The sequence below is a fragment of the Bacteroidales bacterium genome (assembly GCA_031275285.1).
Taxonomy (GTDB): domain Bacteria; phylum Bacteroidota; class Bacteroidia; order Bacteroidales; family UBA4181; genus JAIRLS01.
Genome location: JAISOY010000167.1, coordinates 1 through 52,384, shown reverse-complemented (window position 1 = coordinate 52,384; position 52,384 = coordinate 1). Strand labels below are relative to the sequence as shown.

The 52,384-nt window shown below is 39.0% G+C and carries 52 protein-coding genes, 1 tRNA gene and 1 pseudogene; 28 read left to right on the top strand and 26 right to left on the bottom strand.

Features of this window, described 5'->3' with window-relative positions:
• The 17 genes from LBQ60_16725 to LBQ60_16645 form a co-directional block, all read left to right on the top strand.
• The coding region (locus LBQ60_16725; protein ID MDR2039568.1) for a preprotein translocase subunit SecY at positions 1–958 on the top strand (958 nt) is incomplete at its 5' end.
• Between the two features lie 7 nt (positions 959–965).
• Positions 966–1,745, top strand: coding sequence for a type I methionyl aminopeptidase (gene map, locus LBQ60_16720; protein ID MDR2039567.1), 780 nt, complete (start codon positions 966–968; stop codon positions 1,743–1,745).
• A 15-nt stretch (positions 1,746–1,760) separates the two neighbouring features.
• On the top strand, positions 1,761–1,979 hold the full coding sequence (infA, locus tag LBQ60_16715; protein ID MDR2039566.1) for a translation initiation factor IF-1: 219 nt from the start codon (positions 1,761–1,763) through the stop codon (positions 1,977–1,979).
• Positions 1,980–2,019: 40 nt separating this feature from the next.
• The gene (gene ykgO / locus LBQ60_16710) at positions 2,020–2,136 is read left to right on the top strand and encodes a type B 50S ribosomal protein L36 (GenBank protein MDR2039565.1); all 117 of its coding nucleotides are present in this window, start codon (positions 2,020–2,022) and stop codon (positions 2,134–2,136) included.
• Between the two features lie 30 nt (positions 2,137–2,166).
• On the top strand, positions 2,167–2,544 hold the full coding sequence (rpsM, locus tag LBQ60_16705) for a 30S ribosomal protein S13 (GenBank protein ID MDR2039564.1): 378 nt from the start codon (positions 2,167–2,169) through the stop codon (positions 2,542–2,544).
• 19 nt (positions 2,545–2,563) lie between these two features.
• Positions 2,564–2,953 (top strand): 30S ribosomal protein S11, encoded by a 390-nt coding sequence (gene rpsK, locus LBQ60_16700; GenBank protein ID MDR2039563.1) that lies wholly within the window; start codon positions 2,564–2,566, stop codon positions 2,951–2,953.
• A gap of 43 nt (positions 2,954–2,996) precedes the next feature.
• Entirely contained in the window at positions 2,997–3,599 is a 603-nt protein-coding gene (rpsD, locus tag LBQ60_16695) for a 30S ribosomal protein S4 (GenBank protein MDR2039562.1), read from the top strand.
• A gap of 9 nt (positions 3,600–3,608) precedes the next feature.
• Positions 3,609–4,601, top strand: coding sequence for a DNA-directed RNA polymerase subunit alpha (locus LBQ60_16690; GenBank protein MDR2039561.1), 993 nt, complete (start codon positions 3,609–3,611; stop codon positions 4,599–4,601).
• A gap of 7 nt (positions 4,602–4,608) precedes the next feature.
• Complete coding sequence (gene rplQ, locus LBQ60_16685) at positions 4,609–5,286, top strand: 50S ribosomal protein L17 (GenBank protein MDR2039560.1); 678 nt, start codon at positions 4,609–4,611, stop codon at positions 5,284–5,286.
• 139 nt (positions 5,287–5,425) lie between these two features.
• Entirely contained in the window at positions 5,426–7,972 is a 2,547-nt protein-coding gene (locus tag LBQ60_16680) for a prolyl oligopeptidase family serine peptidase (protein ID MDR2039559.1), read from the top strand.
• Positions 7,973–8,169: 197 nt separating this feature from the next.
• Complete coding sequence (rnhA, locus tag LBQ60_16675; protein ID MDR2039558.1) at positions 8,170–8,625, top strand: ribonuclease HI; 456 nt, start codon at positions 8,170–8,172, stop codon at positions 8,623–8,625.
• A gap of 161 nt (positions 8,626–8,786) precedes the next feature.
• Positions 8,787–9,854 carry a 3-phosphoserine/phosphohydroxythreonine transaminase gene (gene serC / locus LBQ60_16670; protein MDR2039557.1) on the top strand — a complete coding sequence of 356 codons (1,068 nt, stop codon included), beginning with the start codon at positions 8,787–8,789 and terminating at the stop codon, positions 9,852–9,854.
• Between the two features lie 21 nt (positions 9,855–9,875).
• Positions 9,876–10,799, top strand: a complete 924-nt coding sequence (locus LBQ60_16665) for a 3-phosphoglycerate dehydrogenase (protein ID MDR2039556.1) — start codon at positions 9,876–9,878, stop codon at positions 10,797–10,799.
• An 87-nt stretch (positions 10,800–10,886) separates the two neighbouring features.
• Positions 10,887–10,958: transfer RNA gene (locus LBQ60_16660), tRNA-Thr, on the top strand.
• Positions 10,959–11,155: 197 nt separating this feature from the next.
• Positions 11,156–12,934, top strand: coding sequence for a hypothetical protein (locus tag LBQ60_16655; GenBank protein ID MDR2039555.1), 1,779 nt, complete (start codon positions 11,156–11,158; stop codon positions 12,932–12,934).
• A gap of 49 nt (positions 12,935–12,983) precedes the next feature.
• Entirely contained in the window at positions 12,984–14,009 is a 1,026-nt protein-coding gene (locus LBQ60_16650) for an aldo/keto reductase (protein MDR2039554.1), read from the top strand.
• A 32-nt stretch (positions 14,010–14,041) separates the two neighbouring features.
• On the top strand, positions 14,042–14,902 hold the full coding sequence (locus tag LBQ60_16645) for a VOC family protein (GenBank protein MDR2039553.1): 861 nt from the start codon (positions 14,042–14,044) through the stop codon (positions 14,900–14,902).
• 988 nt (positions 14,903–15,890) lie between these two features.
• Here LBQ60_16645 and LBQ60_16640 read toward each other — a convergent pair.
• From LBQ60_16640 to LBQ60_16630, 3 genes are all read right to left on the bottom strand, one after another.
• Positions 15,891–18,284 (bottom strand): glycoside hydrolase family 95 protein, encoded by a 2,394-nt coding sequence (locus LBQ60_16640; protein MDR2039552.1) that lies wholly within the window; start codon positions 18,282–18,284, stop codon positions 15,891–15,893.
• A gap of 189 nt (positions 18,285–18,473) precedes the next feature.
• Positions 18,474–20,837 carry a glycoside hydrolase family 95 protein gene (locus LBQ60_16635; GenBank protein ID MDR2039551.1) on the bottom strand — a complete coding sequence of 788 codons (2,364 nt, stop codon included), beginning with the start codon at positions 20,835–20,837 and terminating at the stop codon, positions 18,474–18,476.
• 224 nt (positions 20,838–21,061) lie between these two features.
• Positions 21,062–23,332: a hypothetical protein gene (locus tag LBQ60_16630; GenBank protein MDR2039550.1), complete on the bottom strand. Its 2,271-nt coding sequence runs from the start codon at positions 23,330–23,332 to the stop codon at positions 21,062–21,064.
• Between the two features lie 609 nt (positions 23,333–23,941).
• On the opposite strand from LBQ60_16630, the gene LBQ60_16625 reads away from it, so the two are divergent.
• The 8 genes from LBQ60_16625 to LBQ60_16590 all read left to right on the top strand — a co-directional run bounded on the left by LBQ60_16625 (position 23,942) and on the right by LBQ60_16590 (position 31,806).
• The gene (locus LBQ60_16625; GenBank protein ID MDR2039549.1) at positions 23,942–24,532 is read left to right on the top strand and encodes a TetR/AcrR family transcriptional regulator; all 591 of its coding nucleotides are present in this window, start codon (positions 23,942–23,944) and stop codon (positions 24,530–24,532) included.
• 7 nt (positions 24,533–24,539) lie between these two features.
• Positions 24,540–25,562: a nitroreductase family protein gene (locus LBQ60_16620; protein MDR2039548.1), complete on the top strand. Its 1,023-nt coding sequence runs from the start codon at positions 24,540–24,542 to the stop codon at positions 25,560–25,562.
• Between the two features lie 82 nt (positions 25,563–25,644).
• On the top strand, positions 25,645–26,370 hold the full coding sequence (locus LBQ60_16615) for a hypothetical protein (GenBank protein ID MDR2039547.1): 726 nt from the start codon (positions 25,645–25,647) through the stop codon (positions 26,368–26,370).
• Position 26,371: 1 nt separating this feature from the next.
• The gene (locus LBQ60_16610; GenBank protein MDR2039546.1) at positions 26,372–26,902 is read left to right on the top strand and encodes a hypothetical protein; all 531 of its coding nucleotides are present in this window, start codon (positions 26,372–26,374) and stop codon (positions 26,900–26,902) included.
• Positions 26,903–27,139: 237 nt separating this feature from the next.
• Entirely contained in the window at positions 27,140–28,459 is a 1,320-nt protein-coding gene (locus tag LBQ60_16605) for an MATE family efflux transporter (GenBank protein ID MDR2039545.1), read from the top strand.
• A 527-nt stretch (positions 28,460–28,986) separates the two neighbouring features.
• The gene (locus LBQ60_16600) at positions 28,987–29,910 is read left to right on the top strand and encodes a hypothetical protein (GenBank protein ID MDR2039544.1); all 924 of its coding nucleotides are present in this window, start codon (positions 28,987–28,989) and stop codon (positions 29,908–29,910) included.
• 150 nt (positions 29,911–30,060) lie between these two features.
• Positions 30,061–30,636, top strand: coding sequence for a YdeI/OmpD-associated family protein (locus LBQ60_16595; protein ID MDR2039543.1), 576 nt, complete (start codon positions 30,061–30,063; stop codon positions 30,634–30,636).
• Positions 30,637–30,765: 129 nt separating this feature from the next.
• The gene (locus LBQ60_16590; GenBank protein MDR2039542.1) at positions 30,766–31,806 is read left to right on the top strand and encodes a hypothetical protein; all 1,041 of its coding nucleotides are present in this window, start codon (positions 30,766–30,768) and stop codon (positions 31,804–31,806) included.
• A 65-nt stretch (positions 31,807–31,871) separates the two neighbouring features.
• Here the strand turns inward: LBQ60_16590 and LBQ60_16585 are convergent.
• The 21 genes and pseudogenes from LBQ60_16585 to LBQ60_16485 all read right to left on the bottom strand — a co-directional run bounded on the left by LBQ60_16585 (position 31,872) and on the right by LBQ60_16485 (position 48,106).
• A pseudogene (locus LBQ60_16585) lies at positions 31,872–32,039 on the bottom strand (IS256 family transposase).
• Positions 32,040–32,158: 119 nt separating this feature from the next.
• Complete coding sequence (locus LBQ60_16580) at positions 32,159–32,812, bottom strand: SMI1/KNR4 family protein (GenBank protein ID MDR2039541.1); 654 nt, start codon at positions 32,810–32,812, stop codon at positions 32,159–32,161.
• A gap of 73 nt (positions 32,813–32,885) precedes the next feature.
• Complete coding sequence (locus tag LBQ60_16575) at positions 32,886–33,149, bottom strand: hypothetical protein (protein MDR2039540.1); 264 nt, start codon at positions 33,147–33,149, stop codon at positions 32,886–32,888.
• A gap of 146 nt (positions 33,150–33,295) precedes the next feature.
• Positions 33,296–34,177 (bottom strand): immunity 51 family protein, encoded by an 882-nt coding sequence (locus tag LBQ60_16570; GenBank protein ID MDR2039539.1) that lies wholly within the window; start codon positions 34,175–34,177, stop codon positions 33,296–33,298.
• A 94-nt stretch (positions 34,178–34,271) separates the two neighbouring features.
• Positions 34,272–34,415, bottom strand: a complete 144-nt coding sequence (locus LBQ60_16565) for a hypothetical protein (protein ID MDR2039538.1) — start codon at positions 34,413–34,415, stop codon at positions 34,272–34,274.
• Between the two features lie 10 nt (positions 34,416–34,425).
• Positions 34,426–34,734: a hypothetical protein gene (locus tag LBQ60_16560; protein MDR2039537.1), complete on the bottom strand. Its 309-nt coding sequence runs from the start codon at positions 34,732–34,734 to the stop codon at positions 34,426–34,428.
• 123 nt (positions 34,735–34,857) lie between these two features.
• Complete coding sequence (locus LBQ60_16555) at positions 34,858–35,310, bottom strand: GNAT family N-acetyltransferase (protein ID MDR2039536.1); 453 nt, start codon at positions 35,308–35,310, stop codon at positions 34,858–34,860.
• 167 nt (positions 35,311–35,477) lie between these two features.
• Positions 35,478–36,176 (bottom strand): DUF1963 domain-containing protein, encoded by a 699-nt coding sequence (locus tag LBQ60_16550; GenBank protein MDR2039535.1) that lies wholly within the window; start codon positions 36,174–36,176, stop codon positions 35,478–35,480.
• Positions 36,177–36,288: 112 nt separating this feature from the next.
• Entirely contained in the window at positions 36,289–36,597 is a 309-nt protein-coding gene (locus LBQ60_16545) for a DUF1905 domain-containing protein (GenBank protein ID MDR2039534.1), read from the bottom strand.
• A complete protein-coding gene (locus tag LBQ60_16540) occupies positions 36,594–37,130 on the bottom strand; it encodes a hypothetical protein (GenBank protein MDR2039533.1) in 537 nt (178 codons plus the stop codon). The genes LBQ60_16545 and LBQ60_16540 overlap by 4 nt, the downstream gene beginning before the upstream one ends.
• Before the next feature lie 700 nt (positions 37,131–37,830).
• Entirely contained in the window at positions 37,831–38,634 is an 804-nt protein-coding gene (locus LBQ60_16535; protein MDR2039532.1) for a class I SAM-dependent methyltransferase, read from the bottom strand.
• Positions 38,635–38,735: 101 nt separating this feature from the next.
• Complete coding sequence (locus tag LBQ60_16530; GenBank protein ID MDR2039531.1) at positions 38,736–39,602, bottom strand: aminoglycoside phosphotransferase family protein; 867 nt, start codon at positions 39,600–39,602, stop codon at positions 38,736–38,738.
• 208 nt (positions 39,603–39,810) lie between these two features.
• Positions 39,811–40,407, bottom strand: a complete 597-nt coding sequence (locus LBQ60_16525; GenBank protein ID MDR2039530.1) for a hypothetical protein — start codon at positions 40,405–40,407, stop codon at positions 39,811–39,813.
• A gap of 12 nt (positions 40,408–40,419) precedes the next feature.
• Positions 40,420–40,914 (bottom strand): RNA polymerase sigma factor, encoded by a 495-nt coding sequence (locus LBQ60_16520; protein MDR2039529.1) that lies wholly within the window; start codon positions 40,912–40,914, stop codon positions 40,420–40,422.
• 201 nt (positions 40,915–41,115) lie between these two features.
• The gene (locus tag LBQ60_16515) at positions 41,116–41,757 is read right to left on the bottom strand and encodes a hypothetical protein (GenBank protein ID MDR2039528.1); all 642 of its coding nucleotides are present in this window, start codon (positions 41,755–41,757) and stop codon (positions 41,116–41,118) included.
• 14 nt (positions 41,758–41,771) lie between these two features.
• On the bottom strand, positions 41,772–42,869 hold the full coding sequence (locus tag LBQ60_16510) for a DNA alkylation repair protein (GenBank protein ID MDR2039527.1): 1,098 nt from the start codon (positions 42,867–42,869) through the stop codon (positions 41,772–41,774).
• A gap of 54 nt (positions 42,870–42,923) precedes the next feature.
• Complete coding sequence (locus LBQ60_16505; GenBank protein ID MDR2039526.1) at positions 42,924–43,274, bottom strand: YciI family protein; 351 nt, start codon at positions 43,272–43,274, stop codon at positions 42,924–42,926.
• Positions 43,275–43,322: 48 nt separating this feature from the next.
• Complete coding sequence (locus LBQ60_16500) at positions 43,323–44,804, bottom strand: hypothetical protein (GenBank protein MDR2039525.1); 1,482 nt, start codon at positions 44,802–44,804, stop codon at positions 43,323–43,325.
• A 346-nt stretch (positions 44,805–45,150) separates the two neighbouring features.
• Entirely contained in the window at positions 45,151–45,603 is a 453-nt protein-coding gene (locus LBQ60_16495) for a GNAT family N-acetyltransferase (GenBank protein MDR2039524.1), read from the bottom strand.
• A 273-nt stretch (positions 45,604–45,876) separates the two neighbouring features.
• Positions 45,877–47,193 carry a 1-acyl-sn-glycerol-3-phosphate acyltransferase gene (locus LBQ60_16490; GenBank protein ID MDR2039523.1) on the bottom strand — a complete coding sequence of 439 codons (1,317 nt, stop codon included), beginning with the start codon at positions 47,191–47,193 and terminating at the stop codon, positions 45,877–45,879.
• Complete coding sequence (locus LBQ60_16485; protein MDR2039522.1) at positions 47,177–48,106, bottom strand: patatin-like phospholipase family protein; 930 nt, start codon at positions 48,104–48,106, stop codon at positions 47,177–47,179. The genes LBQ60_16490 and LBQ60_16485 overlap by 17 nt, the downstream gene beginning before the upstream one ends.
• Before the next feature lie 254 nt (positions 48,107–48,360).
• Here LBQ60_16485 and LBQ60_16480 point away from each other — a divergent pair, with 254 nt between their 5' ends.
• Positions 48,361–48,900, top strand: coding sequence for a hypothetical protein (locus LBQ60_16480; GenBank protein MDR2039521.1), 540 nt, complete (start codon positions 48,361–48,363; stop codon positions 48,898–48,900).
• 20 nt (positions 48,901–48,920) lie between these two features.
• On the opposite strand, the gene LBQ60_16475 is transcribed toward LBQ60_16480, so the two are convergent.
• Complete coding sequence (locus LBQ60_16475; GenBank protein MDR2039520.1) at positions 48,921–49,565, bottom strand: PorT family protein; 645 nt, start codon at positions 49,563–49,565, stop codon at positions 48,921–48,923.
• Between the two features lie 59 nt (positions 49,566–49,624).
• Positions 49,625–51,073: a hypothetical protein gene (locus tag LBQ60_16470; GenBank protein ID MDR2039519.1), complete on the bottom strand. Its 1,449-nt coding sequence runs from the start codon at positions 51,071–51,073 to the stop codon at positions 49,625–49,627.
• A gap of 319 nt (positions 51,074–51,392) precedes the next feature.
• On the opposite strand from LBQ60_16470, the gene LBQ60_16465 reads away from it, so the two are divergent.
• Both LBQ60_16465 and LBQ60_16460 read left to right on the top strand, forming a co-directional pair.
• A complete protein-coding gene (locus tag LBQ60_16465) occupies positions 51,393–51,587 on the top strand; it encodes a hypothetical protein (protein MDR2039518.1) in 195 nt (64 codons plus the stop codon).
• Positions 51,588–51,805: 218 nt separating this feature from the next.
• Positions 51,806–52,384, top strand: a 579-nt coding sequence (locus tag LBQ60_16460) for an IS1595 family transposase (GenBank protein ID MDR2039517.1), incomplete at its 3' end; no start/stop codon positions are given.

Below are 52,384 nucleotides of genomic sequence, written 5' to 3'. Positions count from 1 at the left end.
CTTAATTTTCCAGGCACCTACTTATCTGGCCAACCTTCATGCCCAGTTACAGCCGAGCGCATTCCTGTTGACCGGAGCATGGTTTACCGTATTTTCTACGATCATCCTGATCAGTGGGACTATGTTTATCATGTGGCTTGGAGAACGTGTTACCGATAAGGGAATAGGAAACGGTATATCCCTGATCATTATGGTAGGTATCATTGCCCGTCTTCCACAATCAATTATTCAGGAATTAGCTATCCGTCTGGAAAATCAGGGCGGTGGTCTGGTCGTATTCCTGGTGGAAATAGTTATCTGGCTTGCTGTTATTGCAGTATCCATACTTTTGGTACAAGGTACTAGGAAAATCCCGGTGCAATATGCAAAGCGGATTGTCGGGAACAAGCAATACGGCGGAGTTCGTCAGTATATTCCATTGAAGGTCAATGCAGCTGGTGTAATGCCTATTATCTTTGCACAGGCATTGATGTTCATTCCTGTTACGATTGCCGGATTTACTGCAACAGGAGAATCCATGAGCGGATTTTTGATGGCATTCACCAATGTTACAGGATTTTGGTATAACTTTGTATTCGCATTTTTAATCGTTGTTTTCACATATTTCTACACTGCAGTAACAGTTAACCCGACGCAAATGGCTGAAGATATGAAGCGGAACGGTGGCTTTATTCCAGGAGTGAAACCCGGGAAAAAAACGGTTGAATATTTGGATTCCATCATGTCGAAAATTACATTGCCCGGATCCTTATTTTTAGCATTTGTAGCTATTTTGCCTTCATTCGCTAATATTTTCGGGATCAGCTATCAATTTTCGCAGTTCTTTGGTGGCACCACCCTGTTGATCATGGTAGGTGTTGTATTGGATACCTTACAGCAAATCGAAAGTCATTTGTTGATGAGGCATTATGATGGATTAATGAAGAGCGGCAGGATCAAAGGCCGTTCGGGTAACTAAAAGTTCTTTGATGGTTATTAAGACTGATCAGGAAGTAGAGTTGCTCAGGCAAAGTGCGCTTTTGGTTTCGAAAACCTTAGCCGAGGTGGGAAGCATGGTTCGTCCGGGTATTTCCACATTGGAACTGGATGCCCGTGCCGAGGAATTTATCCTCGATAACGGTGCAAAACCGGGATTCAAAGGCTATAATGGTTATCCGAACACTTTGTGTACTTCAGTCAACAGTCAGGTGGTGCATGGCATTCCATCCAAAAACGCGGTGTTAAAAGATGGTGATATCGTTTCCATTGACTGTGGCGTTATCCTGAATGGATATTATGGCGATAGCGCCTATACCTTTCAGGTTGGTGAGGTGAGCGAATCTACCCGCCAGTTGCTTCAGGTGACCAAGGAATGTTTGTTCAAGGGCATAGAAGCAGCAGTTACAAAAAACCGGATGGGGGACTTAGGTTATGTGATTCAACAACATGCTGAAAGTCATCATTATTCGGTAGTACGTGAATTAGTCGGTCATGGTATCGGAACCCAAATGCATGAAAGCCCCGAAGTGCCTAATTATGGACGCAGGGGAGTTGGTGCGCGGCTGAAAAAAAACATGGTTCTGTGTATCGAGCCGATGATCAACAAGGGCAAACGGGATATTGTTGAAGAACGTGATGGCTGGACCATCCGTACCAGGGACAATGAACCGTCGGCGCATTTCGAATTAACAGTGGCCGTTGGAGAACACCAGGCAGATGTGTTATCAACGTTTTCATTTATAGAAGAAAAATTAAATCTTAATTAAAGTGTTGTCATTCATATGGCTAAACAACTTTCTATAGAACAAGATGGTACGATACTGGAAGCATTGTCAAATGCTATGTTTCGTGTCGAACTGGAAAACGGACATATCGTGACGGCCCATATTTCCGGAAAGATGAGGATGAATTATATCAAGATTCTTCCCGGCGATAAGGTCAAACTCGAAATGTCCCCCTATGACCTGACTAAAGGTCGGATCAAATTCAGGTATAAATAAATCAATTAGTTAGAAAATCGTAATATTATTAGATACGACAATGAAGGTAAGAGCATCTATAAAAAAAAGAAGCGAAGATTGTAAAATCGTAAGACGCAAAGGCCGTCTTTATGTGATAAACAAAAAAAATCCGAAGTTTAAACAACGTCAAGGATAACATTAATCGAAAATATCATTTTGTTGTAATATGGCAAGAATTGTTGGTGTTGATTTACCAAAAAATAAACGCGGAGAAATAGGTCTGACCTATATTTACGGAATAGGACGCAGCTCTGCACGTAAGATCTTAAGTACAGCCGGTATTGATCTTGATAAAAAGGTACAGGACTGGGATGATGATGATTTAGGGAAGATACGTAGTATCCTCAACGAAGAATATAAAGTTGAAGGTGAATTGCGTTCCATTGTACAGTTGAACATCAAACGTTTGATGGACATCGGTTCTTATCGTGGCGTTCGTCACCGTATCGGTTTACCTGTAAGGGGACAGAGCACGAAAAATAACGCACGTACCCGTAAAGGCAAGAAGAAGACCGTTGCAAATAAAAAGAAAGCTACCAAATAATTAGTATAGATTAAGGATTATGGCAAAAAAGTCAGGAACAACCAAGAAAAAAGTTGTTAAAGTAGAACCTATCGGACAGGCACATATTAACGCTTCGTTCAATAATATTATTATTACTCTGGCCAATAATTCCGGACAGGTGATATCATGGTCATCAGCCGGAAAAATGGGTTTCAAAGGTTCGAAAAAGAATACCCCTTATGCAGCCCAGACAGCTGCTTCTGATTGTGCAAAAGTGGCTTTCGATTTAGGCTTACGTAAAGTAAAGGTTTTTGTAAAAGGTCCCGGTTCAGGACGTGAGTCGGCTATCAGGACCATTCATGGAACAGGTATCGAAGTTACCGAGATTGTTGATGTCACTCCATTGCCACACAATGGTTGCCGCCCTGCTAAACGTAGAAGGGTTTAAATAATAATTATTTATGTTCGATTTCTCAAAATAGATTAATACAATGGCAAGATATACTGGACCTAAAACAAAAATTGCAAGAAAATTCGGAGAACCGATCTTCGGTTCCGATAAGGCATATGAACGTAAACCTTATCCTCCGGGACAACACGGTAACACCAAAGGAAGAAAGAAGACATCGGAATATGGTGTTCAATTGAAGGAAAAGCAAAAAGCAAAATATACATATGGTGTGTTGGAACGTCAGTTTTCCAATCTTTTTGATAAAGCACACCGTAGCCATGGGATTACTGGTGAAGTGTTATTGCAGTTACTTGAATCCCGTCTGGATAATGTAGTTTATCGTTTAGGAATTGCTCCTTCGCGTATGGCAGCACGTCAGTTGGTATCACACCGTCACATCGTCGTCAATGGCGAAGTAGTGAATGTCCCTTCATATCAGTTGAAAAACGGACAAACCATAGGTGTACGTGAACGTTCCAAATCTCTGGAAGTTATCACTAATTCTGTTCCTCGTCAATCACGTTATTCATGGTTGGAATGGGACGCCAGCAGTATGACCGGAAAATTTCTGAATGTACCTGAAAGAAGTGATATTCCTGAAAACATCAAGGAACAACTGATTGTAGAATTGTACTCAAAATAAAATAATAACATGGCGATTTTAGCTTTTCAAAGACCCGATAAGGTGGTTATGCTCGAAGCCGATGATAAACACGGCAAATTCGAGTTTCGTCCACTAGAACCTGGCTACGGTATTACAGTAGGTAATGCCTTACGGAGGATATTATTGTCTTCCTTGGAAGGGTTTGCTATCACCAAGATCAAAATAGACGGTGTGCAGCACGAATTTTCCACTATTCCGGGAGTAGTGGAAGATGTGACCGAAATAGTCCTGAATCTGAAACAAATTCGTCTGAAACAACTTGATGAAGCTACGGAAAGTGAGTCGATTCATGTTGTGCTCAATGGGCAGTCCGAATTCAAAGCCGGTGATCTGGATAAATTCCTGGTAGGATTTAAAGTATTGAATCCTGACCTGGTAATTTGTACCATGGACAATAATGTGAAGCTTCAGATGAAGGTTGACATTGAAAAAGGGCGCGGTTATGTTCCTGCTGAAGAAAATATGCCTGAAAATGCGGAAATAGGATTAGTTGCGATCGATTCCATTTATACACCGATCAAAAACGTCAAATATGCGATTGAGAATTATCGTGTAGAACAAAAGACGGACTATGAAAAACTGGTGATAGAATTGGATACAGATGGCTCTATTCATCCGAAAGAAGCACTTAAAGAGGCTGCAAAAATATTGATCCATCATTTCATGCTTTTCTCAGATGAAAAGATCACTCTTGAAACTGAAGAAAAACAGGTAGCCGATGAATTCGATGAAGAAATTCTTCACATGCGTCAATTACTCAAAACACGGTTGGTAGATATGGATCTATCGGTACGTGCACTTAACTGCTTGAAAGCAGCTGAAGTGGATACTTTGGGTGATTTGGTCAAATTCAGCAAAAACGACTTATTGAAGTTCCGTAATTTCGGAAAAAAATCCCTTACCGAACTGGATGAGTTATTAGAAAGTATGAATTTGAATTTTGGAATGGATATAGCAAAATATAAATTAGATAAGGATTAATTAGCAAATGAGACACGCAAAAAAGATAAATCACCTGGGTCGCACCAATACGCACCGTAAGGCGATGTTGTCCAATATGGCTTCGTCGTTGATTATGCACAAACGCATTACCACCACCACTGCGAAAGCCAAGGCATTAAAAGTATATGTAGAGCCATTGATTACCCGCTCAAAAAATGATACTACCCATTCACGCCGCGTAGTTTTCAGTTACCTGCAGGATAAAGATGCTGTTTCTGAACTGTTCCGTGATATTTCTCCGAAGATCATGGATCGTCCGGGCGGTTACACCAGGATACTGAAAACAGGATTCCGTAAAGGCGATGCTGCTGAAATGTGTATCATTGAATTGGTAGACTATAATGAAAACATGTTGGCTGCCAAGGATACGAAGGCTAAGAGTACTACCACACGTAGAAGCAGACGCGGAGGTACCAAGAAAGCTGCCGGTGCAACGACAGCCGAAGCCGCTACTCCTGCTGCTGAAGCAGCTCCTAAGGCTAAAGCCAAGAAAGCTGAAAAGGTAGAAGCAGTAAAAACCGAAGAAACTGTTGTTGAAGCTCCTGAAGTAAAGGAAGAGGTGAAGGAAGAAGAGACAGCAGTAAAAACGGAAGAGCAGCCTAAAGAAGAGGTGAAGGAAGAAGAGGCTCCTTCTGAAGAAAAAGAGGAAAAGAAAGAAGAATAACAATTAGGTTATTTTCTATATGTATAATAAAGGTGGCCTTTCGGACCACCTTTATTGTTTTCTGCCGGTACCGGAGAAAAATCATTAGGTGTTTCACCGGAAAATATTACTTTTACAAACTTCGTAAAATTCAATCATGATGAAACGTTTTATTTTTCTGGCTTTTATTGTTTTTGCATCTCAGGTATCTGCGCAGGATAGTATATCCTATGTAGCAGTAAAAAGTTGTATGGTCGCAGGACCTGTTTTTCTTCAGAAGCCTGTCTTAGTTGACTCTATCAATATTTTTGACAAGAAATATGATGCAAAACAGATATTAGGGACAAAAGTATCATCCTCTATAGTGATGCAACAATCTAAAGAAAAACAAGCTGATCCGGTTTCCGGCTACTTTACTTCCGGGATCGGGTCTGGACATCAGTCATCATTGCATTTTTTTAATTTTGTGGTCACGGCTAAGGGCTTTACCAAAATAAAACTGAAGGTTTCTTCTCCCCAAGCGTTTGAGATCTATGTGGGTGGAGAAAAAGTCCTGGATAAATACTCTACGCAAAAGAGCCTGGATAAGGCAGCATCTGTCGAATGGTCATCCAATGTGGAACCTAAAAGCTATGAAATTTCAATAAAATGCCTTTCCATGGCAACCGATTCCATTCCTCCATCCATAAAAATCGATATAAAACCGGATCAACCCCAGAAAATATTTGCCAGTGCAACATCTGGTCAGCGTCCTTTTACATTATACGATATACTGGAAGGAGAACGTCCTACCAGCACATCCATCTCGCCTGACGGAAAATATGTACTTCTGAATACTACCGTTGTTCTTCCCAAAGGGAAAAGAAGTTCCCAGGTGAAGGTAATGAATGCAACGACCGGGGCAGTGATTCTAAATAGTAGTGGCGACCGGGGATGGCGGTGGATGCCTAGAGGAAGTCGTTTGTATTCTACCACCACGGGAACTACCGGAAGAAATTTGTATGTACTGGATCTTTCGGTAATGCAGGAAAAATTATTGGCCGAAGACCTTCCCGAAGGATATTTTTACTGGTCTCCTGACGAGACTTACCTCATATTTTCCATTACCGATAAGGCACCGGAAAGCAAGGACGGCGGCGTCCATCAGATATTAACTCCACAAGACCGGCAGGCAGGGTGGAGGAACAGGAGTTTTCTCTATCACTATGACCTTGCAACAGGAGTGCTTCGGCCGCTTACTTTTGGTTACCGGAGTTCATACTTGAGTGCCATCAGTCCTGATGCAAAGTCCATCGTTTTTTCTACCGGCAGGGACCATTATTCTGAGCGCCCCTTCTCTCTGAGATCTTTTTTTCACTTGCATCTCAATACGATGGAGGTAGATACGCTATGGCATGATATTAAATACGGGAGCGTTTCCGGATTTTCACCGGATGGGAAGCAATTGCTCCTTTCGGGAGGTCCTGAATCATTCGATAAGATAGGATTGGATGAAAGGGTGACCGGTATTCCGAATCCCAGTGACGGGCAGGCGTATATTTATGACCTCGCTTCAAAGGAAATCAAGGCAATTACCCGCGATTTCAATCCTTCCATACAAAATATGTATTGGAATAAAGTCGATAATAATATCTATTTCCTGACTACAGATGAAGATTATGTGAATGTTTACCGCTATCAGGTGAAAAAAGACAGGTTTGAAAAATTAGATCTGCCGGCTGATGTGGTCCAGAATATCAGTATTGCAGATGAAGCACTGGTACTTACCGGGGTAGGGCAGAATACATCATACGCCTCAAGGGCTTTTCGTGTTGATTTGAAGAACAGTAAAACAGTCATTCTGGATAATCCGATGAAGCCGGTAATGGATCAATTAACCCTTGGACCTGTCGAAGATTGGAATTTTCAGGCATCTGATGGTACGGAAATTAAAGGTCGTATTTATTACCCGTACGATTTTCAAAAAGATAAAAAATACCCGATGATAGTATATTATTACGGAGGGACTACGCCGGTTAACCGAGGTTTTGACGGGCGTTATTCCTTCCACCTTTATGCTACAATGGGATATATTGTGTATGTGATACAACCCAGCGGGGCCATTGGGTTCGGACAGGAATTCTCAGCACGCCATATCAATGCCTGGGGTGAATATACGGCGGATAACATCATTGAAGGGACAAAAAAAGTTTGTGAGGCACATCCGTTTGTTGACCGTACAAAGGTCGGCTGTATCGGGGCGTCTTACGGTGGTTTTATGACCATGTACCTGCAAACCCGTACTGATATTTTTGCGGCTGCTGTTTCGCATGCCGGGATCAGTGATATTACCAGTTATTGGGGCGAAGGTTACTGGGGTTATTCGTATAATGGATATGCGGCTGCTGATTCCTATCCGTGGAACAATGCGGATTTATTTGTTGGACAAAGCCCGCTTTTCTCTGCGGATAAAATAAACACTCCCCTCCTTTTATTACATGGGGATGCGGATACCAATGTACCGGTTGGTGAAAGTATCCAAATGTTTACCGCCCTGAAAATATTAGGAAAGCCTGTAGAGTTCATCTCCATAGCAGGGGAAAACCACCATATCATGGATTATGACAAGCGTATACGATGGAATAACAGCATATTCGCCTGGTTTGCCAAATGGCTTCAGAATGACCCTATCTGGTGGAATGAAATGTACCCGAAAAAGAATTTCTGAATATTGCCGAAAAAAGCGCCCTATCAGCAAAGTTTGGCACGGTTTTCGATATATATTTAATAGTTTTTTTTCATAATTTTGTAGTAGTTAGTAGTTAGTAACTAGAAAGGGCCGTTCGGGAGAACCGCTCTTTTCGTATTTATAGGGTCGTACTTTCTTACCATTAGAGAAAAATTGTAATTTTACCTGAAAAAATAATGCACATCACCATATATACAGACGGATCTTCACTGGGCAATCCGGGGCCGGGAGGATACGGAGTTGTTATGTTGGCCGGACCACATCGAAAAGAACTGTCTCAGGGTTATCAACGTACCACGAATAACCGGATGGAATTACTGGCGGTGATTGTTGCTCTTGAAGCTTTAAAGTTTCCCAAAAGCCAGGTAACTATCCATACAGACTCCCAGTATGTAGTTAATTCTGTAGAAAAAAGATGGGTATTCGACTGGGAAAAGAAAAGATTCGCAGGAAAGAAAAACAGTGACTTGTGGATACGTTTCTTAAAAATATACCATTCTCATCATGTCCGTTTTGTATGGGTTAAAGGACATGCCGGAAATAAGGAGAATGAACGGTGTGATTATCTAGCAGTCACCGCTGCACAGAGTAAGGATCTATTGGAAGATACCGGGTATATAGAAGAACAATGAATGGATATATTTCAGGTAAAAACAAGTAACTGATACAAACAACCCGGAAGTTTAAAACATGTTATTATGTTTTTCCTGATTTATGACGCAGGTAATAAAAAAACGCTTAATTTTGCTCCTTTTTATGATAAAAGTCAGTGATTATTTTAATATAAACCAGTATGCAAAAACATAATTTCAGTGCAGGCCCTTCTATTCTTCCCCGTGAGGCTATTGAAGCAACTGCACAAGCCGTTTTGAACTTCAATAACAGTGGATTATCCCTTATGGAGGTATCGCATCGCGGCAAGGATTTCGAGGCAGTGATGGATGAGACAATCGCATATGTCAAAGAATTATTGTCGGTTCCCGAAGGTTATTCGGTACTTTTTCTCGGAGGTGGTGCGAGCATGCAATTTTGTATGGTTCCTTTCAACTTGTTGGAGAAGAAAGCTGCATACCTGAATACAGGGACATGGGCAAATAAAGCAATGAAAGAAGCCAAAGGTTTTGGAGAGACCATCGAAGTAGCTTCTTCAAAAGATGCAAATTTCTCATATATTCCCAAAGGATATACGGTTCCTGCTGATGCTGATTATTTCCATATCACTACCAACAATACCATTTTCGGGACCGAATTATTCGAAGATTTCAATGTAAAACCAATATTGGTGGCAGATATGTCATCCGACATTTTCAGTCGGCCGGTAGATGTTTCCCGATATGGGTTAATTTATGCAGGTGCCCAGAAAAATCTTTCCTGTGCCGGAGTAACCCTTGTTATCGTTAAAGACGATATCCTTGGAAAGGTTTCACGCCATATTCCATCTATGTTGGACTATCGGGTTCATATCGAAGCCGGATCCATGTACAATACACCTCCCGTATTGCCTATCTTTACTGCCCTTCAAACCCTGAAGTGGATCAAAGCGAATGGGGGAGTGGCCGGAATGCAAAAGCGCAACCAGGAAAAAGCAGCCGTTTTGTATCAGGAAATTGATCGTAATAAAATTTTTAAAGGAACTGCAGCAAAAGAAGACCGTTCTATTATGAATGTATGTTTTGTAATGGCTGACGGTTATCAGGATTTGGAAAAAGGGTTTCTGGAATTTGCGCAATCCAAAGGAATGGTTGGGATCAAAGGACACCGTTCTGTTGGAGGCTTCCGGGCATCTATATACAATGCTATGCCTATTGAAAGCGTACAGGCATTGGTGGATTGTATGAAAGAGTTTGAAGCAAAAAATTAATGAGTTAACAAAACACCATAAATGAAAAAAGTTTTGATTGCCACAGAAAAGCCTTTTGCTGTGGTTGCGGTGGAAGGAATAAAAGATATTTTGGGAAAAGCCGGATATGAGGTCGTATTATTAGAAAAATATGCCGGATCTGCAGAATTGCAACAAGCTGTTGCTGATGTTGATGCATTGATCGTCCGTAGTGATAAGGTTACCAAAGAAGTCGTAGATGCTGCCCGTCAATTAAAGATTGTCGTGCGTGCCGGAGCGGGGTATGATAATCTTGACCTTGAAGCCTGTACTGGAAAAGGAGTCGTTGCTATGAACACTCCCGGACAAAATTCGAATGCTGTTGCCGAACTGGCCATCGGCATGATGATTTTTATGGCACGTAATCAATTTACTCCCGGAACCGGATCTGAATTGAAAGGCAAAAACCTGGGCATTCATGCTTACGGGAATGTAGGAAAGTTAGTAGCTGTCCTCGGGAAAGGATTTGGAATGAATGTATTTGCTTTCGATCCTTTTGTAAGTGAGGAAACATTGAAGAAGGATGGTATCACGGTTATTACCGATGTGAAAGAATTGTATCGGAAATGTCACTATGTATCTTTACATATACCTGCAAATGACAATACAAAGAAGTCCATTGGCTATGATCTTTTCTCATCTATGCCTAAAGGTGGTGCATTGATCAATACTGCCCGTAAGGAGGTGATTGATGAAGATGGCTTACTTAAAGCCATGATGGAACGTAATGACCTGAAATATGCGTCGGATATCGCTCCGGATGGAATTGCCAAAATGGAAGACAGCGTGGGATTACGTGTTTTTGCCACTCCTAAAAAAATGGGTGCAGAAACAGCGGAAGCCAATATCAATGCAGGTCTTGCAGCGGCACAACAGATTGTTGATTTCTTTCAAAAGAAAGATACCCGGTTTCAGGTAAATAAGTAATCTGATAAAGATCGTTATATATAGAGACCGGATATTTTCCGGTCTCTTTTTTATTTTACAAAAAAAATATATTTTTGTATTAGGTTTGCCACTTTAGCTCAGCGGTAGAGCAGCTCACTCGTAATGAGCAGGTCGTGGGTTCAAATCCCATGAGTGGCTCGGAAATAGTAAATGGATAATTTTAAGCCTGTGAATTTTAGCATTTTACAGGCTTTTCTGTTTATGAAGTATGCTAAACTACGATTAATGAATTATGTTAATGATTAATACATATTAATGGTAAAAAATTAAACCATTGTAACAAGTAAAATGTAAATTTGAATCTTCTTGGAATAAGAATCCAAATAATTTCCCTTATGAACAGACTAATAATCATTTTATGTACTTTGTCGGTTAGTGGTAGCTTATATGCACAAAATTACTGGAATAACCGTACACAATTAACACCTTTTCGTTTTCCGTTAGTAACGGATAAATCTGCAATAGAATATATTGACCTGGATAACGACGGAGACCCGGATATTTTGAAAACCTATATCCTTGATCGTGTCCCTGTGATGTGGATTGACGATGATGACGATATGCAATACGGGGATACCGAAGGAGATACTGATAATGACTGTCTGCTGGTCGATAAAGATAAAGACGGGCGGTTTGCCGGTCCGAATGATCTCTCAATTGACTGGGTAGACGAAGATGGCGATGGTATTTCCGAAATACAAATTGTTGTATGGAATAAAGATGGTAAAAGGCGCGGAGGAATGGACGGATCCGATTATATGTTTATGATCGACGATGGCGAAAAAGACAACATCAAGCACAACATACAATGGAGTGATATAGTGTTGAAGTGTTGGCAGCGTAACAGCCATGCTAATTTTTACCAGGATTATCACGGCAACAATACTTTCCTGAAAATGCATGCCGCATCATTCCGTATCAAAGACCTTGAATATAACTGGGAAGTACCTTTTATATTCTTTGATCAGGATAACGACGGTTTATCCGAAATGGCTATCCGTTTGCTCGACTCTCCTAAGTATCGTCCTGCCGATAATTCAAATCCTGCATATAAGGATGAGAATCCCGAATATGATGTATTTTTCACTAAAAATATCGATTATGCTGCCCACACATATGATCTTGACAATGACAATGCACCCGGTAACGAATTCGATTTCGACATGTCCCTCCTTTTCAAAGGACCCGGATTTTCATATTCCGACCAGGTTCATCGTTTCAAAAACCTGAGGGGTCTGCCTGCCGCCGATAAGTTTTTCTTCGATCCAAGATGGAGGCAACTGGATCATCTTATTTATCCTGATCGGAACGCCGCATACGATTTGATCTATAGCCGCGGAAAATGGACCAGTTGCTGGTTTGTATTCGATGAAGATGATGACTGCAACCGTTGGGAAAGAGTTGAATTTTATGAACCCCGCGATTTGTTTAAAATTGGCATGCGTGAGGGTGGACTGGACAATAACCCACAAGCCGATCCTATAGGTGACAGAGGGGAATTTGATCAGGACAATTCAGGTAACGGTAGTCTCTATTTATCTCCGTTTGACGGGCGCATACATCTCTATGGTGCCGAATGGGGCGCATGGCGGATAGATCAGCAGGCCGAATATTTTCAGGGATATGGCGGATTGTATGACTATAAAAAATATGAGCGAAACACAGGGATTCCCGAAAAGTGGGCAACCGTTAAATACACAGATTCGGACAATAACGGTTTCTTTGATGTGATTGAATATGATTTGGATGGCGACCAGGTGTTCGAAGAGAAAGTATCTTTAAAAGCATTAGGTATTGATGACCGTGCCGCGATACATGTAACTGCCAAAATGAAACTTGAAGATTATCAGCAATTATATAAAGAAGCCACTGAAAATATATGGTTACGGGCAGAAGAGGCCATCCGCATTGCTGAAAAATATGGTTTAAATACAGCCTGGTATTCTTTTTGGAAGCAACCCCGCTCCATGCATGAAAAATATGCTTACGGATATTGGTTGAATTTTTATGTCTATAAAGATTTGTGTGATGCTGTGGTGCGCGATAATAAGCCGGAATTAAAAACCCGGTTGGATAAGGCTTATTATTCAGGTAAATGGGAGTCAATAAATTAAACAATAACAAATAGTTGTAAGGGTTTATTTATTAAAATAAAATATACTCATGGAAAAATACTCACGAAGAGAATTTATAAAAGGAGCTGTAGGAGCAGGTGTAGTGCTTTCTTTGCCGGGTGCCGGAGTATCCTGTATTTCATCCATTAAAAACCATTACGACGCAAAAGGATTACCAATAACCCTATTAGGAAATACAGGCGTAGCTATTCCGAGGATAGTGCTGGGATTGGGAAGTCGTTTCTGCCATATAGATAAGGCAGAGGAAGCATTTGAAATGTTGAATTACGCTTTAGATCATGGATTATACTACTGGGATACAGCTCATGCATACGATAATACGATTGCGCTACCTGCCGGGAAAACAAAACCCACAGAATTGGTCATCAGTGAAATTCGTGTAGGCGAAGTGGTGAAAACCCGCCGGAAAGAGATTTTCCTATCTACAAAAGTTCAGGCTCGTGAGCCCTCCGAAGCGATGAAGCAGATTGAACTCAGCCTGAAACGCCTCCAGACAGACAAATTGGATATGCTTAAGATTCACGGAGTAGAATCTATGGAGGATGTAGATGAAATGAGCCGGAAAGGACATCTGATCGACATTGTACAGAAAATGAAAGATGAAGGTGTTACCCGTTTTATAGGATTTTCGGGACACAGTAGTGCTGAAGCATTGAAAGAAATATCCGGAAGAGCCGAATTTGACAGTATGCTCTTAGCAATGAATCATTGGAGTGCAAAGCAAAATTTTGACCGTGAAAGTATCGCAATCCCAGAAGGAAGACGGAAGAAAATGGGCGTATTGCTCATGAAAGCTGTACGTCCAAAAGAAACCATCGATGGTTTGAATGCTAATGACTTGGTTACATACGCCCTTTCGCTGGAAGGTCCGGATGCAGTAGTGGTCGGGATGGATAGTGTTGATGTTGTGAAAAACAACCTGGATATATTACACCATTTTCAAAGATTATCACCTGCGAGAATGAAAGAATTGGCTTATCAGCTTGAACCATTTTATCAGCATAAAAACCTGCCATGGATGCAGGATGGGTATCAGGATGGCAATTGGGTATAATATGGATGGATATGAATCAAAAATATAGTTGAATGAAGTCAATTTCTTTGATAAGCATTGCATTGATATTGAATGTGAATATTTATTCACAGAATGTTAAAAGACCACCTATATGGGGTATTGCTAAAATGACTTACCTGGTGAGTAGTGATGTTTTAGCACAATCATATTATGGAGATTTTTTAGGTTTTGACAAGGCATTTACCTATCCTTCCCCTTTGGGAAAAATCACAACTTATAAAGTGAACGACCGACAGTTCCTGGAATTTGTAGAGGATAAACAAGCAAAAGAAAAAGATCGTTTGGTATCGGTAACTTTTGAAACAGAAGATGTCGAAAAAATGCGTCAATACCTCTCATCGAAAGGAATAAAAGTGCCTGCCGAAATTACAGTTGACGGAGCAGGGAACCTTGTCTTTGTTGTATACGATCCCGTTGGTGTCCCTATCGAATTTATGGAATGGGGGAAGAAATCATTACACGCTGCTTCAAAAGGTAAATATTTATCAGAAAGACGTATTTCCAAACGAATTCACCATGTGGGACTTTATACAGAAATACTGGAGGATAATCCTACATTTTATACGGAGATATTGGGATGTAAACTTTTTTTAAGATTTCCGGAAGATGTAAGGGAGAAACCCGGCATTCTTTACTTTCAAATACCTGGAACCACCGAATTCATTGAACATTATCCAACAGATACCCGTGATTTTTCCCATCCTTGTTTTCTTGCAACGGATATGCAGGAAGTGCTTTATACATTAAAAGAGCGCAGACGCAATGAAAAACTGGCCAATCCTATAATTGGGAAGGGGCGGCGATGGCTGTTGAATTTATCCAATGCAGATGGAACACGTATAGAATTTACTGAAATGTTTTTAGCGAAATAATAAACTATCGAATCCTATGGATAAAAATATTTTAGCTTCATGCCAAGATAGGAAAGCCAGATTTATATTTGAGAGGAGTATCGCAAGATACATTTACAACTTCTCCTGCATATAGTATGAGAAGACAAATAAAATATAGAATTCTTTAAATTATTATCTGAATAATAAATGGTTATCTTTTCTATATCCTTTCTTTTTAAGGATTAATCTTATTTATACATCGATTATAATAGGAATTTTGATCAATATGTCATTCCAAAAAGTGAATGGAAAACGAAACAGGATGTTTCATTAAAATTAGCAGCCAGTTACATCTTTCGACTAAGATAATAAAACTATAGACGATATCTTACAAAGTGGGATTTGAACTATGGAAAGGCGTGAAAACGATAAATAAGCCTGTAAAATAGTAGTTTACAGGCTTATTTGTTTTGTGAAATGTGTTCATTGAATGCTAAATACCATTTTTGAAGCCTGAATCCTTTTAAGTTATTTTCCCATTCAATCGTTCAGTATACTGATATTCAGCCTATTTTTATTAGTGGAGCCTATTCACAGTTTAAAAATCATAAAAATTTTGTTGTGACCGAATAGTTACATAACTTTATGTCCAGTTGGTCACATTTAAGTAAAATATAGGGATGGTAAAAGAAAGAGATCGGCAACAGTCCGAAGAAAAATCAGACTTTTATCCCATTTCATTCACTACATCTACTGAGAAACAGTATTCCGATTCACGGTTGAAGAACCGGCCTTCGAACGCATGCGAGTATAGTATCATTGCATTGTTCAGATGATCCTTATCCACTCTCCAGCGAACAATATATCCGGTGGCATTGCGTACAGGATTCCAGTCAGGACGGAAAATCCTTTATCGGCATTATCCCGCCTGACGGTTATTTTATCGCTTTTTTCGACTCAAAATCAAAGCGTTACTCGCTATGCATGTATTTTAATATTGTTAGATGAATGGGCTGAAGTTTAAACGCTATTCGAATGACAGTGTTGTTTTATCATCAGCTTTCAGTGATATTAATTTTTTCTTGTTTTTGTACTTTACTTTTATATCGCCTGCATGATCGGCATGGATTTCAGCCGAAACCAGTTCACCATCCTCCCACTTCATATCTATTTCATAACCTCCGCGAGCCCTTAATCCATTAACACTCCCTGTAGTCCATTGATCGGGCAAGGCTGGCAACAAACTGATATTTCCTTCATGGCTTTGTACCAACATTTCGGCTATGCCTGCCGTTGTTCCGAAGTTTGCATCCATCTGGAAAGGCGGGTGTAATCCGAACAGATTGGGCGAAGTACTTTTAGATAAAACCGTATGTATGCTTTTACAGGCTTGTTCGGCCTCGTGTAACCGTGCGTACTGGCTGATCAGCCATGCGGCACTCCAACCTGTATGCCCGCCGCCATTGACGATGCGGAAGTCAAGTGATTTTTTTGCCGCTGCCGCCAGTTCCGGCGTATGTTCCAGATTGATCTGCGAACCGGGATGCAGGGCAAACAAATGGGAAATATGACGATGCCCGGGCTCTACCTCAGGGAATTCTTCCGCCCATTCCATCAAACGGCCGTCCGAACCGATCTGGGAGCCTGCCAGTTTTCCCCTGTCGTTCCTTATTTTTTCAACAAATTCATCCGTAATACCCAGTTCCTCCGATGCCATCAGGAAATCGGTGAAAAGTTGCCATATTACCTGCTGATCATGAGCAGGCCCCATACTGATCTGGCAATGGCTGCCATCGGGAGCGATAAATGTATTTTCAGGCGATACAGCGGGACCGGACACTAATTTTCCGGTTTTAGGATCTTCTACCAGCCAGCCTGTATAAAATTCAACCGAACCTTTCAATGCCGGATACATTTTCTGTAAAAAGGCTTTGTCGCGGGTAAAAGCATAATGTTCGGCTATATGGGTACTGATCCATGCGCCGCCGCCGGTATGCATTCCCCAGCTTGCCTTTTCGCCCGGAGCGGTATAACCCCAGACATTGGTTATCGGGTGAACCACCCAGCCATTCAGGTGATATTGAACCGCTGCCGTTTTTCTGCCCGGTTCGGCGATTGATAGTATCAGGTCGAATAACGGCAAATGCATTTCCGGCAGGTTAGTTACTTCCGCATGCCAGTAATTCATTTCCACATTTACGTCGGTATGGTAGTCACCGTTCCAGGGAGTTTGAAGTTTATTTGCCCAGATACCCTGAAGGTTGGCCGGAAGCGTGCCGGGACGGGATGAGGCAATCAACAGGTAACGGCCATACTGGAAAATCAGTTCAACTAAATGATTGTCGGAAAGGGTATTCTTAAAATCTGCCAGGCGGATATCGGTCGGAACCGGAATAATTTCATCCGGAGTAATATCGAAATTTACCCGTTTAAAATAGGGTTGGTATTCATTTTTATGACGATTCAGCAAATCATCATATTTTTTCGACACTGCTTTTTTTATGTTTTCATTTACTATGGTTAGATAGTCACGTCCTTTATATTCCGGATAGTTTAATACATAATCGGTAGATGCGGAAAGCACCAGTACAACTTCATCGGCATTTTCAACAACCAACAGCGAATCTTTGTACTGAACAGCCCCATTTTTATTAACGGCCTTTAAATTAACGGCATATTTCAATCCCTTTCCCCCTTTTCCATCGGAAAGTGCTCCCGACATCACAAGCCGTTCATTTTCCGTATACGTATTATAACACTCAGGGCGGTTCATGCCGCAGGTAAATGATATTTTTCCCGGCTTATCGGCTGTAAAACGCATGACCACTACCTGATCCGGCTGACTGGTAAATATCTCGCGCCGGTAGTTTACTCCGTCCTGTGTATATTTTACCCGTACTACGGCATCATCCAGGTCAAGTTCACGGTAGTAATTTTCGTAAGAAGATTGTTTTCCGTTATCGATCCATAAATCGCCCAACGTCTGGAAACAGCCGAAAGGAACGGCAGCGCCGTTGCCATGCCCCGATCCTGCGCCTTTACAAATCTGTGTTTTATTCGTTAATTCGGTTGCTTCCTTGTATTTACCCTCAAAAAGAAACCGGCGTATTTGCGCCTGGGCAGCAAAAGCATCCGGATTGTCATTATCATCAAGGCTGCCGGACCACATACTTTCTTCATTTAGTTGGATACGTTCCCTGTTTACATCGCCAAAGACCATAACTCCCATAGAACCATTGCCTAAAGGTAGGGCTTTCAGCCATTCGGCATCATCACTCCATCCATTGGGACTATCTTTTACCGAAGCGTCGGCAGGAAGATTGTACCACAATTTAAGATGTTCCTCGTGTTTGGTGTTGGTACAGGAAATAAAAGTAAGCAATATGAGGATTGCGACTGATTGAATGAAAGGTGATCTCATGCAGGTTTGATTTGATTATGAGGTTTTATATTTATATCGGTAGAACCATACCATATGTCTGTTAATGTTACTTCTTTAACATTGCCGATGTACATGCCACATTTGTAATCCGGTAGCCATGTGCTAACCGTAACCTGACACGATATTAACTTTTTGAACAATCCTTTGGTTTACCGGAGTTTATTCATTTCACTTATTTACTTTAGTAAATTGACTCTCTTTAATGGTATACTCTTTCCCCTTTTCCATATTCAGGGTCAGCTCCATACCCCGGTATTTCAAACGGGCCGGAAGTCCCAGTCCGGATTTCACAGTAAGGTTGGACAACCGGCCATTTTGCCATGCAATATCTACTTCGAAACCGCCCCGGGCCAGCAATCCTTTAACACTTCCGTCAGGCCAGGCGCCGGGCAGTGCAGGAAGGATGCTTAGTACGCCTCCATGCGATTGCAGGAGCATTTCAGCAATGCCAGCCGTGCCTCCGAAGTTACCGTCTATCTGGAAAGGAGGATGGGTATCGAAGAGGTTGGGAAGGGTAGACTTACGGAGCAGTTCCATGGTGTGGAGGTAGGCGTTTTCACCGTCGTGAAGACGGGCATAAAAGTTAATCACCCATGCGCGGCTCCATCCGGTATGTCCTCCGCCCGATGACAGCCTCCGGCTGAGGGTTTTCTTTGCCGCTTCGAATAATTCAGGTGTCTCCGGGGTTATCTGTGTTCCGGGATGAAGACCCAGCAGGTGAGACATGTGCCGGTGTCCGGGTTCTGCTTCCTCATAATCCTCAATCCATTCCTGTATGCCTCCGGTCCGGGGAGAGACCTTTACGGGCGGCAGATCGGCAAGTACCCGGGCCAGCGTATCGGAAAAAGCAGCATCGGTATTTAAAACTTTTGCGGCAGCCATACAATTATTGAATAGCTCGGTAATGATTTGGATATCCATGGTAGCTGCGTAAGTCATGTTCGAAGGCTTTCCGCTTGCCGGGTCGAAAAAAGCGTTTTCAGGAGAGTTGGAGGGTGCGGTAACCCATTGCCCTTCCTTATCCCTGATAAGGAAATCAAGCACAAACCGGGCTGATGATTTCATCAGCGGATACGCCTGTTTACGAAGGTATTCCATATCGCCGGTGAATGCATAGTGTTCATACACCCTGAATGTCATCCATGGTCCACCCATCGGGAAGCAGCCCCAGATACCATCCATCACGGCCGTACGTCCGAAGGCGTCGGTGAGGTGGTGCACGGTCCAGCCCCGCGCGCCATAGGTTTCCCTTGCCGTAACGGCGCCGGGTACCTGCAATTGTTCCAGAAAATTAATCAGTGGTTTGGTAGTTTCCGGAAGATTACAGACTTCGGCAGGCCAGTAATTCATCTGAAGGTTGATGTTGGTATGAAAATCTGAGTTCCATGGTGCATTGAAATCCTTGTTCCATATTCCCTGGAGATTAGCCGGGAGTATACCGGGAAAACGGGAGCTGCCCATTAGCAGGTACCGGCCGAACTGGAAATAGAGTGCGGCCAGCTGAGGATCATCTGCGTCGTCTTTTATTGCTTTCAGGCGCCGGTCAGTGGGTAGGGCCGACTGGTGCGGGTTGTTTCCCAGGTCGATGGATACCCGGCTGAATAGTGACCGGTATTCTTTCAGATGATCGGCCAACAGGGTACGGTATGTTTTCGAACGGGCCTTGTCGATGATGTTGCGGCAAACCGCTTCCGGATTGATGGAGCGGTCGAAATTCAGTTCCCTGAGGTTATAATCGGTGGCTGCAGTGAGCAAAATAATGGCCTCATCCGCTTGTTTTATACGCAGGGCATTGCCTTCATCAAGCACTTCTCCTCCCTTGTTATTTACATGCAATACAGAAGCAAATTTCATATGGGGGCCACCGGGACCACGTTTGGGATCGTCCTCATCCTGTATCTGTCCTGTCATCAGCAGTCCGTCTTTTATCGTTGCCGTGACCGCATCACGTTCACGGTTCAGTTTGAGTATGGCATCCAGCGCTCCTTTGCGGGATGCTTTCAACCGTATGACTATCAGGTTATCGGGCGCCGAAGAAAAGACCTCCTGCGTAAAAGTGATCCCATCCGCGGAATAGCTGGTTTTGCATATGCCTGTATTCAGGTCCAGCTCACGGAAATAAGCAGAGGTATCCCGTACGGAATGATCAATCCATAGATCGCCCAGCGTCTGGTGGGAACGCACCCTGACGGGAACACTCAACATGCTTTTTGTAGCCAGCTGTGAGGCTTCGCTTAATTTGCCATCAAGTACCAGCTGTTGTATTTCTTTCAGATTTTTCAGAGCATCGGGATTGTTGCTGTTGATTTGCGAACCGGCCCATAGGCTTTCTTCATTTAATTGTATCCGTTCATTGACAGGATGGCCAAATACCATACCACCCAGGCGGCCATTACCGACCGGCAGGGCTTCTACCCATCCGGCAGCCGGTTGACGATACCAGAGACGGAGATCGGATGGTTCTTTTTTACTGTCTGTGCATCCTGTAAACAGGAGACCCAGAATGAGAAGGAAAGGAACGATTGATTTCATGCGGGTTTATTTTTAATATTTATTTAATTTCATCTGATTAATATTATTTGACAGTCGACTCATGATAATATTGTTCAAGTTGTTTTTTGAAGGCCAGATGACCCTCGAAGAGTATTTTATCGGCAAATATATTCTTATCAGATAACTTTTTAGTATTATTTTAAAAAAAATCCTGATCGCTATCAAATCACATTTAAAGTGCATTTTGAAGATGATCATTCATTTTAATATCCTTCAGCTCTTTTTAGCGGAAAGGATGCTTTCCGTTCCCCGTTTTCCAGCCGGTATAATGTCCAGCTGTTCCCATCGTTCCCGGGTTCCAGTGTCCAGTCATATGCCGGATTGGTCAGCATTTTCTTTATGCGGCGCGGAAAGGCATTGGCTGCCCTGGCATCTTCCCAGGTACGTATGGCTTTGAATATTTTGTCTTTTTGGGGACAACTTTCTACATCTTCCTGGCCCAGGGACAGGAGATAGGTAGCGCCGAAACCTACCGACAAGGCTTGTATATGTTCGTACTGTTCGACAGTCGAGGTTTCTTTGATAGCGAAATTCCTGCCGAACGATACGGGGAAATAATTCGACCAGGTTACATCCCTGAGGTCTTTTCCCTGACTGGTGGTGCTTCCCCATTCACGGGTATTCAGGTCGTAAAGGTTTTTTCCGCCGCCTACGTTCCATGCGCTTTGATAATGCCACGAACCTTCGGAGAGGGTGGCGCCGGTGAACCGGATATGTGGTATGCCGTGCTGCTGCGCCCGTTCAAACATTTTCCGGAAAAAACGTTTGGCTGAATAGTAACCGTGTCCGTTGTTGAACAGGAATTCCTGACCGTCGAAGTCATAGAGGGTCACCCCGTTGATTGCAGCGACATCGGCATAGTATTCTGCTATTTTATCCTGAAGGGCCATATTGGGTATGATACCCTGGTAGCCATACCTGATGGTAACCTGTAACTTATAGATGGTGTCGCCGGCATGGTGCGGGGAAGACGTTGTACCCCAGTAGCCTCTGGTCACCTTTTTCAACCGGTAGGGCGCTTCATCCGTTACTCCGAGGTAGTGGATGAGTTCTTTTCCTATCTTTATCATGTTCAGTTCTTCGCAATGTCCTTCCCAACTGGCTATTTCGTTCAGGTAGGCCGGATCGTCGACTATGATAGCAGTGTCACCGGGCATCAGGTCGTATACCAACAGGCGTTTTTGCTGATAACAAAGGCTGTCACCCGGTACCGGGCTTGCATCTTTTGTCCCCGGCGCCAGGGAATTTGTGATATTGACCCTTCCCAGCCATATTCCTTTTCCGGCGGCCTCTTCGGCAAATTCTTTGTGTGATTTGTTGCCGGATGCGAACCGGAAGGGTTTATGTTCGAAATCTTTCCCGTCAATGTATCCGCGGTTGCCCCTGTCGGGTCTTAAAAACCCCCTGTCGGAAGCAAGTACCGACTTGAATCCCAATCTCCGGGTATATGAAATAAGACTATCGTAGCGGTTTCCGTAAGTCGTCACATCGGGAACATAAGCGGCAGGGTCCTTTATCCACTTGTCGTTCAGGGTCGGGTAGGGTAATCCTTCCTCTAAAACGATGTGCCGGATCACATCCGTTAAGGCGGAGCTATCCGGACTTCCCCACAGAGCAACGGACGAGCCTGCGAAGTCGATATCCAGCGGCGCTACATCGATATGGTTGGGAGTGTTTGCTTTCATATTGGGAATCAGGGAGTAGTATACATTGCGCCTTTTCCTCCTGTCCCTGGAAAAATACTGTACGGATATACGGCCGTTCCCGTCAATGGTGGCTGCGTTTCCATACAATATCCTGTAATACGGTTCCTTATGGGCATAAAAAGCCACATCGTTGACGCCGTTCCCGCCTAATGTAAAGATCTGTCCTTCGCGCAGATGGCTTGGAAGGGGATATTTTTCGGGGTCGGGCGAATGTATGATGTATTGAAAGGGTGCTGCATCTCCTTCCAGGTCGGCAGTTCCACTAAGGGTATTATCGTCTAAAGCCAGCGCCCCGATGCTGAAATTCACCTGTTCGCTGGTATCGCGCGCTACCCCGATAATTTCGCCGAACAGGTTGGTTATATTTGTATGGTATGATCCCCATTGCACGGCGTCTACTCCATTCCTGGGTTCCAGCGAGGAGAGCGTGAGTTTGAAGTATTTATCCTTAGGGGTAATCCTGATTTCCGCTACGGAGCCGTTCGTATAAGTGAGTGCTACGGTACCGGATAATGAACGGAATTTTGCCTGTTGCGGATAGTAATATATCTTTTTTTCACTGTCGTAAAGGCTCAATAATGGAGACGGATTGTCTGCGGGGCTAAATTCCCTGTGTGGACGCACGGTGATGTTCTTCATGCTTCGGATATAGCCTCTGTTGTCTATCCCGATGCTGAAATAATCGGTGGAAAATGTCCGGTAAGCGCTCCTGTTACAGGAAAATAGGATCATGCTCGAGACCAGGAAAGGGAGTATATAGTACTTCATAGGTATAGGGTAATGAATGTGAATAAAAGAATTTTTATCTTCGGAAAAAGGATTATTGTTCGTATAATTTCTTTATCTGTTCATCATCAAGAATGGTATTGTATATCCCCGCCTTTTATCAATTCATCATGTCGGAACCAGCAATTATCCAATGGTGTTCCAGTTCATTGATTGGATACATTTCTGAATAAGTATGATTTCAATGATTCTGGATTGCAGTTTTTCACATAATTTCAAAAAAATTGATATCACCTCTATTCAAAAAACCCATGGACAAAATACAAAATTTTAAAATAAAAAATATTATTTCAGGAATTGGAATATGATTTTTTCCAAAACTACTAACTTTTTCAATTTGCTGAATAACTGGCATTTTCTCCTGATAACCGTTCCTGGCTTGCTACTCAGCTGATAATATTAAATAGCTGAATTTTTACAGAGATTGTCCGGAGTCTTTATAAATTCTATTTATCGATTAATGCGCTGATATTCATGATGTATACCGTTAGTGTGATCTATTTTCAGATAAAAAATCATTAAAAATTTTGTTGTGACCGATTAGTTACATATCTTTGTGCCCAGTTGGTCACATTTAAATAAAATATAGGCATGGTAAAAGAAAGGGATCGGCAACAGTCTGAAGAAAAGCTGATTAACGCTGTCGGAGAATTGATCGAAGAGATTGGCTTTGAAAATCTTGGAATCAATCAGGTTGCTAAGAAAGCGGGATTTTCCAAAAATTTAATTTACAGATATTTCGAATCATTGGACGGGCTTATTTATGCCTATATGAAAAAGCATGACTTTTGGGTAAATGCCCATAATGAAAAACCTAGTACCTCTGATATTAAAACATATCTGAAAGATTTTTACCGCCGGGAGATCGCCGGGTTCAGGGGAAATATTGCCCTAAAAAGGTTGAGAAGATGGGAATTGTCTACAGATAAAGATTTTGTGGTAGAAATCCGTGCACAACGTGAGAAAAACGGAGTACAATTCATGGAGATAATGTCCGGGTTTGTAAAGATTGATAAAGAGCAATTGCAAGCCATATCTGCCCTTATTGATGCGGGAATCGCTTATCTGGCCATGTTTGAAGACAATTGCAAAATGTATAATGGTATTGATATTCAAAGTAATGAAGGATGGGAACAGATACTCAAAGGAGTCGATCTGCTTATTGAGACAATGATAAAATGATCTGTTCATGAAAATAGTAAATTTAATGATAACATTCATCCTTGTTTATATGGTAAATGTAAATGCACAACATCCTGATCACCTGTTTATGATAGAGCAGGCAATAAAGGCTCCATCCGGTCATAATACACAGCCCTGGCTTTTCAGTATCAATGACGGTAATATCCGGATACATCCGAATTATGATAAATCCTTACCTGTGGTCGATCCTGATAACCGGGAATTATTTATCAGCTTAGGATGTGCAGCGGAAAACCTATGCATCGCCGCTTCACAAAAAGGATATGATGCCGACATGAACATTTCGGAAGAAGGGATCATCATAATAAATTTGAAGAAAGACAGTACCGTAGGGCCGGATACATTATTTAAACAGATCTCCATCCGCCAGACTAACAGAAGTATCTATGATGGACGGATCATTTCTTTCGATACAATAAGTTTCCTGAAAAAGCTCTTTGAAACATCAACAATCAAAGCATATTTTTATAAAAACGGGACAGAGGAATTCAACTCTATCTCCGATTGTGTTATCAAAGGTAATGTACTACAAATGCAGGATAAGGCATTTACTGACGAACTTAGATCCTGGATGCGGTTCAATAAAAAACATCAGGATGAAACAAATGACGGATTGAGTTATGCCGTTTTCGGTGCTCCTAATCTGCCCCGGTTCATTGTGAAACCTATCATGTCAAGGGCTGTAAACGAAAGATATCAGAACAAAGGCGATAGGAAAAAGATCGCCTCTGCCTCTCATTTTGTCCTGTTAACCACTACATCTGATACACGGGATGGATGGATACGGCTTGGCATGATCCTGGAACGGTTTTTATTGAAATCAACAGAGTTGGGAATAGCACATGCCTATATGAACCAACCGAACGAAATCAGTGAATTATCCCTTAAAATGGCTGAAACATTGAATCTCACCGATGAATTTCCTACGATATTGTTACGGATAGGATATGGGGAGAAAATGCCTTATTCAAAAAGAATGGATATGAATGAGGTGATTTTGCACGAATGATAAAGAAGAATAGACAGATATATTTTTTGTTTACAATGTAACCATTTGGTCACATTTATTAATAATATAAAATCAAGTAAAAATGAAAGCAGAAATTTTAGTAATTGCAGGGATTATAGCGATGGGAATGCTTTCTTCCTGTAATAAAGATTTAATAATGTATGAACAGGGAGATATTAAAATCTTTGTGGAAAAAGGAGATGCATGGCTGCATGATTTCCCTTTGTTTTTGGGTATTGAAAAGAAAAACCCGCCGCAAATAGCCATATGGATTGAGGACATGGCCGATAATTATGTTACCTCTGTTTATGTCAGCCGAAAAATAGCGAAGGAATCGTGGCAAAGTAACAAAGGAAACAGACGGAAAGAGTCACTGCCGGTCTGGTGTTTTTCCCGCGGGATCCAATATCCGGACGGATTATACCTGCCGACAAAAGATGAGCCGCTGACCGATGGGATTTCCGGAGCAACGCCGAGTGGAAGCTTTGACGTGAAAATAAGTCCGGTTGGAGCATTAAAGCAGTTTGTTATAAAAATCGAAATAAACCATTCCACTGACTGGAACGATCATTATCCTGAAAATGCAAAAGAGGGTAATAACAATTACTCCGGCGGGAAAGGAGGTAGCGGTCAACCGGCTGTTATTTATTCGGCAACGATAGACCTCGATTCGAACCAAAAGCAATATACGGCGACCCTGACGGGACATAGCAGTCCGGACGGCAGTAACGGAGAAATATATACCGACTTATCCTCTTTGACTTCTGCCCTGGACATAGTAAAAGAAATTACCATAAACATTCAATGATATGAAACGATCCATCTTTATTCTATTATTCAGCCTTACAATTGTTGCAGTCAAGGCACAAACCGGAAATGGGGACAAAATATCTTTTGCAACAACTATCGGAACAGGTTTACATATAAGCAAGCCCTCTTCAACACCTTTCATATGGCAGGTTATCGCCTATTATAAGCTATCCGGCAAATGGTCTGTGGGAGCAGGAACGGGTTTATCATTTTATGAAAAAATGCTGGTCCCTGTGTATGGAGATATAAGATTTCAAATCGGCAGGGAACGTAAGTTCATACCTTATGCCGGACTTGGTGCCGGATATTCTTTTGCAACCGCAGGCGATGCCAATGGTGGATTTTTCATGAATCCCTCGATCGGACTTCAATATCCATTAAAAAATAAAATGAAATTACAGTTGGCAATCGGCTATGAACTACAGAAACTGGAACGGTTGAAAACACAAACAGATGATTACTTCTATAAAGAATTTGCAGAAAAACTGAATCACCATATGATTTCCATCAAGCTGGGATTATCTTTCTAACAAACGATGTTGTCAGATAAAATCGGAATACATATCTTTGTGTTTTACCATTCAATCTAATGTTTCATTTATGAAGTGGCAACTCTGTATATAGCTATCCAGCTTCGGGTTTGCCGGGGAATATCTCTCCGGCATTAAGTTGTTATGCCCGTATCTACCACAGAGTTTAATCAATAAAAATTATTAATGATAGTTTACAGCACTTTCAAAGTGTTGTATGCCATTTCATAAAAACAAATGAACTATACATATAAACAAATCTGGCTCATCAATCTGCCCATATTGGTGAGCCTGTTCATGGAACAATTGATCAATTTAACGGATTCCATATTCCTGGGACATGTCAGCCAAATAGACTTAGGAGCATCAGCCTTAGCAACCATGTATTATACTGCTATTTATATGCTCGGATTTGGTTTCAGCCTTGGAGCACAGGTGGTCGTTGCAAGACGAAATGGGGAGGGACAATATGCAGATACCGGTAAAGTGTTTTATCAGGCCCTGATCTTTTTATCTGTTTTTGCTGTTGTCGTATTCATACTATCCAGGCTGTTTTCGCCTCTACTCCTTCGCATGGTAATTACCTCGGATAATGTTTATCAGGCTACCATGAATTATATCGGGTGGCGGGATTATAACTACCTGTTTGCTTTCCCATTGTTAGCAATCCGGGCCTTTTTTATTGGAACGACCAATACCAGGATCCTTACAGCCAACTCCCTTGTTATGGTAGTATGCAATATCGTATTCGACTATTTGTTGATCTTTGGTAAAGCAGGATTTCCCCGGTTGGGGATCAGCGGAGCTGCTATCGGCTCATCGCTGGCCGGATTGGTCGGGTTGCTGTTTCTCATTATTTACATGTGGAAACACGTAGATAAAGAACGATATGGATTACATATGGTATTTGATCTGAGGTTATCGCTCCATTTGTTAAGCATATCCGTTTGGACCATGGTGCGCTCATTCTTTTGTATTGCTCCGTGGTTCCTGTTCTTTGTAGCGATTGAACATTTAGGGGAACGCGAATTGGCTGCCGCAAATGTGGTGAGAAGTATTTCCATGCTCTTTTTTGTGATTGTCAACTCGTTCGCAACTACTACGATTTCATTGGTCAGTAACCTTATCGGGGCAAAAAGATCGGAACAGGTGATGCCGACTTGCCGGCGAGTCATCAATCTGGATTATTCGATAGGTATTCCGCTTATATTACTGGCTTTTATATTTTCAGACAATCTGTTAGGGTTGTTTACGAATGATACGGAGGTTATCAGGACGGCATTTTATCCGTTTTGTGTCATGCTTTCGACATTTATCATTTCCGTACCTGCATATACTTATTGTAATACGGTGATCGGGACAGGCAATACTAAAATAGCATTCGTATTTCAGATGATAAATATAACTGTTTATTTGCTTTATCTATTCATGCTGTCCCGCTTGCCGAATGTTCCGCTAGCGATGTACTGGACTGCCGAGCAGTTGTATGTAATTATATTGTTCTTATTGTTTCTGGCATACCTTAAAAGAAATAAATGGCAAAATAAGAATTTATAAGTTTCAGATAAATACTTAATGAATCAGGTGTCTTAATATAAACGGGTGAATCGGAATTGACCGGCATAATTAAAATGCGTCTGCAGTGTGCAGGATGACAGGCAGCAAATTTTCAAAGAACAGAGTTCTTCGGACAAATACCACCTTTCCCTCAATGAACGGAATATTCCCGACTGGTTCAAACAGAAATATCAGGAACTGAAATAATCGGCAAGACCATATATCAGCCTCCATAGAAATCGGAAATCATTAAAGGTAAAGGTTTTTAAAGATACTTATGGCTGTTTTACAGATATATGCTAAATTTGTAAACGGCAAGTAGCTCATCCGATTTATAGAATATTCTTTTTGCGTATTGCGCATTTTGGATATCCTGACCGTTTTGCCCCAAAAATAACAGCCTAATAAAGTGTCGGTTGACTGTAAATATGCGTTGGGATGTTGGCTGCTATGCGGCGATAGCGCAGTGGACAACGCACTCGTTTTGAAATGACTTGTTTTTGATAGAATAATCAAAAAAGGCATATATGAAAAAGAAAGATTTTAGAAAGAAGTATTATAGATTAAAACTTCATATATGTAGTTTTATATTATTTTCGTTTTTGTGTCTTCCTGCATTGGCGCAATTCGACATTCTTTTCAAACCAAAAGAAAATGATGAAAAATATGTTTCAGTGCAACTGCAAGTATTTCCTCCATACAGACCTTTCCTTTCAGAATATGCAGAAGAACTTTCCGATAAGTTTCTTGTACGGATAATTTTGAATGATCTGTCAATGCTCCATGAACAGATAATGATAAAAATAACTCTCGAAGCGATGGATATAGTTTGGAAAAGTTATACAAATGTTTTTTCTTTTGAAGGTGAATACGTACTCGAACTCCATGGCGCTGATTTCGTTCCCTTTTTTGCTTCAATAAATTCTCCGCAAAACATATCCAAATTGGGAATGCTTCATTTTTCACCCAACACCGACCCTTATCGCATTCCTGATGGTCTTTATCGTATTGCTCTCGAAATAAGTGGTTTTGGCAACAAATTACTCCCTACGAAAGTGTACACTCCTTATTATCCGTTTTTTTTGGATGATCCACCAAAACTTCAAGCCCCAAAACATGAAACTGTTGTGGTTCAGGACATGGAACAAGGAGTTCATTTTGAGTGGAAACCACAACATGTATATTCTGAAAATATTGATCCAAATTTAGAAATTACTTATCAGTTCAGATTGTATGCATCTGATTTTGAAAAAGATATATCAAAATCAATACCTGTTTGGACACACACAACAGCCAACACCAATTACACGTTGACAGTTGATGACTATCAATTGCAACCAGACACAAAATACGTATGGCAGATAAAAGTGATTACCAACAAGCCAGACAAAACATATTTTAATAACGATGGATATTCAAAAATAGCCGAATTTGAGTACCGACAAAAATGACAAAATACACTGACAGCCAACGAGACGGTGTGGCGTAATGGTGGCAGTGATCCACAGGAAGTATAGTACGACTTTGGAAATATGTCTCCCGCCTGAATGTCAAGTCTCCGGAACGTTATGGGCAAGCTCTGTGAAAAAAATAGTAAGCAAATGAGAGAGGTTGAGAATTTAAAAACACAGTATTTTACAGATAGAAAAGATTGGAGAAAATGGCTCGAAAATAACTTTGAGACAGAGAAAGAAATTTGGCTTGTTTTTCCGGTCAAATCAACAGGAAAGCCTTGTATGTCGTACAATGACGCTGTTGAAGAAGCTCTGTGTTTCGGATGGATAGATAGCACGGTAAAAAAACTTGACGACGAACATAAAATTCAATGGTTTTTACCCCGAAAGAATAAAACATACTACTCTCAGCCGAATAAAGAACGGTTAAAATGGCTTTGGGAACATAATTTGATTTGCCCTAAAGTGAAAAAAGATGTGGAAAAGATGCTACAGGAAAAATTTCATTTCCCACAAGACATTATTGACAAATTGAAAAAAGATAAAATCGTATGGGAAAATTATCAGAATTTTTCGGAATCATATAAGAGAATCCGGGTCGCGTACATTGAAGCTGCGAGGAAACGACCTGAAGAATTTGAAAAAAGATTGACTAATTTTATGAAAAAAACAAGAGAGAATAAAATGATTGTTGGATATGGTGGAATTGAAAAATACTATTAATGCGAATCAACTACCGCTAACTAAGCGATTTGCCGCAAGCGGGGTAACAATGCAGTGGACAATAAAATAAAAAATTGGAAGTTAAACAAACTATAACCCACTCTGTAAGGAGTGTAAAAAGAAAATATCATGACACGGATTAAGAATTTTAAAACGAAAAATGTATTATGTCTTATTGTAGTCACCTCTTTTGTGTGCCTTTGTTTTTCGGGTTGCAGCTCTCCAGACACTCATCCGTTTAGTATTGATGTACATGAGGCGAAAATTTTTGAGGTTAATAACGGTTTCAAATTTGCGGACATTGATTCGAAGTATCCCGGAAATGGTGTATTGGGCAAAAACGATTATTCATATATGGCGGATGAAGCGGAGAAATGGAATAGAGCGATGGGTGGAACGGCAGATGGGATGGTTGCTTTTGTAGTCAGTTTTGATATGTATTACACCACAATAGAAAAAAAGGAATTTAAAGAACTGAAAAAACAGTACAAGGATTGGGAATTTTATGAAAAGGGTAGCGATTATCTGCCTTTTTTGAATAGATTTCTGTGTCTCGGTCAAAGAGGTGATCCCAATCTTCCACCTAACCCTACTTCTATAACTAAATATATCAAAGTTGAAAACATTGATCGTAAAAAACGAATAATAAAAAATTGCACTCTTTTTGGCGTAATTGATAAATCAATTATAATCAAAAGATCAAATTTATCTGATAGTGATGGAAAGATTATCGTCAGTTATACCGATGGCGAGAACAATTTTAATATCCCATTGAATATTGAAGGCCCTTTACTTGCTGAAATGTCAGTTCGTCAGGAAGCGCTTCTTCAGAAAAAACTTCTTCAGGAAAAGCGAAACGCTGCCAATTTGAAAATGCGTATTGATTTTGCATATCAAAAAAATCAGAATACGGTTACATTAGTCAAAGACAAGTTTCATTTCATAGATGATGCGAGTGGAAAAGAGATAGCATTTACAAAGATGGTTATAGACGGTGAGACAGTTGTTGGTATGCGAAGTTATTCCGATCGAAGTAATGATAGAACAGTCGCAGAATTTTCAATGACCGGCGGCAAATCTGTACAATACTTCAGCTATGGTCTATTGGCTCTTCCTATAATAAAAAACTATAAACTCGAAAACGGCACATTAACTATAGTGGATGAATAACATTCTGGTTGGGACTATCCATATTTTTGTGTAAATAGAAAACTCTAGGTCTACAGGATCCGGGTTTAAACCCGGATCCTGTTTTCAAATATTGTGAGAAATTGATTAAAAATCATTCCCCAGTTCCAGATCGGTTGATACCATTTCTTTTCGATTTCAGCAATAGCCAGATATACAGATTTTTTCAAGGCATCATCATTAGGAAAAGAGAGCTTGTTTTTTGTATATTTTCGGGACACTGTCTTTTTTTATGATTACTTTGGCTTTTGTTTGGATTGACATTTATTTTTCAAATTCAAGATTTACTGTGTTAAAAGTGATTCCAATTCGTTAATGTCCGACGGGAGGTGATTCATAACTCCTGAAAACCATACTCATCTAACTCTTTTTGTCTTTCTTCCGTCCTGGTTGAAGCATATAGTATATCATCTATTTTCCCGTCCTTGTCATAAAAATACCAGATCAACTTATCGTCTTTCTGGAAGGCAACAAACCCGTTGTGTTCAACAACTTTATCCCAATCCTGTGTGGTTTCTTCCAGATATTGTTCATATTCTTTCCTGTCTGCAAAATTACTTTCATAAACAGCACTTCCATATTCGAAACCGCCCTGGGCACACTGCAGATACATGACGACTTTTAAAAATTCTTCCATGGAGACTTCAGGATACCATTCCGGTTCATCTTCCTCGATGTCCGTGCACATATACACCATTTCATCATTGTTCCCCGCGCTGATTGCCCAAAAGCAGACGCCTTGGTTTTCTTCAAGGAATATAAGTTTGTCCCCGCTCATTTCCAATTCGTCAGGGTGTACAAAACACTCAAATGATGAGGTAAAGATTTCCATGTTTCCGACAGAGGTATAAAAATTTTTCAATGCAGCAGGAAACTTAATGCCCAGACGATTTTCAGCTTTTTCTACCAGATAATTGTCGATGCCGTCTTCTTTTGACAGATTTCTGCCGATCAGGCTTTGAGCGATTTCTTCAATTGTTTTCTTCATCTTTTAGTTTTATTGCGATACTCACTTTTATCATTTTCTCCTGTGCGTTTTTATATACCTATATCCTACATGTTCATTTGTTAAACCCGGTTATTTCATTTACCAACGATGCAGGAATACAGACGGCAAAATCCCAGGTTTCATCGTCATGTCCCACCATGATGATCACGATGTCGTTTTCAGCAGTCCAGAAAACGGAAGAATTTGCAGATTTTCCTGCTTTAATGGTTTTCCGGGCAGCCCAGTCAGTATCACGGATCCCAGCAAGCGTATCGATCTCCATCCGTGTGAGTCGGATATTCAATTCCCAAAACTCTCCGCCTTGTAGTTTTAACAAAAAACGCCATCACTTTCCTGAAGGGAAAAGTCTACTGTTAAGTTCATATTTTTATTTTTCATTTTTATTCTATCGACAATCTGTAATCAAACTTTCAAAATCCGGTTACTATCTACCTTGTGTCAAGTATTTATTATGTGTAGTCTTTATGGATAGTTCTCTTTATCAAACATCCAAACAGGAAATTCCCTTTTATTCCCAAACTTCAACATTTCTTCGGCTTTCTTTCTAACCTTTTCCGACTTATCTGTTTTTAGTTTTAATACCACTCCTTCAGGATACTCATACAATTCTTCCAGCCCCATTAATCCTAACCATCTTATGGTTGCATTTTTATTTTCAAGAGCTTCGGTAAAACAGGTCTTACATCTCAAATCGGGCAAGTGCCTGGAGCATATAAAAACAAGAGCCCAGATCAATTCCTGGTATACCTTGGAATTTGTTTCTTTATCAATCGCCTTCAGAAAAATTGAAACAGTTCCAGGGTGCGATAAATAATTGTCCCATTTTCTGGTTTTGGTCCTCGCTTCGGAATTGATTCTTTTGGATGCATGGATTTTTTCTTCATCTGTACCTCCTTCCAAAGCATTGATATATTCCTGTTGTTTTTTGGTCAAAGAAGGAAAAGGAACATTCCTTAAAAATTCTTCCTGATATTCTGTTTTCAGATCAAGGACAAATCCTTTAAGTAACAATTTTTCCGCTTCCTGTAGTGAAATTAATGGTTGCGTATTTTTTCCGGATGAATACAAATCTTCGCTACCTGTAATTTCCTGTAGCAAACTACATAATTGAAGCAGGCTCTCTTTATTTTTTGAACATGCACAAAACATCCCTGCCTCTGAGTCAAACCGAATGTCTTTATTAAGATGATGCTCTTTGGCTAACTTTTTTGCCAGTTTTTCAACAGAATATCCACCTCCGCCTTTCTCTCCGAAGTAATCGTCAAAAAAATGAAAATCGGAAGTTATCACAGAACAATAATCTTCGTGTTCTACTAATTTACATGGGAAATATTCATTCTTCATTTTGCTGTCTTTTGGGTGATACATAACATCAGGCGGCCCGGTATCCGGGCGTGGGAAAACCCGATAAAGTCAAACCACTGATGGATGATGTACATTATTTATTCATTTTCAACTCTTTCCGGATAAGTTCTTTCTCTGCCAGACGTTCCCTTTTCCAGAAATGCCTGCGCATATATTTTCGCAAATGTTTCACCCATTCTGCGCTTGTTGTCAATTGCCCTTTTCGTTTATGTGACATATTACTTTTTTTATTCTTTATATCGTTCAATCAAAGAAACCAGCAATTTACTTTGATTGATCTCTTCATTCAATAAATCATCGAAAGTTTCAGCCATAACACTATTCTCTGAAACAAATGACAAATATCCCTTTGCTTTCATATATTCGCCCTGCATCAACCAAAACTCACCTAAAAAGCAATGAGATTGAATTAATGTTATAAAATCATTCTCGTATTTTGCCGATAAAATAGCTTTTTCTAAAGATTCTACCACTTTTTCAAATTCTCTTCGTTTTAGAAGTAATTCAGCTTTATGGAGATAATGCCCTGCATTCATGATCCTATTATTTTATGTTTTCTATTTTTTCACCCGGCGAATGTGTTGCGCTAACATCCGATGGTCTGGCGTAGGACGGGTTTTTTCCGCATAAAGTCTTAAGTTACCTGATTTATCATTGTTTCATTGTCCGGATACATTCACTTTTAAATAGACCATATCTCTTAATTGCTTTCCGTTTTGAAATATTTCATGATCGTAATTATCTACGAAAAAGTCTTTTATGGTATGAGAATAAATAAACCCGAATTTTTTGTAAAACGACAATATCTTATCATCATCACCTGTTCCAACCAATAGTGCATCGCATTTATCTTTAGAGTTTTCAATGATATGTTTTATCATTAAACTTCCATATCCTTTTCCCTGTTCTTTTTCGTAAGTTGCAATATTTTTGATTTCACAGGTGTTTTCATCTTCCTGTGTTACGACACAAACTGTTTTTAAACCGGTGTCATATAAGGCAAATAAATCACCTCTATCTAAATATTTTCGAATCATGCTTTCCTGTTCATCGCCCAATAGCAGCAGATCCATAAACTGTTCTTTATTCACTGTTATTTTTTTTATTTCCATATACCGGTATTATTTCCTTTTTTCTTTAAACTTATTTTTATTTCGGTGCTGCTTTCTACCGGTTTGCATCTTGGTGGTCCGGCATTCGGGCTGGACAAAATCCGGATGAACTTCCGAGACGCGACTAAGCCCCGCCTGACGTTAACCCATATTCGCTGCCGTTTTTATTAGTAAAAGTCGCAATAGGATACCCATTCTCCTGTTTTAGTATTTTTTGCCAAAAAAATTGTCCCACTGTCTACTATATTCAAGTTTGCCTTTTCGTCAGAGGCTATTTGAAATACAAATTCAAAGTCTTCGCCAAAATATATTCCCGGTTGGCAAAAACTTGGGTATCCACCAACTTTATGACCGTAGTGATTTTCGGTAATATCATAATAATCCGTGATTTTTCCGGAATTTTCGAGTTCCAAAATTTCATCGACTATTTCGTCCGGTAATCCGCCACCATCCCACACCGGGAAATCCTCTTCAACTATTTGGGGTTTCAAAGGAAACGGTTTTATGAATGAGTCCTTGTTGGTCAAATCCTTAATGATTAATGAATCGGTTTTTGTATACTCTCTGATTTGCCAAATTTTCCCATTGGGCGTCAAATCAACAGGAAAATCCTTAGACATAAAAACCGTAAGAACTTTTGTGTCCGATAAACATTCAGGAACTGACGAAAAATTATCCAAACAAAGTTGAAATACCGTCATCATTAAATTTCCTTCACTGTCTTTTGGTATTTCCTCATTCTCTTTGTACAAGTAAACCCGTCCAATCCAACTTTCAGATTTTGAATTCGTCGGCCTAAAACCTCCTGTCATAAATACTGTTGCTGGTTTTGCAATTCGTTTTTTGATTTTTTCTATTTCTGTCATATTTAACTTCACATTGTTTTTTCATTGTATCTCCAAACCTGCGGATTCAACAAAGTTAAACCGTTTATTAGCGTGTCCGTATATTTTTATCATTTGTTTCTGACAATTCCATTTACACCCAAATAATAATTTCCACCACTTTGTCAATTTCAAGTTTTGCCTTTTTCCTAATTTCTGCTTTGAGAGGAAGCAAGTAAGTATCATTTTTTGTATCAAACCATATTGCGGTTTTCCATTCGCTGTTGTCAATTTTTGCCGTTACTTTCATTCGTCCCCAGCCCTCTTCCAGGAATTTAAGATTGTCTCTTATCTCTTTTGCCAATTCTTTTGGAAGAGAAATAAAATACCAACCATGTATACCATCAGACGACGAATACCAAATTTTTGCTGAAAACTCATATTGTACTCCCTTACTTTTCATTTTGACAAAGCTATAAAATATCCCAGTATGCTTATTGAATTAATCAAAACAAACAGGATACTGGCAATAATGTTAACTGTCTTTTTTTCAAATTTGTAAAGCCCCCATAAGATACCGGAAAACAGGAATACCCATAAAAAGGCTACGGGATAAGCAATTAAATGTTCCATTAAAGAAAGCTTGGTGTAAATAAAACCATCAATAGAGCCTTGTGCTGCTGCAAATGTTGATAGTACCGACAAACCAAAAATCAAAAATCCCAACTTCAGAAAACCGTATTTTTCTATTGTGAATATTTTTCGGGCAGGCAATAATACTAATGCCATAATAACGCCGCGAATGATTTGCATACAGAGTCCTAGTGCACCGATTGAAGCGGTAGCTGGTCTCATAATCTGCGACAATGTCCCATTTAAAAACCAATCGGCACTAAACAACAGCATTGAAAACATGGTTGCTATGAAATAAGCAATGGAATGTGCCAGGATAACCCGCCATGCAAATTTTAAATTTTCTGTTTTATTTTCTACCATGTTTTTTCTACTTTTATGTACTTATTATTTATTTGACCCTCAGTTTCTTACCTCATTAATTTCGTCACATAGCCGTTCGCATGACTACCCACGTTAGGTGGTTTGGTATTCGGGCGGGACCGAAGTCGTACGAACCGAAATGCCACAACAAAATCCCGCGCCTGATGCCAACTGAACTTGCAAGTTCAACAAAGTTAAACTCTTGTTAGCAGCTACCAAAAAATCTTCAGCTACTGCTAATGATAATCTGACCATTACCTGATTCTTCAAGATTAGCAAAGAAAGTAATAAATGTCAAATATTTATCCTGAAATTCAGTTTCAAATTCAGCTTTCTCTTTGTCTGACTGCTTCTCTGTTTTTATAATCGGATTGAGCGTCTATCTGTTAAGTGGAATATCCATTTTGTAATTGTCAGGATAGGGCCGGGTAACTTTGTTTGTCAGCGATAGTTTAAACTTTAGATCTTTTTCCACCTCATCCCAATTATACTGAAACACAATTATTATGCTCTTGTTCCTGTCAATATAACTTTTTAGCTTTTCTTCAAATCCAGTAACAGAGTTTCTTTTTTGGTTGACAATATTGAGTTTTTGAAGGATAGACCGCTTCAAAGAATCTATGTCTGTATCAACTTTTATTTTTATAACTCTCCTATTCATTTATTACCATTCGCTCCCATCGATTTTATCTTCCATGTATTACTTCTTTTTACCTGTCAGGATGTAACTTAATGGGAATTTATCGTATTTTGCTTCCTGATTACTTGCCATTTCCAGATTGTATTCGTGAAACTCATTAATTTCTATACCGTTGTGAAGCATTGCATTTAGAATATCAGACATTTTGTGCATGAACCAAAAGCATTCTTTTGCTTCATACGAAACTTCGCCGACATAATCCATACCATCTTTATAGCTATACGGGCCCTTTTCAAAATACGAAACGGCAGAATTCAAATCCTGTTTTTCCGGATTAAAACCGTTTTCAAAAAAATAGGCAAAAGGGTGTATTTCAAATATCAGCAGATTTCCGTTTTGTTTTAAAAGTCTGCTAATAATGGAAAAATATTTTTTTAAATCGGGAAACCATTGGAGTGAGCCTTCTGAAATATAGATAAAATCAAAATAATTATTGTACTCATTGCCAATTTCCAATATGTTTGTACGCACAAATTTTACGTTTAATTTCGCTATCCGGGCAAGTTGTTCCGCTTCCAAAATGGCGGTATCGGAAATATCAAAACCTATTGCTTCTTTTGCACCGAACTTCATAAGCGACAACAATTCCCTGCCATTGTTACAAGGTATTTGCGAAATGGTTTTACCGGAAAAATCAATATTATTCAAATGATCAATTAAAACATCATCGCAACTTCTGTTTAACGTTGTAAAATCAGGATTTTCAAAACCGCTTTGCAAAGAATTTTTTCTTGCTTTTTGGTGATATTCCAATGCCTCATTCCAGGCAGCCCGGTTACTTTCAAAAATATTTATCTCATTCATGTTGTTTTATGCTTTTGATTTATACTCATTTGCCTGCGCGTTTGTTTTTCAGTTACATTGTCAGTGCATTTGTGTACGTATTGTCAAGTCGGTAAATATTGTCATTTTCCTGTATTTTTTAAAATATTATTCATTTTGTCGGCACATATTCTAATACCTTCTTTGTCTTTTCTGTCAATCAGGAACAACATTTCCATAAGCGGCAATAGTTGTCGTCTTGTTGCTATTTTTTCTCTTAATGTTTTATCGCCGCCATACGCTGATATTGCCGCTTCTAATATAATATCGTCTTCTAATCCGGAAAAGTCATATGACTTGTCGAGATTGCCTGCATCGCCAAAATCAATTACTCCAACTTCGAGATCAGCAGTTAACAAAATATTATTGTAACCCAGATCACCATGGCAAAATACCTGTTCTATGCCGAGAATCGCTGACTTTTGTGGTAAACCTGTTACAAGTTCTTCAATAGCGCTGAGTTCATTCTCATTAAAATGTTTTTTTAATGTACGTTTTCTTTGATAGAACGATTTTTGAAACCATTCAATTATATGGTCTTCGTTGTTTGGACTTTCGCCTTTATAGTCTATCGAGTGGAGCTTTTTTAGGAATGATCCTATTTGTATACCTATTTTTCTCTTTTGCGCTTCGTTTAATTTATTTATGTCTTTTGTTGTCATTGAATTTCCCTTCATACCATGGAAACCTATGTAGGCATTGTCTTCGCCCACCCAATGAATTAAAGGAACATTTACATTAAACACATGTTTTTTTATAAGTTTTAAAATGCTGATCTCATGTTCGAGTTCTTCCTGATATTTTTTGCTTTTTAGAAATTTAAAAACAAATTCGCCATTATCGACAATATAGACACGACTTGTCCAACCAATTTCGTTTAAAACGATGCGGTTTTCATCATTTATATTCGTCAGCTTTTTAACTATTGCCAGTTCTTTGCTTTTTTTCATTATGCAATTATACTATAATGTTTTTCTATCTTTTGGTATGTTCACTTTTTTCCGCCACTCTGTAAACTTCGTGTCAACACACTTTATCTCCTGCACTGACGCCACATTACATCTGCTCGGCATTAAAATGGACGAAATCTCACACCGCCTGACAAACCAATTGGGATGAATCGGAAATCGACATAGTGCTTTTTAGCACCCGTTTGTCTTATTGATATTTTTTCAATTCATCCATTTCCAAATCAATAGAATTAATTCTATCGCGAAAGTATAATTTATGTTTTAATCTACCCCAAAAATAGATTGCAATAACGAAAACTGCCAAAAAAACTATGATGACAGGAGATCCGTGTTTTATATCATTCCATAAGATCAAGATAATGGCACTTATAAAAATTGGAAAAAGCAGGTTTCTACGATTTTGTAATTTTACCATGAATTTTTTCACTGTTAAAACTCTCTCTTTTGTTTTAATTACAGGTTCAAAAGTTGGTTTAATTAGATTGATGAGCCTATAATATTTAACTGCTTGAACGAAACTATATATAAACATGCCGGTAACCAGGATAGTACCAATGAGTAAGTGTGAATTCTTTTCGTTATTAATAATCATAGGTATAATCACGAGTATAAAAATTGTAGGTGCTATAAGAATACCTATAATGCTTTGGAATTTCATTAACTGCAATCTAAACTCAGATTTTCTTGAAATCATTTGTATTAATATGTGTTTTTGTGTATTCTCAACGCTTTCAACACTTTTGTTAAATGCATTCCATGCCTTCTTTAAATCTTCATTTTCCATTTTTCTATGATTTTAATTATTAAACTTTTGTTTTAATTTTAGTTTAATTCGATTAATCCTCGTAGCGATATTTGTTTTGGTTATTCCCATTATTTCGGATATTTCATCGTGTGAATATTCATCCAGATACAATGTTATTATGGCTTTCTCAATGTCACTCAAATTGCCCAGTAATTCTTTAACCCTTTCTACACTCTCTTTTTTCTCGAAGTCTTCAATCTCCGGAATATCATAATGTAATTGAGAAAGTAAATCTATCTGAAGTCTGTTTTTTTCCTGTCTTAGCCTATATAGTGCCGTATTCAACGATACCCGGTAAATCCAGGTGCTTAATTTTGATTTACCCTCAAACTTTGAATATGATTTCCAAAGTTGTAATATTATTTCCTGGTATAAGTCATTAAAATCAGTTGAATTGTTTGTGTACAAATAACAAATCTTGTATATGATTTTTTGATGAGGGTTAATCTCAGAAACAAACTTATCTTGAACGGGTAGATCCATCATTTTTCCTTTTTATCATATTAGTTGCAGATTTTTTCAAAAAATCACAAATCAGTTTACTTTTATTGGAGCTGTTTCTTAAATTGCAGTTATCTATTGGCTGTTTGGCATTTGGGCGGGACTCCCTCGCACGAAATTCATATTATTCACTGTCCCTGTATTACGTCAACCTAGATTGCGAGTTCAATAAAGTTAAACTTTTTGTCAGGCATTACTATTTCCCTTCCATTTCAACTGATTCAGGTAATCCTGTTCTGACGGTTCTTTATATCGTTCTTTAAATTCATCCAACCATTCGTCGAATAGTGCTTTTTCGCATGGCTGATAATATTTATCCAAAAGGAGCATGTCAAAATCGAAGCTAAAATCACTTTCATGTATTAAATCAAATAAGTCGGATGTAGGATAATTAATGTTGTCCTTATCCTGGAGCATTCCTTCTTTTAAAACCGGATATATTTCATTTACTGATCTATCCGCTAACAGGTAACAGTCTGCACAGAAAAACTTGAAACTATATACTTCCGGAAATTGATCTATAAGTTGTTTGTATATTTCCGATTTTAGAGAAAAATCATCTTTTCCTAATCCCAGATACTCGCTTCCGGGTCCGGCCATCAGGGATCTGTTAATCATAGAAACAGTATCCGGGTAAAGTTCTTTTTGAGAAAATATAAATTCTTTGAATCCGGAAATAATTTCGGATGCTGTTTTGCCTGACAATACAATTTTTCGTAAGCGTTTAGCCTGCTCCGAACTATTTCCCAATCCCAATTTTCCTAAATAGTATTCCATTACCATTCTTCCGGATATTAACTTTTTTACTGTGCTTTTGTCTGTTGACACTTAAAGATAAATGATCAACCCACTTTTAATTCAAAATCCAGTTTTCCGCGTTCCATGCCGTTGACAATAAGGGTAATCGAATGAATGCCCGGATAATGTTTTCTGACACTCACATCCGCAAAAGAATGTTTTTTTGTGTATGGTTTCTTTTCATTTTCTTTTAATGAAACTTCTGATATTTTGAATATTTTCCTGTTTTTTTTCCCGTTGGCTTTCACATAATCGATTCCATATTCCAGTCTCACTTTTGTAGCTTCCTTTGTTGAGACCACAAATGAAAAAGTAATATCTTCACCAATCAGAACAGATGTTGCCCCTAAAGCAAAGCCCTGAATATCCACGGAAGTAATATCGTCATATCCGAAAATGGCGAGCACATCACGATTCCCCTTTTTAAGCATGGTCCTGCAACCATGTTTTACAACCCAATCGGTGTGTTCGTTTTTACCGTACCATTCCTTTGCTAGCTTTACGACCAGATCCGGATGTGTTTTGGAAATGTCATTCAGGTTATTGGCAACGCTTTTTCGTACAGTCATCGACGGATCGTTTTTAAGTTGCTCCAGTATTGGCAGGATAGGAGCAGGGTCTTTTTTAAAACTCGTCAGCGCCTGTCCCCAAGGTAACTGGGGACGACAGCCCTCACTGGCAAGTCTTCTGACAAGCTCATCTTCATCTTTGGACCAGGCGTACATCTGTGCCATCATACGATCTTCATGCCTAATGATGAAGGATCGTACAGCCAATTCCGAAGATGCATACCGGGTATACCTCGCCAGGGCGGACATAGAGACATCCCAATTCTCTTCACCCTGTCCGTATATCTCAACAAAGACCGGGAAGAAGCCAACAAAGCCATCCAGCCAGGTGCCATAGTTCATTACCACCCGGTCGATAATACCAATCGCTGTTTTATAATCTGCCGGTAAGTATTTTCCCAGGTTCATACTTATTCGTATAATCCTGTCTTTCAGTTCTATATTTTCCCATGTTTCGTCCATTGTTGATTTTAAGAATTCGTCTACCTGGAATGTGCTATAAGCTGATTGAATGTCCAGGGCGAGTTCGCGGAGCGATTTGTGATTGTATATATTTTTAATTAAATCTGGCATGTGTTTCTCTTTTAATTTAACGGGCGTAATCTGATCTTACGGATCATAATGGGATTAAAAATAATTCTCAAGAAGATAATTATTGCCGGCATTCGCTTCTTCTATTTCGTAAATAAAATAATTTTTATAACACCTGTTGATAATGAACGGATCCTTTTTCACATAGCCCTCAGCTTCTTCAAATGTTTTCGCATTCAGTATAAACATTCCTTCTTCACGGCCTTTAAGCGGGCCACACAGGAAAAGAATTCCCTTTGAATCCAGATCCCTTATGTGGTCGACATGCTTTTTTGTTAATTCATTTGATAACTCTGGTGTAAAAGTATCTTCATAGTTTACGTCCTGATAAAGTATCAGGAACTTAGACATTTTTTGGTTTTCCATGTTGTTCTTTCCTTTTTCCATTTCAATTAATTTTATGGTTTTTCAAAGGATTAACATTTAGTTTAATTTCTATTTTCCATTCAAAAGTTCCAGATAATTTTTGACGAAATAAACCCAGTTATCCAATTTATCATATAGTTGCTCTGTCGCAGGAAACGGAATAATAATATCCGGAGCAATACCAATATTGTCAATAGGATTTTCGGGTAAACGTTTTGAACGTGTCATAGGACAATAGATTTGATAATTATTCGATGGAAGGGTAGTGGGAGTAATATTTGAATAATCCAAAATTCCTGCTGTATTGCAGTTGCCAAATAAAATGACCTTATCGCTTTTTTGTGCAGACAATAAAAACTGTTCTGCAGAAGAAGCATTTCCTTCATTAATGATAATCCCAACATTTCGGGGCATGGGATAAATCGTATCTCTTTCAATCATCTTATTATTGTTTACGTTATATGGATGAGTAACGAAACCGCCCACATTTTTTTTCATGGCTTCAATCAAAGCTTGTGTCCATTTTAGACCTTCTTCACCATTACGAATTTCCCTATTTTTGATTCCTTCTTCAAAAATACTAATGTTTCCTTTTGTTGCATACCATTCTACACCTTTTGATTCGTATGGCTTTGTATAGATTATCCTAGCAAGCTCCTGATAATAATTATCTTGTCCACCTCCATTATATCTGATATCTACTATTAAATTTGGGCGGAACATAATTTCATTCCAATGTTGTTTTACAAATTCATTACCTGTATTATTATAAAAACTTGGTATTCTCAAATAAAATGTGCTATCACTCAAATACATCGCAACGGGGTAGATATTTCTTCCATTTGGAAATACGGGTACATAAGAATACAAAATAGCTTTATCTAAAATATCGGAATCAGATCTGCGAATAAATCTCGTATCATTGTGAATTTCAATTATTTTCCCATCTAAATGTAATGATGCTTTCGTTTTATATGGCTCTTTATCTTTGATTAACGAGTAATTGATTATATCAAAGACTGTGTCATTGACGGATTCAAACTCATATATAATTTGTCCGCTTTTCCACCCCTGATTATTTACAACGATGCCTACATATTTCTGCCCATCTTTGGTAACAACAAACGTTTGCCTGAATCCTTTCCAAACTCCTTCTATTCTTTTTGTATTTTTTGTCGCTTGTTGCAAACTATCAACATTTATATACAGATTTTTTCCATACGTTGAAATATTCATAATTTCAGGCTGTTGATTGTTTCCTTTCCATATACGGTTGACTCGAAGATGACGGTCTTTGAAAAAATCCGTATATTCATTTAAGTAATATCCACAACTGTCAGGATACTTGGTTATTTTCTGTCTGATCTCTTTTTCTAAAAGCAAGAGTAGTGAACGATTTTCATTCGTGACTTTTTCGTTGTATCCCGGATAATCAGCTTGAATTTTCTTGACTAAAAAATCAAAATCTTTCAAGCAGTCTGCCGTTTGAGACAAAGCAAACTTATTGACTAAAACAACAATAAGCAAAATTAAAGTTACATTTATTTTCATACAGCTTCATTTATTATAAGTTTATTACTACCACTCTTTCAAGGCAGATGCCCAACCCTTAAATATATGTAATCAGATATAAATATATCAATCCATTATAAGTGAAAAAACAATCCGGACAACTATTTTACGCATTTTATAAAATTAATAACCACTCCTTCAAAGATAGTTATTCTTATAAATGAAACTCCTATGCTCTGCACGATTCCTTGTTTATTTTCCACGTGATGCAATCGTGCGGAAATGGAGGCTAGTTGTCAAATTCTACTGAAATAGGCGAAGTATAAAAATATTGAGGAGAATAGCTTGAAGAGTATGTTCTGTTATTTATCACATCCTTATTGTTTCATTGTCCGGATACATTCACTTTTAAGTAAATCATATCTTTCAATTGCTTTCCATTTTCAAATATTTCATGGTCGTAATTATCTACAAAAAAGTCTTTTACTGTATGAGAATAAACAAATCCGAATTTTTTGTAAAATGACAAAATATTATCGTCATCGCCTGTGCCAACCAATAATGTATCACATTTATCCTTATAGTTTTCAATGATATATTTTATCATTGAACTTCCGTATCCTTTTCCCTGTTCTTTTTCGTAAGTTGCAATATTCTTGATTTCGCAGGTGTTTTCATCTTCCTGTGTTACAACACAAACCGTTTTTAAGTCAGTGTCATATAAGACAAATAATTCCCCTCTATCTAAATATTTGCGAATCATACTTTCCTGCTCATCGCCCAATAACAGTAGGTCCATAAACTGCTCCTTATCTTCCGTTATCTTTTTAATTTCCATATATCGGTATTATTTGTTTTTCGTTAAACTTACTTTCATTTCAAGACTGGCACTTCTGTTGGTTGTCACTAACAATTGGAGGCTTGGCGACAGGCCTAATGATACTCCTTTCAAACCACTATAAAATTACAAAATTGTACGTACTTTTCAAATAACCACTTTAACCCGCCTGATGCCAACCGAGCTCGAGAATTCAACGAAGTTAAATTGCTTGTGTCGGCATTCTAGCTTCTATTTTAAGTCGTTTTATGCTCCCAATCGGGTTTTACGAATTTAATCCCGTACCAACTGTTCAACATAGTTCAAGATCTCCGAAGTATCCCTGTTTTTTACAAAGATATTTTTTAGCCGTTCCCTTACAAAACGGAAACACCATGTGTAACGCGACATTAATAAAAGCGAAAGCGGGAGCGACAATATAAAGGCAATAACTATCCAAAAAGAAGGAACGATGAGGAAGCATGCAATTGTCTCCAATATGAAAAAAACAGGAAACAACAGCACGGTCAGGCCAAAGGCGAGAGATGCCTGAAAACCTGTGCCTTTTGATTTCCATGAGAAAAATTTCGTCAATAAATACGGTATCCCGTTTACTAAAACACCGTATAAAAACAATGGAAAAGTAAGTGTCAGACAACAGATTGAGATCAATAAATTTCTGTCCGTCCTGTTTCCGGACTCGCTTGTCCGGGCTGCTAAAACGATATCATTACAGTTGTCTGCCCACTTTTTGCAGCATTTATCTAACCCTGGCAATAGTACCGAACCGTTATCTTCAGCTTTTTGCAAAAGAGCGACGATTTGTTGCCGCGCTGCCAGACGGTTGGTTTCATTCTCCTCCAGACCCATTTTATCAAGCATTCTGGAATTATAGAGGTAGGACGCTATATAAAAACAGTCGTAATATTCTTTTGTGCCGATATTCAGCATCAACGATGCCATTCGTTTGGAAAGTTCGTCGCGCAGCTGATTTTGGGCTACTGCAGGATTTTCTGAATATGAGTCATAATACTCAACAACATCGATTGCTTTTCCGTAATTCACAATTAAATGGCTACCGCTGTGGTCGTAATTACCATAGTCGATACCCACAGGTACAATCTTTACCGATTCTGCATCCTTTAACCGTTCCTGTGCAGCAAAGGCGATGCGGAATATCCCTTTTACCAGGGGACGGAGCGTTCTGGTTTCTTCCTGTCCGCCTTCGGGCATCAGGCAAAAGAAGTTTTTATCCAACAGCATGCGGATGGCATGCTCAAAGGAATTTTCATTTTTTTTCAGGTTTCCATACCCTTCCCTCATTCGGTATGCCGGAATGATATTCAGTGACCGCAAAATTTTATCTATTGCCTTTTTCCTGAACAAGTCGGAACGGGCCATAAACACAATCGGTTTGGGCAACGACGAAAGAAGCGACATGGCGTCCATCAATGCATTTTGATGATTGGGGGCAAATATTACGGATGCATCTTCCGGAACATTTTCTTTTCCGTTGATCTCGATGGTACGGAACCAGCGCCGGAAAATAAAAGTGGCATATATATGCAGGATATTGTAAAAAGTGGCCTTTTGATCAGTCTTCTTTCTCATTTTCGTTGATATCAGTGGTTGATAGCGCATCGGTAAAAGCCCTGACACCTTCTTTTATCAGTTTGTCTCCCAGATGAAAATCCATTGTTCTGACAAAATCACGCCTGATGTTTACCAACACGTCGGGCTTGTAAGCATTGACTGTTTCGTGGATGATCTGCTCCTGCATCAGGTCGATACTCTGAGACAGGACACTGATGACATTCGGAACTTCGAGTTGTGGCTCTATGTCGTTACGTTTCAACCAATCTGAAGATATTACGTTCTTTGTATTTTTATAAAATCCGAAATATTTGGTGTTGATAAGAGGTTCATTCTTTTTCATGCGGAATGGATTGGTTTTAAGCTTTGCACACAAATTAACGGCAATAACGATTTCGTCGTCGCTATTCTTTTTTACGATTGAGAGCGGCACCGGGTTTACAATTCCGCCGTCTATCAGCAGTTTATCGCCGTCTATCAATGGTGTAAAGATCGTCGGGATGCCGATAGACGCCCTTATTGCCTTGTACAGATTTCCTGTTTCGTAGTGCACTTCTTTCCTGTTCGATAAATCGGTGGCAACTGCCGTAAAGGGAATATCCAGTTCTTCGATATTGTATGTGCCGATAAGATCTTCGATTACCTGCAATATTTTTTTGCCTTTCATCAACCCTGCGCTCGATAATGTGAAATCCATCAGCGATAAAACGTCTTTTTTCCTTAACGTCAACAGCCACTCGGTAAACTGGTCCAATTTTCCCGTGCAATAAATTCCACCCACAACCGCGCCCATCGAGCAACCTGAAACACTGACAATTTCGCAGTTCAGGCGTTTCAATTCGTTTATTACTCCAATGTGGGCGATACCTCTTGCTCCTCCGCTACCCAAAACCAGGTGTACTTTGGCATTTTCTATGTTTTTAGCCGGCATACTTCATTTTTTGATTTTATATCACTTCCTCAAAGATAATTATTCCTGAATAAAAGGAATCTTATTATTGACAGGAAAACCATTCTTTTAAAAAATGAAACTCCTATGGTCTGCACGATTCCGTAGTGTGGCTTGTTTATTTTCCACACGATGCAATCGCGCGGTTTCCTTCTACAGAATTTCTACAACTTTATTATTTAAACTTGTATCATAGTTTTTTATGTTATTCATTTTTATTTAAAAAATAAAGATCGATGAAAAAGATATTTTTTGTATTCATTTTATTTATATCCGTTTCATTCTTACACGCACAGGACATACAATCAGATTTTTCCGATAAAAATGAAACGGGAAAAGCATTAAATCTGTCAGCGGAACAGATCACAAAAATCAAAAAGCTGAATAGGGATGTAGGCCCAAAATTCGAAGCCATCGGTAGGAGCAATATCCCGGGATATGAAAAGGGACAGAAAAAACGTGCCTTGGCATTGGAGCATAAAACCGCCATCAGACAGATTTTAACCGAAAACCAGATTAAAACATGGGAAAGCCATTACGGAAACATGGACGATGGGGAAGGATTGCGTGATATCATTAAAGACGATTATGACATCCGGTTAAAGTTATTGGAACAGAACTATGAAAAGGACATAAAAATGATCGAAAAAAGTCCGTTGTCCGAAGATGAAATGAAGCTGAAACTAAAAGCTTTGAAAGCGGATTACAAGAACGAAAAGGAGCGTTTGAAAAAAGAACGCGATACCGCAGTAGAGTCCGGTATATTAAGCAAGTAGACTCCGGACACCAGTAATCTTCATAATCTAAAGCCAATTATCAAATTTAAAATTACTGTCTTATCATTTATTTTACACCCTAAGTTCTCTGGTAGTTGTGTTGGAATATCAGTTATTTTATGAAAATTCAGGTAATAATCAGCTCGAAGCCCAATTTGAATTTTTGATAAATCATATTTAAGTCCTCCGCCCAAAATCAGCCCTATGCTATATTTCTTTAAGGCATCCATTTCATTTAGTCCATCAAATACTTCATCATAGTTTATCAAGTAATCAAATCGAGGACCAAAACTGATAAAAGGAGATATGTTATTCTTAATCGGATACTTTATATCCAATACTGTATTTATTGTGATGTAATCCAATTTTGCATTGATTGTTTTTTTTAAAAAATCTCCGGATTCATTTCTTAAAGAGTGTGTTTCTTTACCACCCTTTTGTATAAATCCTAAATTACTCGACAGATTGAAATATTTCTTTTCAAAATAATCCATGCCTGCAAAGATTGAATAGCCTACCAATGTTTCATTGAAAAGTGCAAATGCAGAATTACCAATTACCCAATCGAGTTTTGAAAATGTTGTTCCTGTTTGGATTTTCACTACTTGTCCAAAAGTAAGATTTGATAGAAATAATCCCAATACTAATAGTTTTAGATTTTTCATGACATTTGTTGTTTCATTATTAATTGGAGTAAACCGCCTCGTTGTGTGTCAGGCATTGTTTAATTATCATTCAAAATCGCATTCATTGCAGGGTCTATTCCGTTCAAATAATCATCAAAGTTGTATTCCACCTTGATATTAGGGGTTATTGTATTCAAATTTTCCGTTGCGTAGCGAAAATATTTGGTTGAATATTGAATGATTATACCAGAATTGGGAAGTTTAAATGATTCTACCTGTCCATAATGATTGGGCATTGCTCCGGTTTCTTCGCCAATTGTTATGGCTTCGGTTTGATTTATGAAATTCATCGTATTGATCATTGCCGAAGAAAAAGTATTGCGTCCTATGATTACGTATAGAACTCCTTTTTTATTAAGCATTTCATTCTTTTTTAGCAGTTGTATGAAATTATCCCCTATATCCGAACTTCCGCCACCATTTAAACGCATGTCAAATACAAAACGTTTTACAGGTTTTTCATTGGCAACTGAAAAAATTTTCTCGGTCAAATCCTTGAATGAAGGTATGCGTTCCAATTCACGTTCCAACTCCGTTTCCGATATACCCAATGCAGAAAGGACGTATTCTTTGCCGTATTCAGCAATCGCATCAGTAATCACGTCTTTTGACATGCAGACATTATACTGTACGTAATAAATTCCATTGTCAAAGTAACAGTCCCAAAAGAATTTATCGGGATTTTGCCTGAATAAGGGCGTTTCTTTTGTTATTAAGTCAATCAAATTGTCCGTCTTTTCGCCAATAACAAAATTTTCCTGTAATTTTTTCCCGTTAATATCTGTGAATGAGATAAGTATAGATGATGAATTGCTTTGAATAAATCCAAAATAGGATAAAACTTGAGTATCGGATATAATTCCGGGTACATTATGTTTAATCCAAGAATTATTATCGCAAGTTATCAGTGTGGCTAAACTATCAGTAATTTCAGGGGTTGGATGATTTTCTATTCCTTCCAGCCGACTACCCAACAAATGTTCGTACCTCTTCGTGGTGGACAGGACATATATCCCGTCATCAAACCAGTAAAACTGTAACGGCAAACGTTTATTATCGTCCAATAATTGTCGATATCTTACGATTGTGTGAGAGTCTCCTGCTTTTGCGATAATCTTCTGAAGAGAAAGGGCAATATCAACATCATTCATTTCATCAATTTTCAGTGATAAGGCATCTAACTCCGTCTCAAATTTTTTCTGTTCAAGTTGAAAGAAAAAGTTTACATGTTTTTTGGGCAACTCGTTTTTTAGAAAGGCAACGTCTTCTTTCCATTTGGATTGAGCACTGCAAACTAATGCGAATGACAAAAATAAGACAATGAAACAGTTTATTTTTATCGGAAAGTGACTTTTTAAAATACTACAACTTTTCATAGAACTACATTTATTACCATCTATATTACAATTACTGACAACTATGTCATTTTTTGCGAATTTGTCCACCGCTCTGTCCACCGCTTGAACACAACTTTTAAATATATGCAATCAAATGTGTTAATTGTAAATACATCAATCTATTATAAATAATAAAAATGATCCGGATATTTATTTTACGCATTCCATAAAATTGATGATCACCCCTTCAAAGATAATTATTATTTCAATTTTATTTTCCATACGATAAATTGTACGAGAACGCAAGGACCATTCCTCATCGTTTTTCTACAGAATTTCACTTTGGTTTTGTATCGTCATCATCTTGAATGCGGGACTTATCCCATAACCGGGTCAAAATGCAATATGCATTATTTGCGCAAAGACGAATAAAAATAGGTGACTATATACATCTTAACAGTAAAAAGAAATGAAAATATATACAGCAAAATATGTTACTCGTTTAGAGTTTAAAGAAAAGTGTCCTAGTAGAGAAAGTGGTTATGAGATTTTATCTTATATATATAAAGACAAAGAACTAGAAAATGAACTTGATAGAATTTACAATTCTTCATTAGAAGAATTAAAAAAAGAACATTTAGAAGGACTTTGTATTGGTGATTGATCAAGACCTCCTAGTGCAACTAGTTTTTGACATTTTAGACAAAAAGCAAAATCATTTGGTAACAATATTGCTTTTTGAATTCCACATTTATCACATTTTATTTCTATTGCTTTCATAAAGTTGAATTTTAATTTCCGTAAATATACCACTTATTTTTATTCAAAAACATTTGTTTTTTAGAAATATAATCATTATATTTAGGTAAATATTAGATTGTTATGGTAGATATAAAATCCTTCAATTCATTATTAGATCTTTTAGATGCACTTCCTGATGAACGTTCATGTATTGAGTATTTAGAAAATCTTCGTTGGAAAGATGGTGTTGTATCACCATTTGACCGTACATCTAAAGTGTATAAATTGAGTAACCATAAGTATATGTGTAAGAACACCCAAAATAAATTCAATGTAAAGACATCAACCATATTTGAGAACACCAAACTTCCTCTAAGAAAATGGTTCACCGCCATATGGTTGATACTTTCCAATAAGAAAGGTATTTCATCACTGCAACTAGCAAAGAATATAAACGTGACCCAAAAAACGGCATGGTTATTACTTCAAAAGATACGTTTCTGTATGGATTGCAAAAACACAAATAGGTTAAGTGTTGAGGTTGAGGCAGATGAGACGTATATTGGTGGCAAAAGCAAGAACCGCCATGCAAATAAGAAAGTTAAAGGTTCTCAAGGTCGTTCTTCTAAATGCAAGACACCAGTACTGGGAATGGTACAAAGAAAGGGTGATGTTGTGGCGATGGTTGTTAAGAACACATCTATGGCGGAACTGACACCT

Coding starts and splice junctions, on each gene's coding strand:
- infA (MDR2039566.1), top strand. CDS start 1,761: ATGGCTAAACAACTTTCTATAGAACAAGATGGTACGATACTGGAAGCA.
- ykgO (MDR2039565.1), top strand. CDS start 2,020: ATGAAGGTAAGAGCATCTATAAAAAAAAGAAGCGAAGATTGTAAAATC.
- rpsM (MDR2039564.1), top strand. CDS start 2,167: ATGGCAAGAATTGTTGGTGTTGATTTACCAAAAAATAAACGCGGAGAA.
- rpsK (MDR2039563.1), top strand. CDS start 2,564: ATGGCAAAAAAGTCAGGAACAACCAAGAAAAAAGTTGTTAAAGTAGAA.
- rpsD (MDR2039562.1), top strand. CDS start 2,997: ATGGCAAGATATACTGGACCTAAAACAAAAATTGCAAGAAAATTCGGA.
- LBQ60_16690 (MDR2039561.1), top strand. CDS start 3,609: ATGGCGATTTTAGCTTTTCAAAGACCCGATAAGGTGGTTATGCTCGAA.
- rplQ (MDR2039560.1), top strand. CDS start 4,609: ATGAGACACGCAAAAAAGATAAATCACCTGGGTCGCACCAATACGCAC.
- LBQ60_16680 (MDR2039559.1), top strand. CDS start 5,426: ATGAAACGTTTTATTTTTCTGGCTTTTATTGTTTTTGCATCTCAGGTA.
- rnhA (MDR2039558.1), top strand. CDS start 8,170: ATGCACATCACCATATATACAGACGGATCTTCACTGGGCAATCCGGGG.
- serC (MDR2039557.1), top strand. CDS start 8,787: ATGCAAAAACATAATTTCAGTGCAGGCCCTTCTATTCTTCCCCGTGAG.
- LBQ60_16665 (MDR2039556.1), top strand. CDS start 9,876: ATGAAAAAAGTTTTGATTGCCACAGAAAAGCCTTTTGCTGTGGTTGCG.
- LBQ60_16655 (MDR2039555.1), top strand. CDS start 11,156: ATGAACAGACTAATAATCATTTTATGTACTTTGTCGGTTAGTGGTAGC.
- LBQ60_16650 (MDR2039554.1), top strand. CDS start 12,984: ATGGAAAAATACTCACGAAGAGAATTTATAAAAGGAGCTGTAGGAGCA.
- LBQ60_16645 (MDR2039553.1), top strand. CDS start 14,042: ATGAAGTCAATTTCTTTGATAAGCATTGCATTGATATTGAATGTGAAT.
- LBQ60_16640 (MDR2039552.1), bottom strand. CDS start 18,284: ATGAGATCACCTTTCATTCAATCAGTCGCAATCCTCATATTGCTTACT.
- LBQ60_16635 (MDR2039551.1), bottom strand. CDS start 20,837: ATGAAATCAATCGTTCCTTTCCTTCTCATTCTGGGTCTCCTGTTTACA.
- LBQ60_16630 (MDR2039550.1), bottom strand. CDS start 23,332: ATGAAGTACTATATACTCCCTTTCCTGGTCTCGAGCATGATCCTATTT.
- LBQ60_16625 (MDR2039549.1), top strand. CDS start 23,942: ATGGTAAAAGAAAGGGATCGGCAACAGTCTGAAGAAAAGCTGATTAAC.
- LBQ60_16620 (MDR2039548.1), top strand. CDS start 24,540: ATGAAAATAGTAAATTTAATGATAACATTCATCCTTGTTTATATGGTA.
- LBQ60_16615 (MDR2039547.1), top strand. CDS start 25,645: ATGAAAGCAGAAATTTTAGTAATTGCAGGGATTATAGCGATGGGAATG.
- LBQ60_16610 (MDR2039546.1), top strand. CDS start 26,372: ATGAAACGATCCATCTTTATTCTATTATTCAGCCTTACAATTGTTGCA.
- LBQ60_16605 (MDR2039545.1), top strand. CDS start 27,140: ATGAACTATACATATAAACAAATCTGGCTCATCAATCTGCCCATATTG.
- LBQ60_16600 (MDR2039544.1), top strand. CDS start 28,987: ATGAAAAAGAAAGATTTTAGAAAGAAGTATTATAGATTAAAACTTCAT.
- LBQ60_16595 (MDR2039543.1), top strand. CDS start 30,061: ATGAGAGAGGTTGAGAATTTAAAAACACAGTATTTTACAGATAGAAAA.
- LBQ60_16590 (MDR2039542.1), top strand. CDS start 30,766: ATGACACGGATTAAGAATTTTAAAACGAAAAATGTATTATGTCTTATT.
- LBQ60_16580 (MDR2039541.1), bottom strand. CDS start 32,812: ATGAAGAAAACAATTGAAGAAATCGCTCAAAGCCTGATCGGCAGAAAT.
- LBQ60_16570 (MDR2039539.1), bottom strand. CDS start 34,177: ATGAAGAATGAATATTTCCCATGTAAATTAGTAGAACACGAAGATTAT.
- LBQ60_16565 (MDR2039538.1), bottom strand. CDS start 34,415: ATGTCACATAAACGAAAAGGGCAATTGACAACAAGCGCAGAATGGGTG.
- LBQ60_16560 (MDR2039537.1), bottom strand. CDS start 34,734: ATGAATGCAGGGCATTATCTCCATAAAGCTGAATTACTTCTAAAACGA.
- LBQ60_16555 (MDR2039536.1), bottom strand. CDS start 35,310: ATGGAAATAAAAAAAATAACAGTGAATAAAGAACAGTTTATGGATCTG.
- LBQ60_16550 (MDR2039535.1), bottom strand. CDS start 36,176: ATGACAGAAATAGAAAAAATCAAAAAACGAATTGCAAAACCAGCAACA.
- LBQ60_16545 (MDR2039534.1), bottom strand. CDS start 36,597: ATGAAAAGTAAGGGAGTACAATATGAGTTTTCAGCAAAAATTTGGTAT.
- LBQ60_16540 (MDR2039533.1), bottom strand. CDS start 37,130: ATGGTAGAAAATAAAACAGAAAATTTAAAATTTGCATGGCGGGTTATC.
- LBQ60_16535 (MDR2039532.1), bottom strand. CDS start 38,634: ATGAATGAGATAAATATTTTTGAAAGTAACCGGGCTGCCTGGAATGAG.
- LBQ60_16530 (MDR2039531.1), bottom strand. CDS start 39,602: ATGAAAAAAAGCAAAGAACTGGCAATAGTTAAAAAGCTGACGAATATA.
- LBQ60_16525 (MDR2039530.1), bottom strand. CDS start 40,407: ATGGAAAATGAAGATTTAAAGAAGGCATGGAATGCATTTAACAAAAGT.
- LBQ60_16520 (MDR2039529.1), bottom strand. CDS start 40,914: ATGATGGATCTACCCGTTCAAGATAAGTTTGTTTCTGAGATTAACCCT.
- LBQ60_16510 (MDR2039527.1), bottom strand. CDS start 42,869: ATGCCAGATTTAATTAAAAATATATACAATCACAAATCGCTCCGCGAA.
- LBQ60_16505 (MDR2039526.1), bottom strand. CDS start 43,274: ATGGAAAAAGGAAAGAACAACATGGAAAACCAAAAAATGTCTAAGTTC.
- LBQ60_16500 (MDR2039525.1), bottom strand. CDS start 44,804: ATGAAAATAAATGTAACTTTAATTTTGCTTATTGTTGTTTTAGTCAAT.
- LBQ60_16495 (MDR2039524.1), bottom strand. CDS start 45,603: ATGGAAATTAAAAAGATAACGGAAGATAAGGAGCAGTTTATGGACCTA.
- LBQ60_16490 (MDR2039523.1), bottom strand. CDS start 47,193: ATGAGAAAGAAGACTGATCAAAAGGCCACTTTTTACAATATCCTGCAT.
- LBQ60_16485 (MDR2039522.1), bottom strand. CDS start 48,106: ATGCCGGCTAAAAACATAGAAAATGCCAAAGTACACCTGGTTTTGGGT.
- LBQ60_16480 (MDR2039521.1), top strand. CDS start 48,361: ATGAAAAAGATATTTTTTGTATTCATTTTATTTATATCCGTTTCATTC.
- LBQ60_16475 (MDR2039520.1), bottom strand. CDS start 49,565: ATGAAAAATCTAAAACTATTAGTATTGGGATTATTTCTATCAAATCTT.
- LBQ60_16465 (MDR2039518.1), top strand. CDS start 51,393: ATGAAAATATATACAGCAAAATATGTTACTCGTTTAGAGTTTAAAGAA.